52 protein-coding genes, 1 pseudogene and 1 other annotated feature (2 of these 54 running past the window's edge) are annotated in these 57,671 nt (G+C 30.0%); of the genes and pseudogenes, 47 read left to right on the forward strand and 6 right to left on the reverse strand.

Annotation, left to right across the window (positions count from 1 at the left end; genetic code table 11):
• From murJ to CLFE_RS04465, 7 genes are all read left to right on the forward strand, one after another.
• Positions 1–310 carry the final stretch of a murein biosynthesis integral membrane protein MurJ gene (murJ, locus tag CLFE_RS04435; protein WP_077892408.1) on the forward strand. Its footprint begins 1,253 nt before the window's first position, so only the last 310 of its 1,563 coding nucleotides appear in the window; its start codon lies beyond the left edge, outside the window; its stop codon occupies positions 308–310.
• Positions 311–321: 11 nt separating this feature from the next.
• On the forward strand, positions 322–1,347 hold the full coding sequence (locus CLFE_RS04440) for an LCP family protein (protein WP_077892409.1): 1,026 nt from the start codon (positions 322–324) through the stop codon (positions 1,345–1,347).
• A gap of 14 nt (positions 1,348–1,361) precedes the next feature.
• The gene (locus CLFE_RS04445; protein WP_077892410.1) at positions 1,362–2,126 is read left to right on the forward strand and encodes a tyrosine-protein phosphatase; all 765 of its coding nucleotides are present in this window, start codon (positions 1,362–1,364) and stop codon (positions 2,124–2,126) included.
• Positions 2,127–2,223: 97 nt separating this feature from the next.
• Entirely contained in the window at positions 2,224–2,907 is a 684-nt protein-coding gene (locus CLFE_RS04450) for a YveK family protein (RefSeq protein ID WP_077892411.1), read from the forward strand.
• Positions 2,908–2,919: 12 nt separating this feature from the next.
• Positions 2,920–3,603, forward strand: coding sequence for a CpsD/CapB family tyrosine-protein kinase (locus CLFE_RS04455; RefSeq protein WP_077892412.1), 684 nt, complete (start codon positions 2,920–2,922; stop codon positions 3,601–3,603).
• Between the two features lie 15 nt (positions 3,604–3,618).
• Positions 3,619–4,638: an acyltransferase family protein gene (locus tag CLFE_RS04460; protein WP_077892413.1), complete on the forward strand. Its 1,020-nt coding sequence runs from the start codon at positions 3,619–3,621 to the stop codon at positions 4,636–4,638.
• A complete protein-coding gene (locus tag CLFE_RS04465) occupies positions 4,617–5,678 on the forward strand; it encodes an acyltransferase family protein (protein WP_077892414.1) in 1,062 nt (353 codons plus the stop codon). The genes CLFE_RS04460 and CLFE_RS04465 overlap by 22 nt, the downstream gene beginning before the upstream one ends.
• Positions 5,679–5,734: 56 nt before the next feature.
• Here the strand turns inward: CLFE_RS04465 and CLFE_RS04470 are convergent, their stop codons facing one another.
• Both CLFE_RS04470 and CLFE_RS04475 read right to left on the reverse strand, forming a co-directional pair.
• Entirely contained in the window at positions 5,735–8,059 is a 2,325-nt protein-coding gene (locus CLFE_RS04470) for an Ig-like domain-containing protein (RefSeq protein ID WP_077892415.1), read from the reverse strand.
• Between the two features lie 258 nt (positions 8,060–8,317).
• On the reverse strand, positions 8,318–9,322 hold the full coding sequence (locus CLFE_RS04475; RefSeq protein WP_077892416.1) for a DUF5050 domain-containing protein: 1,005 nt from the start codon (positions 9,320–9,322) through the stop codon (positions 8,318–8,320).
• Between the two features lie 363 nt (positions 9,323–9,685).
• On the opposite strand from CLFE_RS04475, the gene CLFE_RS04480 reads away from it, so the two are divergent.
• From CLFE_RS04480 to CLFE_RS04550, 15 genes are all read left to right on the forward strand, one after another.
• Positions 9,686–10,918 (forward strand): CaiB/BaiF CoA transferase family protein, encoded by a 1,233-nt coding sequence (locus CLFE_RS04480; protein WP_077892417.1) that lies wholly within the window; start codon positions 9,686–9,688, stop codon positions 10,916–10,918.
• A gap of 627 nt (positions 10,919–11,545) precedes the next feature.
• Positions 11,546–12,811, forward strand: coding sequence for a beta-ketoacyl-[acyl-carrier-protein] synthase family protein (locus tag CLFE_RS04485; protein ID WP_077892418.1), 1,266 nt, complete (start codon positions 11,546–11,548; stop codon positions 12,809–12,811).
• Entirely contained in the window at positions 12,811–14,487 is a 1,677-nt protein-coding gene (locus tag CLFE_RS04490) for a CoA-transferase (RefSeq protein ID WP_077892419.1), read from the forward strand. Before CLFE_RS04485 ends, CLFE_RS04490 begins: the two co-directional genes overlap by 1 nt.
• The gene (locus CLFE_RS04495; protein WP_077892420.1) at positions 14,487–15,491 is read left to right on the forward strand and encodes a ketoacyl-ACP synthase III; all 1,005 of its coding nucleotides are present in this window, start codon (positions 14,487–14,489) and stop codon (positions 15,489–15,491) included. Before CLFE_RS04490 ends, CLFE_RS04495 begins: the two co-directional genes overlap by 1 nt.
• Before the next feature lie 49 nt (positions 15,492–15,540).
• A complete protein-coding gene (locus CLFE_RS04500; protein WP_077892421.1) occupies positions 15,541–16,326 on the forward strand; it encodes an SDR family NAD(P)-dependent oxidoreductase in 786 nt (261 codons plus the stop codon).
• Positions 16,327–16,395: 69 nt separating this feature from the next.
• Positions 16,396–17,178 (forward strand): enoyl-CoA hydratase/isomerase family protein, encoded by a 783-nt coding sequence (locus CLFE_RS04505; protein WP_077892422.1) that lies wholly within the window; start codon positions 16,396–16,398, stop codon positions 17,176–17,178.
• An 81-nt stretch (positions 17,179–17,259) separates the two neighbouring features.
• Complete coding sequence (locus tag CLFE_RS04510) at positions 17,260–17,460, forward strand: 4Fe-4S binding protein (protein ID WP_077832207.1); 201 nt, start codon at positions 17,260–17,262, stop codon at positions 17,458–17,460.
• The gene (locus CLFE_RS04515; protein ID WP_077832206.1) at positions 17,457–18,605 is read left to right on the forward strand and encodes a 2-oxoacid:acceptor oxidoreductase subunit alpha; all 1,149 of its coding nucleotides are present in this window, start codon (positions 17,457–17,459) and stop codon (positions 18,603–18,605) included. Before CLFE_RS04510 ends, CLFE_RS04515 begins: the two co-directional genes overlap by 4 nt.
• Positions 18,602–19,432: a 2-oxoacid:ferredoxin oxidoreductase subunit beta gene (locus CLFE_RS04520; RefSeq protein WP_077892423.1), complete on the forward strand. Its 831-nt coding sequence runs from the start codon at positions 18,602–18,604 to the stop codon at positions 19,430–19,432. The genes CLFE_RS04515 and CLFE_RS04520 overlap by 4 nt, the downstream gene beginning before the upstream one ends.
• On the forward strand, positions 19,429–19,998 hold the full coding sequence (locus CLFE_RS04525; protein WP_207651319.1) for a 2-oxoacid:acceptor oxidoreductase family protein: 570 nt from the start codon (positions 19,429–19,431) through the stop codon (positions 19,996–19,998). Before CLFE_RS04520 ends, CLFE_RS04525 begins: the two co-directional genes overlap by 4 nt.
• Before the next feature lie 105 nt (positions 19,999–20,103).
• Positions 20,104–20,323, forward strand: a binding site (T-box leader).
• 86 nt (positions 20,324–20,409) lie between these two features.
• The gene (gene ileS, locus CLFE_RS04530) at positions 20,410–23,514 is read left to right on the forward strand and encodes an isoleucine--tRNA ligase (RefSeq protein ID WP_077892424.1); all 3,105 of its coding nucleotides are present in this window, start codon (positions 20,410–20,412) and stop codon (positions 23,512–23,514) included.
• Positions 23,515–23,744: 230 nt separating this feature from the next.
• A complete protein-coding gene (locus CLFE_RS04535; RefSeq protein ID WP_077832202.1) occupies positions 23,745–24,749 on the forward strand; it encodes a LacI family DNA-binding transcriptional regulator in 1,005 nt (334 codons plus the stop codon).
• A 259-nt stretch (positions 24,750–25,008) separates the two neighbouring features.
• Positions 25,009–29,064, forward strand: a complete 4,056-nt coding sequence (locus CLFE_RS04540; protein WP_077892425.1) for an AAA domain-containing protein — start codon at positions 25,009–25,011, stop codon at positions 29,062–29,064.
• Between the two features lie 178 nt (positions 29,065–29,242).
• A complete protein-coding gene (locus tag CLFE_RS04545) occupies positions 29,243–30,073 on the forward strand; it encodes a Cof-type HAD-IIB family hydrolase (protein WP_077892426.1) in 831 nt (276 codons plus the stop codon).
• Positions 30,074–30,182: 109 nt separating this feature from the next.
• Positions 30,183–31,979: a MutS family DNA mismatch repair protein gene (locus tag CLFE_RS04550; RefSeq protein WP_077892427.1), complete on the forward strand. Its 1,797-nt coding sequence runs from the start codon at positions 30,183–30,185 to the stop codon at positions 31,977–31,979.
• Between the two features lie 93 nt (positions 31,980–32,072).
• On the opposite strand, the gene CLFE_RS04555 is transcribed toward CLFE_RS04550, so the two are convergent.
• Positions 32,073–33,125, reverse strand: coding sequence for a 3D domain-containing protein (locus CLFE_RS04555; RefSeq protein WP_077892428.1), 1,053 nt, complete (start codon positions 33,123–33,125; stop codon positions 32,073–32,075).
• Between the two features lie 290 nt (positions 33,126–33,415).
• Between CLFE_RS04555 and CLFE_RS04560 the strand changes: the two genes are divergently transcribed.
• The 9 genes from CLFE_RS04560 (at position 33,416) to CLFE_RS04600 (ending at position 43,814) form a co-directional block, all read left to right on the forward strand.
• Positions 33,416–34,312 (forward strand): aldose 1-epimerase family protein, encoded by an 897-nt coding sequence (locus tag CLFE_RS04560; protein ID WP_077832196.1) that lies wholly within the window; start codon positions 33,416–33,418, stop codon positions 34,310–34,312.
• A gap of 130 nt (positions 34,313–34,442) precedes the next feature.
• Positions 34,443–35,504 (forward strand): histidinol-phosphate transaminase, encoded by a 1,062-nt coding sequence (gene hisC, locus CLFE_RS04565; protein WP_077892429.1) that lies wholly within the window; start codon positions 34,443–34,445, stop codon positions 35,502–35,504.
• A 156-nt stretch (positions 35,505–35,660) separates the two neighbouring features.
• Complete coding sequence (locus CLFE_RS04570) at positions 35,661–36,863, forward strand: polysaccharide pyruvyl transferase family protein (protein ID WP_432706059.1); 1,203 nt, start codon at positions 35,661–35,663, stop codon at positions 36,861–36,863.
• 310 nt (positions 36,864–37,173) lie between these two features.
• Entirely contained in the window at positions 37,174–38,652 is a 1,479-nt protein-coding gene (locus CLFE_RS04575) for a tagaturonate reductase (protein WP_077892431.1), read from the forward strand.
• A gap of 368 nt (positions 38,653–39,020) precedes the next feature.
• Positions 39,021–39,863, forward strand: coding sequence for a CPBP family intramembrane glutamic endopeptidase (locus CLFE_RS04580; protein WP_077892432.1), 843 nt, complete (start codon positions 39,021–39,023; stop codon positions 39,861–39,863).
• Between the two features lie 116 nt (positions 39,864–39,979).
• Complete coding sequence (locus CLFE_RS04585) at positions 39,980–41,077, forward strand: metallophosphoesterase (protein WP_432706065.1); 1,098 nt, start codon at positions 39,980–39,982, stop codon at positions 41,075–41,077.
• 18 nt (positions 41,078–41,095) lie between these two features.
• Positions 41,096–41,998 carry an ABC transporter ATP-binding protein gene (locus CLFE_RS04590; RefSeq protein WP_077892434.1) on the forward strand — a complete coding sequence of 301 codons (903 nt, stop codon included), beginning with the start codon at positions 41,096–41,098 and terminating at the stop codon, positions 41,996–41,998.
• 13 nt (positions 41,999–42,011) lie between these two features.
• A complete protein-coding gene (locus tag CLFE_RS04595; RefSeq protein WP_077892435.1) occupies positions 42,012–43,010 on the forward strand; it encodes a DUF2705 family protein in 999 nt (332 codons plus the stop codon).
• A gap of 12 nt (positions 43,011–43,022) precedes the next feature.
• On the forward strand, positions 43,023–43,814 hold the full coding sequence (locus tag CLFE_RS04600) for an SGNH/GDSL hydrolase family protein (RefSeq protein WP_077852306.1): 792 nt from the start codon (positions 43,023–43,025) through the stop codon (positions 43,812–43,814).
• Positions 43,815–43,862: 48 nt separating this feature from the next.
• Here the strand turns inward: CLFE_RS04600 and CLFE_RS04605 are convergent, their stop codons facing one another.
• Positions 43,863–44,330 carry a hypothetical protein gene (locus CLFE_RS04605; protein WP_242951556.1) on the reverse strand — a complete coding sequence of 156 codons (468 nt, stop codon included), beginning with the start codon at positions 44,328–44,330 and terminating at the stop codon, positions 43,863–43,865.
• A gap of 93 nt (positions 44,331–44,423) precedes the next feature.
• Between CLFE_RS04605 and CLFE_RS04610 the strand changes: the two genes are divergently transcribed.
• The 16 genes and pseudogenes from CLFE_RS04610 to CLFE_RS04685 all read left to right on the forward strand — a co-directional run bounded on the left by CLFE_RS04610 (position 44,424) and on the right by CLFE_RS04685 (position 56,371).
• Positions 44,424–45,125: an alpha/beta hydrolase gene (locus CLFE_RS04610; RefSeq protein ID WP_077892437.1), complete on the forward strand. Its 702-nt coding sequence runs from the start codon at positions 44,424–44,426 to the stop codon at positions 45,123–45,125.
• Positions 45,126–45,137: 12 nt separating this feature from the next.
• Positions 45,138–45,323, forward strand: a complete 186-nt coding sequence (locus tag CLFE_RS04615; RefSeq protein ID WP_242951557.1) for a hypothetical protein — start codon at positions 45,138–45,140, stop codon at positions 45,321–45,323.
• Positions 45,324–45,364: 41 nt separating this feature from the next.
• On the forward strand, positions 45,365–45,649 hold the full coding sequence (locus tag CLFE_RS04620; protein WP_242951561.1) for a GNAT family N-acetyltransferase: 285 nt from the start codon (positions 45,365–45,367) through the stop codon (positions 45,647–45,649).
• A 70-nt stretch (positions 45,650–45,719) separates the two neighbouring features.
• Complete coding sequence (locus tag CLFE_RS04625) at positions 45,720–46,220, forward strand: GNAT family N-acetyltransferase (protein ID WP_077892438.1); 501 nt, start codon at positions 45,720–45,722, stop codon at positions 46,218–46,220.
• 36 nt (positions 46,221–46,256) lie between these two features.
• Positions 46,257–47,033 (forward strand): alpha/beta fold hydrolase, encoded by a 777-nt coding sequence (locus CLFE_RS04630; protein WP_077892439.1) that lies wholly within the window; start codon positions 46,257–46,259, stop codon positions 47,031–47,033.
• A gap of 114 nt (positions 47,034–47,147) precedes the next feature.
• Positions 47,148–47,690: pseudogene (locus CLFE_RS04635) on the forward strand (GNAT family N-acetyltransferase); the annotation flags it as partial.
• 81 nt (positions 47,691–47,771) lie between these two features.
• A complete protein-coding gene (locus tag CLFE_RS04640; RefSeq protein WP_349497244.1) occupies positions 47,772–48,185 on the forward strand; it encodes a GNAT family N-acetyltransferase in 414 nt (137 codons plus the stop codon).
• A gap of 12 nt (positions 48,186–48,197) precedes the next feature.
• Positions 48,198–48,701: a GNAT family N-acetyltransferase gene (locus CLFE_RS04645; RefSeq protein WP_077892441.1), complete on the forward strand. Its 504-nt coding sequence runs from the start codon at positions 48,198–48,200 to the stop codon at positions 48,699–48,701.
• A 114-nt stretch (positions 48,702–48,815) separates the two neighbouring features.
• Entirely contained in the window at positions 48,816–49,346 is a 531-nt protein-coding gene (locus CLFE_RS04650; RefSeq protein WP_077892442.1) for a PadR family transcriptional regulator, read from the forward strand.
• A 57-nt stretch (positions 49,347–49,403) separates the two neighbouring features.
• On the forward strand, positions 49,404–49,859 hold the full coding sequence (locus CLFE_RS04655; RefSeq protein WP_077892443.1) for a DUF2889 domain-containing protein: 456 nt from the start codon (positions 49,404–49,406) through the stop codon (positions 49,857–49,859).
• Between the two features lie 22 nt (positions 49,860–49,881).
• Positions 49,882–50,340, forward strand: coding sequence for a hypothetical protein (locus CLFE_RS04660; RefSeq protein WP_077892444.1), 459 nt, complete (start codon positions 49,882–49,884; stop codon positions 50,338–50,340).
• 105 nt (positions 50,341–50,445) lie between these two features.
• Positions 50,446–51,744, forward strand: coding sequence for a helix-turn-helix domain-containing protein (locus tag CLFE_RS04665; RefSeq protein ID WP_077892445.1), 1,299 nt, complete (start codon positions 50,446–50,448; stop codon positions 51,742–51,744).
• Positions 51,738–51,887, forward strand: a complete 150-nt coding sequence (locus tag CLFE_RS04670) for a hypothetical protein (protein WP_169850876.1) — start codon at positions 51,738–51,740, stop codon at positions 51,885–51,887. The genes CLFE_RS04665 and CLFE_RS04670 overlap by 7 nt, the downstream gene beginning before the upstream one ends.
• A gap of 1,015 nt (positions 51,888–52,902) precedes the next feature.
• A complete protein-coding gene (locus CLFE_RS04675; RefSeq protein ID WP_077832178.1) occupies positions 52,903–53,559 on the forward strand; it encodes a histidine phosphatase family protein in 657 nt (218 codons plus the stop codon).
• A 148-nt stretch (positions 53,560–53,707) separates the two neighbouring features.
• Positions 53,708–54,874, forward strand: a complete 1,167-nt coding sequence (gene argJ / locus CLFE_RS04680) for a bifunctional glutamate N-acetyltransferase/amino-acid acetyltransferase ArgJ (protein WP_077892446.1) — start codon at positions 53,708–53,710, stop codon at positions 54,872–54,874.
• 228 nt (positions 54,875–55,102) lie between these two features.
• On the forward strand, positions 55,103–56,371 hold the full coding sequence (locus tag CLFE_RS04685; RefSeq protein WP_077832176.1) for a putative bifunctional diguanylate cyclase/phosphodiesterase: 1,269 nt from the start codon (positions 55,103–55,105) through the stop codon (positions 56,369–56,371).
• Between the two features lie 89 nt (positions 56,372–56,460).
• On the opposite strand, the gene CLFE_RS04690 is transcribed toward CLFE_RS04685, so the two are convergent.
• Together CLFE_RS04690 and CLFE_RS04695 are read right to left on the reverse strand one after the other, a co-directional pair.
• On the reverse strand, positions 56,461–57,015 hold the full coding sequence (locus tag CLFE_RS04690; protein WP_077832175.1) for a rubrerythrin family protein: 555 nt from the start codon (positions 57,013–57,015) through the stop codon (positions 56,461–56,463).
• A gap of 165 nt (positions 57,016–57,180) precedes the next feature.
• Positions 57,181–57,671: the 3' portion of a polysaccharide deacetylase family protein gene (locus CLFE_RS04695; RefSeq protein ID WP_077892447.1), read on the reverse strand. 355 nt of this gene lie beyond the right edge of the window; 491 of the gene's 846 nt are visible here — the last part of the coding sequence; its start codon lies beyond the right edge, outside the window; it ends in the stop codon at positions 57,181–57,183.

A 57,671-nucleotide genomic window follows, 5' to 3' on the forward strand; every position in this document is an offset into this window, starting at 1 on the left:
AGCATACATATCTACCCTTCTTCTTTTTATAAAATTAAATTCAAGACTTAAAAATATAAACTATACAAAGACTATAATAGTAGCATTTAAGGTTGTTTTTGCATGTTGTTGTATGGGAATTTTTTTAAAGATATTTTATGAGTTTTTAGGAATAATGCTTCTAAACAAATCTATAGGTATTGAAATTATTGGTTTTGGAGGTTTAAGTATATTAGCTTTAATTGTTTATGTAGTTCTTTTATATATTATGAGGGTAGAGGAAATAAAAACATTGGTAGCATTTTCATATAAAAAAATAAAAAGGGTATGAGGAGAGAAATTATGAAAAACAAAAAAGAAAAGAAATTCGGAATTGTTAAATCAATTTTTATTATATTCTTTGTTTTGATTTTTGGTTTAGGTGCAGCAGGCGGAGCGTATTTTTTCTCTAAGACAAGTAAAATGAAGAAGACAGAAATATCAAAAAAACCTACAGACCTTGGAATATCGAATAAAACACAAACAGATTTAAGTAAGTATAAGGACAGTGTAAATATAGCACTATTTGGAGTTGATAGACGTTTAAAAACAGATATTTCTCGTTCAGATGCTATTATGGTTTTAACAATGGATTCTGAGCATAAAAAACTAAAAATTTCTTCCATAATGAGAGATACCTATGTAAAGGTTGATGGACATGGAATGACTAAAATAACACATGCCTATGCTTATGGTGGACCACAGCTTGCGATAAAAACTATAAATGAAAATTTTAATTTAAATATTAAGAATTATGTAACAGTTGACTTTTATGCTCTTGAAAAAATTATTGATAAGTTAAATGGTGTTGAAATAGATGTTCAACCTGATGAAATAAAGTATCTTAACTCATATATAGATGAAGTATCAAAGTACGAAAAGGTTACTCCTAATCATGTGACTTCTTCTGGAAAACAGCTTTTAGATGGAAGACAAGCAGTTGCATATTCAAGAATAAGGTATACAGCAGGTGGTGACTTTGAAAGAACTGAAAGACAAAGGACGGTACTTATGGCAGTATTCAATAAACTTCAAGGACAGGGAAAAGGAAATATGTTAAGCATACTTGATGAAGTACTTCCATATACAGAAACAAATTTAAGTGGAGTTGATATTGCTGGCTATAGTACAAAATTTATTTCATCAAATATGAGTACTATAGATCAAGAGAGATTTCCTATAGACGGTTATTGTAGTGGTGCCATGATAGACAATGTTTGGTATCTTAAAACGGATTTAGGGGTTACGGCTGACCAAATGAGAAAATATATATTTGATGATATAAAGCCTACAGCTAAAACTTCACTTGTTGATATACCAGCTAAATAGAGGAGGAATTTAAAATGGTAGATATACATTCGCATATTATTCCAGGAATTGATGATGGATCAAATTCAATTGAAACTACACTTGAAATGCTAAGTATAGCTAAAGAGAGAGGTATAACTAAAATGGTTGCAAGCTCTCACTACTATAGAGGAAAATTTGAGAATAGCATTTCTTTAATCGAAGAGAAGACAAATGAATTAAATGAAATTTTGAAAGAAAAAGCCGTTGGAATAGATATTATACCAGGTCAAGAAGTTTTTATAGATAATTATACACTTGACGCATATAAGGAAGGAAAAATAGGATGCATCAAAGATACAAATTATATGCTGGTGGAATTTGATATGATGCATTTAAATGAAAATGTAATAGATATTTTGTATGAACTTAAGATAAAAGGAGTTAAGCCTATTATAGCTCATCCTGAAAGATATATTTATATTCAAAAGGATATATACAAAATAAATGAATTTATAGAAGAAAATACTTATTTTCAAATAAATGCAGGTAGTATTGAGGGACTTTGGGGAAAAATTGTACAAAATACAGCTATAAGGCTTATAGAAGAAGGGGTAGCGACTTTTATTTCTTCGGACGCTCATTCTATAGGAAAAAGAGCGCCTGGTTATAATAAGGCTTTAAAGGAGATTACAAAGATAGATCATGGATTAGGAGAAAAATTTGTGAGAAATGCTAATTTGCTTATAAAAAATGAGAATATTGAAAGTAAAGCACGAAAATTCAAGAAAACCAAAGGAATTTTTGCTTTTTTCAAATAATATGAGCGAAAACTATTTCAAATCATCTTATTTTAGTTTATAATGTAGTAGTCATATTTAAAATATTAATATAAATGTGAAAATGGGAGGGTACTTGATGGAACAGCAAAATGATATAGATTTTAATGGAATCTTTGATGTTTTAAAAAAAGAAAAAATAATGATTACAGTAGTAACAACAATTTTTGTGGTATTTTCGGTAATTTTAAGCTTTTTTATAATAAAACCAACTTATCAAGGACATGTTACGATTATAATAGGAAAAAATGATTCAAAATCTAGTACTAATGAACAATACAATGATGTTATGATGTCTCAAAATCTTACAAAAACTTATGCAGAGATAGCTCAGTCTAAGTTAGTAGCAAATAAAACAGTAAGTAAGTTAAATGATGGAACAACAGCGGATGAAGTTTTAGGTGCAATAACAGTTACACCACAAACCGGTACACAAATAATAGATGTAACGGCAACTGCAAAATCACCTGTTAAAGCATCAGATATTGCAAATGATTTTTCTGATAGCTTTGTAGAAGTATCAAAAGAGGTATACACAGCAGGAGATGCTAGAATAATTGATAGTGCAGTAATACCTAAGGCCCCTATAAAGCCTAAAAAAGCAATGAATGTAGCGATAGCGTTAGTTTTAGGACTTTTTGTATCCATTGGTATAGCTTTTTTTAAAGATTATGTAGACAAGACTATAAAAACTCAAGAAGATGTAAAAAGATATTTAGATTTGCCTGTAATTGGTGTTATACCTAATTATGAAGAGCAGTAAGGGGGAGAGAAAATGTTAGTAGTTAAGGATAAACCAAAATCACCTATAGCAGAGGCTTATAGAACACTTAGAAGTAATATACAATTTTCTAGTTTTGATAAAGATATGCAGTTGATACTTGTGACTAGTTCAGGACCAGGAGAAGGAAAATCTACTACTTCCAGTAATTTGGCTTTAGCTATGGCTGAGTCAGGAAATTCAGTTCTGCTTATAGATTGTGACTTAAGAAAACCAAGTGTACACAAGAAATTTAAAATATCAAATTATGATGGATTATCAAATGTTCTTGCAGGTCACATTAAGTTTGAAGAGGCAAATCATTGGTATAATAAAAATTTATGTGTATTAACAGCTGGTAAAATACCTCCAAATCCAGCTGAAATGTTAGCTTCAAAAAGGATGAAGGAATTTTTAGCAGAAGCTAGAGGAAATTTTAAATATATAATACTTGATGCACCACCGGTAATAGCAGTAACAGATCCACAGGTTTTATCAACTATGGCAGATGGAGTTATTCTTGTTGTAAGTTCTGGAGTTGCTGACATAGAAGCAGCTAAAAGAGCTAAGGAACTGTTAGAGAATGTTAATGCTAATATAATAGGTTCAGTTTTAAATAGAGTGAAGATGGAAAGCAGACGTGGGTATTATGGTAATTATTATTACGAAGAAGATGAAAAAATAGCAGAAGAGATATAGACCTTGGGGGAGAAGATGGAAAGAAATAGGAGTATAGATATTGCTAAGGGAATTGGAATTTTACTAGTTTTGCTAGGACATAGATCTATACCAGATATTATGGTGAAGTTTATTTATTCTTTTCATATACCGTTGTTCTTCTTGATTTCAGGATATTTATATAGAGATAAAGGTGAAGGATATTTTTTATATGTTAAGCACAAGTTTAAAACTATAATTGTACCATATATATTCTTTTGGATTATTTCACTAGGTATTCAACTTATAGCTATGAATTTTAATATATTAAGTAGGGTAAACGGAAAAGAGCTTATAAGTGAATTCTTTTATTTAACACCAAATGGATTTTGGAATGGTCCTTTATGGTTTTTAGTGTGCTTATTTGTGGTATATGTCTTATATTATCCAGTAAATAAACTTTTATATAACAGAAAATTTTATTTTGTTTTTATAGGTTTATTTTTAGCTTTAGGCTGGAGTGTTTCAGAGTTTAAAATTTATCTTCCACTAAAATTAGATGTAGCATTTACAGGAATTGCATTTTATATTATGGGGGATTTTGCTAAGAACATAAAAATAAAGTTTAAATTAAATACTATTCCTATGCTTTTAATTATGGCTTTTTTAACATTAATACTTTCCATTGGATTAAACAATACTATAGTTCAAATGATAGTGGACAGGTATGGAAATTACTTGGTGTTTATAGTAACCTCATTAACTGGAAGTTTAAGTATTATTATATTATCTAATTTAATAGGTGAATTTAAGCTTTTAGAGTGGCTTGGCAAAAACAGCCTTGCAATTATGGGATTACATTTTATTATTTTTATAGTAATTCTTGATCCTATTCAGAGTGCTCTTAAGCTGCCTTTAGGTAATTTCTTTTTTAGAAGTCTAGTAACATTAGTAGATATAGGAATATGTTTAGCAGTACTTAAACCAATTATTGAAGCTATAAATAAATATTTACCTTTTATTTTTGGAAAAAATGTACGCAGAAAAGGAGAACTATGGAAAATAAACGTTCAATAGGGATGGATGTTATAAAGGGCTTGGGGATTATTGCTATAGTAATTGGACATACACAGTCGCCCTTACTTAGATTTGTGTATTCCTATCATGTTGTGTTATTTTTCTTTATATCGGGATATTTTTATAAGGAGGAATATAGAAGTAACCCTATAGAGTTAATTAAAAAAAGAATAAAAACCTTGTATGTACCTTTTATAACTTATGAATTTATATTTTTGATATTGCATAATGTATTTGTGAAATTTAATATATATCATTATCAAAATTATGGTATAAAGGATTTTGTAAGCTCAGCGTTTAAGATTTTAACCTTTCATGAAATACAGTCAGATGCACTTGGACAATTTTGGTTCATTAAGGTTTTATTTATTACTAATATAGTATTTTGGGCTATAAATTTTGTCCTTAATAAGCTTAAAGTAGTAAAAAAAGAAGTTGTAGGGGCAGTATTTATGATATTATTATTTGCTGCGGATGTTGTTGTAACAAGACACGTGGGAAGTGGTAAGGGGAGTTTTACAGTTCCAACCTGGAGCCTTGTCCCTGTAAGTCTACTAGCTTTTTTCCTTGGTAATATGTATAAAAAATACAAAGCATATATTAAATTAAATTTATATTTAGCAATATTAAGTTTGTCTGGAATAATTTTAAGTTGTCAATTTGTAGGTACTAATATGGGGAATTTTTATATGTATCCTATAGTGTTTGTTACTAATTCTGTTCTAGGAATATATTTAAATTTGTATTTAGCAGAAGTTTTAGTTAATAAGAAGAGGTGTGGGGCATTGGCGTTTATAGGTAAAAATAGCCTGTCAATTTTAGCACTTCATATGATTTCCTTTAAGCTCGTTAATTTCATGCAAATAAATATTTATAAAATGGACTATTCTTATTTAAATAACAGAACTATAACTAATCACATTGATTGGTGGATTGTTTATGCTTTATTTGGAGTAGTTATGCCTATTGGGGTAGCTATGATTGTGGATAGAATTAAGAATATAGGGAATACAATAAGGTTTGTAAGTCAGAAAGCTTAATATGAATTTAAAAGAGATGCTGGTTAGCGTAACAGCATCTCTTTTAATAATATTAATTAATTGTATATATCAAAAGATGAAATTTCATTAAATATAACATAATCTGTTTTTATTATGCTTGAATCAAAAGTTTGTGTTGTATCAAAAGTATAGAAAGGGTCGCCAACACCAGCTGATCTTGAATTACGCCATCCGATAAAATCATTAATCGTATCTGTTGGTATATCATATATCTTAGATTGTCCATTTGTCATTGTTATAGATAATGTTGCAATATCAGTATTAGCTGTTGAATCTACAGTTATTGTACATTTAGCTATTTTTCCATCAGCTGTTGCAGCAGTTATTATTGCAGTACCATCCTTTAATGCTGATATTTTTCCTGTAGAGTCAACATCAGCTATAGTTTTATCACTACTACTCCAAGTTATGCCTTTACTTGAAATATCAGTTGGTGTAACTGCTGCTGAAAGTATATCTGAGTCACCTGGTTTTAATTTATCTGTAGTTTTGTTTAAGTTTATTCTTGTAATATTTGTAGGTGAAATTTTAGTGAAATCAGCTACTTCAAAGGATGATATTTTATCAAAGGATATATATTCTGTTTTTAATATGCTTGCATTTAATTTATTAAATATATAGTCTAATTGACCAACACCAGTTGATTTTAATTTATACCAGGATATAAAGTTATTAACGATATCCATTGATGTTATAAATGTTTCAGTTTGTCCATTCGTCATTGTTATTGATAATCTTGCTTTATCACGATTTGGAGTAACAGTTACTACACATGAGGCTGTTTTTCCATCAGCTGTTGTTGCTGTTATTGTTGCTGTTCCTTCATTTTGGGCTGTTATAGTTCCATTAGAATCTACTGAGGCTATGGATGGATCACTTGTTGACCATACTACACTTTTGTCTATTGCATCATCAGGAGTTATGGTTGCTATTAATTTGTCATTTTGTCCTGTTATCAATTCATCTGTATTTTTATTTAAGGTTATGCCAGTAGCATTTTGAACTTGAACCTTTTGATGAGTTACTTCTGATATATTTCCAGCTTTATCTATTGCTGCAATATGAACATAAAAATCATTTTTATATGAATTATTTATAACATAATTTGTTGAAGTTGTAGTAATTGTATTACCAGGAATTGTATCAGGATTTTGATCCACTACAATAGAATAGCCATTTATACCAGTTGTAACAGTTGCTGTTTTTGTAGCTGAACTTACTTTTGTGCCATCATTTTTTCCTGTTGCTTCAACATAATAATCATAGGTACTTCCGTTATCTGTAGATGAATAATCTAGAGAAATTTGATTTTTGGAAGTATCATTAGTTACAGAATTTATAACAGGTTTATTTGGTGCATCTACATCTTGTCCTTTATGATCCTCCCAAGAGGTTTGATCTGTTACTTGAGCTAAATATAATAGAGTATTTGCAAGTAATTTTTTTTCATCAGAGTTAGCTTGTCCATTTGAATGACCTGTTTGAATCATTGCTGTATTATTCCAGGTACTTAAATAGAAGTTTCCAGGGTTAATCATATCATCAGCGGTATATGATTTATGAGTAAATCTAATCCAAATATCTCCATATGATAGTTGAGAATTATGGGTTACAGGTACGGATAAGTTATTGTTAATTGTCCAAGGATAGTTTACTAAAGAACCTGTTTTTACTTTAGTAAGATTAGAAGTAGTGGAGCTAGCTGGTAAGATTCTACCGTTATCGTTGGCAGAACCTGTATAAGGATTAGAATTTGTTTTCAGGTTTAAGTTTGCATAATTGGCTAATTTAGAAAAATAAGTTTGGTTTATAGTATCATGCCCAAAAAGAACACCTCTGCCACTTTTTATGAATGATTCAACAACAGGTTCAGAAGTAGCATTTAAATCTTCTGAATTGTTACTATCCCATGAACCAAACATAATAACATCATACTCATTTCCATTACTATCCTTTATATTAGGATTAGAGTTAAATGTGCTTAGTGGGATTTCAGTAACAGTTATAATGCCTTTTCCATATCCTGTTGCATCTTCTGGATTAGGATCTTCCATCCAACTTTTTAGGTTGTTTCCTGCATCTGGATAAACATTTAGTACATGAACCTTGTCTGTAGTAGTACCTTTACAAGGCGTAGTTTGAAATTGTGAGTCTGTTGATTTTTTAGAATATAACTTATAGGAATAATCTTGCGATGCACCAGACATATTCCATTTTAAGTCATTACAATTTGCATCATTATTAGGCGTGACGGTTAAATCTAGTTGTGGTGTAGTATCAGCAGAAATATTATTAGTAGTTGTAAATGAAAAAGCAAATACAGCTATTAATAATGTACTGAACATTTTTTTGAGTTTCATAAAATTCCTCCTAAAGTATGTATTTGTGATTTAAAACCACTTTTTATTATAAAATGAATTTTAAGGAAGTTCAAATTAATATATACATATATGTAATTTAGTTTATAAAAAAGTGATGTGATTTTTATAAATTATTAGGTATAGAATTATCCAATATAACAAAAACTATCTTATGTAAAAGGGTATAAAAGAAGGAATAAAACTGTAAAGGCTTTCTGTGATTTTTATCTTATCACAGAAAGCCTTTTGTAATTAAAATTATTGAAGCTTATGAAGTTCACTTCCATCTGCTTTCATAATGTAATTTGAGGTTACTCCATTTTCTGTACCATCAAAGAAAATAAAGTTAGGTGTAATATTTATGTTTGAGACCTTTGATACATTGTTAAGATTAAAAGTTGTTTTTCTTAAAGTATCTGCATTAATTTTGAAAAAAGAATTTCTTTTATTGTCGCTAGAGTATATATAGTTGTCACTTAAATTTAAGAAATGTGAAGGGGAGGCATCAACCTGCTCTTTTCCCTCACCGTCTTTTTTGATTTTATATAAACTTCCGCTATCTGAATCATTTGTGTAATATATTAAATCTTTGTGTGTATTTATATAAATTGAAATGTCGTTGTTTAGCTTAGTTTCGTCTGAACCATCTTTCCTTATTTTATATAGAGAGTTTCCCTTAGTCTCATCTTGATAGTATATATAATCATCTAAAACCGTTATGTAGGAGGAATAAGAGTTGTTTAATTTTTGCTTATTTAGACCATCTATAGTCATTTTATATAATTTGTTTTCATCATTTTCATTTTGATAGTATAGATAGCCAGAAGACAGATTAAGATAGAATACTTTATCATCTGAAATTTTATAAGTTTTTAGATCACCTTTATTTATTTTATATAGCTTTCCATCATCAGATACATTTCTATAATATATGAAGCTGTCATCTGAATTAAGATAATAAGCTTTATCAGAAGTTAATTTCTTTTTATTTGAACCATCATAATTCATTCGATATATACCTGGAGCTCCATAGGTTGCAGAGTAGTATATGTAATTTTTATCGGCTAGGGAAGTACCGTAGTTACTTATGTTTCCAATGGAATTTCCGTTTTTGTAGCAGTCATTTTGATACTGTGAATAATGAATTTTATTGTAATTGAGTTTAGGTGTGATTTTATTCGAAGCTTTGCTTATAGTAGATTTAGCACATCCACTACATAAGAAAAGCATAATAAGAGTGAATATCATAGTAATTTTTTTCATAATTATATTCTTTCCTTTCATTTAATTAAAGGTACAGGGTATAAATTTAATGAAAGTGTAAATTCTTTAGAATCCATTAAAATATATCTCATATTAAGATTATATTAATAATTCTAACCACATTTAAAGAAATAAAACTAATAATAAGTAAGATTATATATATAATTAGTTGAAATTATTGAAGAAAAAAGTGAATTTAAGTAAAAATGTTTGAAAAATGTAATTTATAGTAGTAATATACTATTATAATGGATATAAACTGTAATTAAATATGAGGAATTATACGTTCTTTAGGGATAACATATTTTTAGTAAGACTTTTAATTTAGTAATTAGATATACTATTTAGGGGGTATACAATTGTATGGAAGAAGTGATTAAGGATAATATTAATAAATTATATGTAAATGGTGAGGAAAGCTTTAATGATAAAAAAGCAAACGTAAAAAGGTTACCACTAGAATCAATAAAAATATTAGATTTTACACGACTTTTCCCTGGACCATTGTGTACGCAAATATTAGCTGATTATGGTGCAGAAGTTATTAAGATAGAAGAACCCAATAAAGGTGATTATAATAGAAAATTCAGATGTAGGAGTGATGAAGATTACGGTGCTATATTTGCTACACTTAATCGTAATAAGAAAAGTATTTGTGTTGATTTAAAAACAGAAGATGGTATAGAAATTATAAAGAAAATTATAAAAGATGTAGATATTGTAGTAGAATCTTATAGACCTAATATAATGAAAAAAATAGGACTTGATTATGAAAGTGTTAAGAAATATAATCCTAAACTTATATATTGTTCAATAACAGGATATGGACAAGATGGGGTGTATTCCAATAAGGCAGGACATGATATTAATTATTTAAGTTACTCAGGTGTGCTTGATATTATAAATAGGACAAATGGAAATGATGCTTCTAATATGACATTTCCACCTTTCCAGTTATCGGATGTGGTTGGTAGTCTAAATAGTGCGGTGGCTATTTTATTAGCGCTTCAGAATAGAAATAAATACAACGAAGGACAATACATTGATGTTTCTTTAATGGATGTTACATTATCAAATTGTCTTCAGTGTATTATGCCAGACTATTATAGAAAGAATGAGTTACCAAATCAGTATGAAAGTGTGCTTTTTGGTAAAAGTGCTAGTTATTGTGTGTATGAAACATTAGATGGTAGGGGATTAGCAGTTGCAGCCATTGAACCTAAGTTTTGGGAAAGGTTTTGTATTGCTATTGAAAGAGAAGATTTAATTACATTTGTATATGATAATTCAAAGCTGTTTATAATTAAGGATGAAATTCAAAATATAATAAAGACTAAAACTTTAAAGCAGTGGATGGAGATTTTTGAAGATGTAGATGCCTGTGTTTCACCGGTGTTACGATTAGATGAATTAGAGAGTAATAATCATATTAAAACAAGACAATTGATAACTAAGCAACATTTTTGTAAAGGAAAGATAAAAGTGCTAGAACATCCGGTTAAATTTTCATCCATTATTTCTAGGGATAAAAATTTAGTAGCCAAGCTTGGGGAAAATACGCAGGAGGTTTTACGTAAATATATTGGAAATTCATAAATGAGGACTTTAGTAAAATATGCTTCTTTTATGGTAAATGGGACAATGGAACATTTGCTGTAAGGGGAGCATATTTGCATATATTCTGTTTTTACAAATATTAAAGCAAATTAATACTAATAAATAAAAACTTGATAATATTGTTACATACTGATGATTTAAAGAATATATTTTTAACAGAGCATGTCTTATGATGTAATCCAATAATGAAAAATATAAATAATGTTAAAGTAATTGCTTGAAATATGGCTAATAATAAGTATTAACGTAAAATTATTATATTGACAGTTAAGGAAAATATGGTAAAATAAAGTTGCTGTAATATAATTACTTTAAATCAAATAAAAAGATTATAAGTTATAAATATAAATTAATATTAAATTAAGTAAAATGTAATATTATAAGTAAAAAAGTGTAATTTTGTCTAAATTATATTTGTTTTAATAATTATTTGGGGCTTTAATTTGCATAATAAAAGATGTAATTTTTAAAATAGTCTGAAAATATACCGCCAGTTATTAAAGCAGCTAATAATATTGTTTTTTATTTCAATCTATAAAATAATGAACAATATTTTTGCTTTTTAATTTAATAATTTCAATATATAACATGGGGAGATGAAGTGTAATGAAAGAAAATACTGATTTAGTTATTACGGGTATAGGTACAATTTTAGCAAATACTTATGATGTTGATACCTTTTGGAAAAATGTTTCTCAGGGAAATTCACAAATCGATTTTATTAAGCGTTTTGATACTACTAATTTAAAAGCAAAAGTTGCTGCTACAATAAATGATTTCGATTATACTAAGTATTTGCCTAATTTAAACGAGCATTTTGCTACAAAGAAGTATGATAGGGAGATTCTTATGGGGATGTCTGCACTTGAAAATGCTAGAAAGGATGCAAAGCTTTTAGAGGGAGATGTTGACCCAGAACGTATAGGTATTATGGGATCATCTTCGAGGGGAACCTTAAGTTGGTGGTATCGTACTGCTAAAAAGCAGATGACTGAGGGAAATGAAATATTATTAAATAGTGATGATATGATTACAGGTTTAAATGGTACATCAATAACTATGTACGCAATATATGCTAACATAAAAGGCTTAGTATGCTCGCTTTCTTCTGCGTGTGTAGGAGGAAATCAAGCTATTGGTATTGCAATGAATGAAATTCGAAGAGGTGCCCAAGATGTTATGTTTGTGTGTGGAGAGGAATATCCTGTTATCCCACCACTTATTGGTTTATATACATCGGAAAAAAGTTACGTATATACTAAAGAAGCTGTTGATCCAAAAAAAGCAATGAAACCATATGATTTAAATAGAGATGGATTTGCACTTGGCGAAGGAGCGGTTGCTTTATGTATTGAAAGAAAAGATAAGGCAATTGCAAGAGGAGCAAAAATATACTGTGAGTTGCTTGATCATGCAGAAATTAATGAGGCTCATCATGCTACACGAATGGATATGTCTGGTAAACCTAATGCAAAAATGTTTAACCGTTTACTGGTAGGAATGAATAGACAAGCTGAGGATATTTCTTATGTTTGTGCACATGGAACAGCTACGAAATATAATGATTTAGGGGAATGCAGAATACTTTCTAATATTTATCCAGAGGTTAGTAAGCGTCCGCCAATGGGGGCAATAAAACCTATATTTGGACATCTTTTTGGTGGTTCGGGAGTGTTGAATATAGCAGCAAGTGCATTAATGATAAAAAATCAAACCCTTTGTCCGACTATAAATATTGAAAAAATTGATCCTGAATGTGATTTTGATCATGTGGCTGAAGGACCAAGAAAAACAAAAGTCAAAAACATCATATCATTTACACATGCACACGGTAGCCAAAGCGCTATGGTAGGATTAGGAGAGGTTCAATAATGAAAAATATAATTTATTCGGATCTTGACGATATGATGATTAAAAATATAAAAAAGGGTATGTATATACATATAGCAGCTACAATGTCCAGGCCTAATGCTGCAGTAAATTCTTTAGTTAGATGTTTTAAAAAGGATAGCCCTGAGTTTACCATTAGTGCAACAGGTTTGGTTGGTAATTTACACGCAATTGCTATGTCAGGTATTGCTAAGCATGTAATTACAGGCTTTTTTGGTGACAATTGTCCAAAACCTAGGCCTAATTGGGTGTATAAAAATATTATATCAAAGGGAGAACCATTTACTGTAGAGCAAACCTCTATGTTAACACTTATTGAAAGATTAATGGGAGGGGCATTAAATTTACCGTATGTTACAACTAATTCTTTAACTGATAGTGATTTACTTGATGAAGCAAGGGATTACGCATTTAAAATAAATGATCCATGTGATAGTAAAAAAAGTATCACACTGCTTAAGTCATTATCTCCTGATATAACATTGGTTCATGGGATTTGCGCTGATGAAAAGGGAAATGTTGTTTTAAGTGGACCATTAGGTGAAGGAAACTGGGGATGTTTAGCTGCAAAAAAAGGTGTATTGGTAACAGTAGAAAAAATTGTTTCGTCAGAGGTTATTAAAAAGAATATAGATAAAGTTGTTATACCGGGGGATAGAGTAATAGGTGTTTGTGAAGTTCCATTTGGAGCATATCCACAAGGGATGAGAATAGATGGTGTTGTTGATATTGAAAATTACTACGATGATTATGATTATTTCGATGAAGCTAGAAATGCTACTAAAACATCTGAAAACACTGAAAAATGGTTTGATAAATGGATTAATATAGGACAAGCCGAATACTTAGAGATGATAAGAAGAGAAAAGAAAAGTATTATATGTAAGCCTACTTTACCTAAGATAGATATAGAGCCTACTGGAAAACCAAGTGTTGGCGAAATTTTAATTATTTTAGCTTCTAGAGCTATTATTGAAAAAGTAAAGAAATACAAATATAGAACTATTTTGGCAGGAATAGGCTTTGCGCATATTGCCGCGTGGATAGCTTCTTCTGTACTTGAAAAGCAAGGAATACATGTAAGGATAATGTCAGAGCTTGGTTTTTATGGTATGGTTCCATATTATGGAGATGTTTTTTTATTTAGTCAACGCCATGCTGCTAATTGTGAAAAGTGGAGTAATGTTCTCGAAATTCTTGGTGCACAGGTTGGATATCAAAGAAAATGCCTGGGAGTTTTAGGAGCAGCAGAAGTAGATGAGGAAGGTAATATAAATTCTACCTTATTAAAAGATGGTAGTTTTATGACTGGTTCAGGTGGTGCTAATGATATTGCTTCTGTTACTGATAGTATGGTTATAGTAGCTGCTGGAAAAAAGAGAATGGTTAATAAGGTTGAGTTTATAACTAGTCCAGGTACAAATGTAAAAGATGTTGTAACTACCTTTGGTAGATTTGGACGTAACAATAAAAATGAGAAGTTTAAATTGGAAACTTGGTATTCAGAAGAGTCTTTATATAAAGATCCTAAAGATAATATTAATAATTTAACGAATTGGGCTGTAGATGTAGATAAAGATTTAATAGAAGAAGCAAATATTAGTTTTGAAGAAAGAAAATTAGTGTGGACTATGGACCCAGAAGGAGTGTATAGATAATGATTAAAAGTATACCTAGTAAAATTGTTGGAGTACCAGTTGAATTAGCAGGAATAGGTCATTATTTTCCTGGTGAACCGGTTACAAATGAAGAGTTAGAGAAACTATATGGATTTGATAACAAATGGATTGTAGAACATACAGGTGTCTCAGCACGTCATTGGGCAGATACAAATGAAGAACGTCATTTAGAATTGGCACAAAAGGCATCTGAAATGGCAATAAAAGATGCGGGAATTACAGTTGAAGATATTGATGTATTAATATGTACAAGTTCTACAACTCGTGCTGTTTCAAACCCATCAACTAGATTTAATCGTTATATGGACATAGCACCTCCACTTCAAGCTGCAATAGGGGCAAAAAAAGCTTTTGTTTTTGATGTTAGCGGTGTTGCTTGTTTAGGATTTGTTGATATAAGTACTGTGGCGGTATCTTTATTAAATAGCCTCAATTTAAATACTGCATTAGTGGTATGTGCAGAAAATCCAAAGCCTATATTAAATTTTAAATATAAAAATTCTACGTTATTTGGTGCGGGAGCGGCTGCGGCTGTATGGAAAAGATCAGATAGCAAGGAATCAGGGCTAATTGATGTTGTTATGCATTCTGATGGAAGTCACTTTAATGCATTTGATATAGATGATGATAACAATATACTTATGAAAGGTAAGGAAGTTTCAGCTATAGGAACTGAAAGCCTAATAAATGTTTCAAGGGAAATTTTTACAAGAAATAATATTGGCATTGATGATGTTGATTGGTTTATTCCACATCAAGCTAATATTAATATGATAAATAAGATAGCTAGTACTTTATCAATACCTAAGGAAAAGTTACTACTTAATATTGGATATCGTGGAAATACCTCAAGTGTTGGGGGACCTTCTTGCTTATCTGAAAATGTTCATAAGGGTATTATAAAACCAGGAGATACTATTTTTACATGCAGCTTTGGAAGAGGTGTGAACTGGGGAGGTATTCTATTTAAATATAAGAAATAGGGTATGTATTACTATTGATTTTATTGTTTAAAGTAAAGGAGAACGTTTTATGGGGAAGAATGCTGTTGTTATTGGAGGAAGTAAAGGGATAGGTTTTGCTATTGCTTGTAAACTTGCTTTGAAAAAGTGGAATGTCACTATTGTTAGTTCAAGAAAAGAAAATTTGGATAAGGCAAGAGAAATAGCTAAAAAAAATGAAATCAACATTAATGTAGAAGTTGCAGATGCCACAAATGAAGATTCAATAAAAAATCTTTTCCTAAAAGTAAAGAAACAAGGAACTTTGGATTTGTGTATAAATTGTGTTGGCAAAAATTTATCTCAAAAGTTAGTTAAAAAAACAAAAGATGGAGAGATTTTGTTGCACAGCCTTGAGGCTTGGAAAAATACTATTGATATTAATTTGAATTCTGTTTTTCTATGTGGAAGAGAAGAGGCAGGTATAATGCTTGAACAGAACGCTCAAGGCACTATTGTGAATATTGTAACAGCGGTTAGAAATGGAGCGTATGGGCAGTCAGCATATACAGCAGCTAAAGCAGGTGTAACTTCATTAACGAGAACATGGGCACTGGAGTTAGCTAAGTATGGAATACGTTGTGTAGCAATTGCACCAGGAGCTATTGAAGGTGAGGCATTAATAAATGCTTGTAAAAAAGATGAGAGACATAAAATTTATATGGATAAATTGAGAGAACAAATACCATTAGGAAGGTTTGCAAGCGAGTCAGAGGTTGCGGATACTGTATGTTTCGTTGCACAAAATCAGTATATTACAGGTACAGTAATAGAATTAGATGGGGGAGGACTTCCACCTAAGGTTTTTTTGAAATAACTATATAAAATAAATATCAATTATATCATGGGAGGAGAATATGGTAGCTATTTGCCATATTAAAGATCAATGGAATTTAAAAATATTAAATTAGATATAAATGAAAATAAGTATGCATTAGTAACTATTTGTAGGGAGAATGTTTGTAATGCGTTAGATGAATATACTGTAAGTGAAATTAATAATGCTTTAGATATTATTAGTGAGGATAATACTCTAAGAGCAGTAGTTTTGACTGGAAAAGGCTATAAATATTTCTCAGCAGGTGCAGACCTAAAGAAACTAAAGAAAAAAACTTCCTTGCAAATTCTTGAATCTGGCTTACAAAGCTTATGTTCAAGAATTGAAAGGTTTAAACTTCCAGTAATTGCAGCCGTAAATGGTTATGCTTTAGGAGGAGGTATGGAGGTTGTTTTATCCTGTGATTTCAGAGTATCAAGTGAAAATGCTGTATTTGGATTGCCAGAAGTAAATTTAGGAGTAATTCCATCTGCAGGAGGAACGCAAAGACTTAGTTATCTTATAGGTACAGCACGTGCAAAGCAGGTAATTTTATTGGGCGATAGAATACATGCAGAAGAGGCAAAAGCTTTGGGGATTGTTTATGAAATAGCAGAAAAAGAAGAGTTATTATTGGCCGCTGAAAAAATAGTAAACAAGCTAATAAGTAAATCACCGATGGCTGTATATTTAGCAAAGTCATCTATAAATATTGCGTCTAGTGCAGGAAACGAATTTGGAATGAAATATGAAAAAATGTGCCAAGCGGTATTAGCTAATCATCCGGATAGAGAGGAAGGAATACGAGCATTTTATGAAAAACGACCTCCTGAATACAAGGTATTTAAATAATATTATATTTTGTTCTGAGAAAGTTAGCTATTAAATACCACAATATATATTATTGTGGCGGAATAAATGGGGTGAATAATCATGAAAGTGAAATTTGTGATAAAAAAAGAAAGATGTAAAGGTTGCAACATTTGTATATCATTTTGCCCAAAAAAAGTTTTAGCTTTAGATGATTTAGAAAAAGTAAAAGTTGTTAACGAAGAAGCATGTATAAATTGTGGCCAATGCGAATTAAGATGTCCTGATTATGCAATTTATGTGGAAAAGAGGCTAGAAGTATGAGAAGTGCTAGATTGATGCAAGGGAATGAAGCGTGTGCAGAAGGTGCATTGGCTGCGGGAATAAACTTTTTTGGTGGATATCCTATTACACCATCTACAGAAATTGCAGAAATCATGGCTGAGAGACTTCCTAGCGTAGGTGGTACTTTTATACAAATGGAAGATGAGATTGCTGGTATAGGAGTAGTGCTTGGTGCAGCTTTGGCTGGTAAAAAAGGACTCACTGCTAGTGCAGGCCCTGGAATTTCGTTAAAGCAAGAATTAATTGGATATGCTTGTGCATCTGAGATACCAATTGTAATTGCAGATGTTCAACGTATGGGACCATCTACAGGACAACCAACATCACCATCACAAGGGGATGTAATGCAAGCACGTTGGGGAACTCATGGTGATCATCCTATGATTGCATTGTCACCATGGACAGTAATAGAGACTTTTAATGTAACTGTACTTGCCGTAAATTATGCTCAAAGGTTTCGTACTCCAGTTATTATTTTACTTGATGAAGTTGTTGGTCATATGAGAGAAAAGGTTATTTTGCCAGAAGCTAAAGATATAGAAATATATCCACATTGTGTACCTATGTGTCCAAAAGGCAAGGATTATAAGCCATATAATACTATGGAAGATTGTGTTCCTAATATAGCTGATGTTGGAATGGGATACAAAATTCATGTTACTGGTCTTATTCATAATGAAGAAGGTTTTCCAGATAGTAGTGAACAAATGACTAAGTATACCATTGAACGTTTACATAAAAAAATAAGCAGAGTACAAGATGAGATTACTCATTATGACGAATTTTATATGGAAGATGCAGAATATGCAGTAGTAGCATATGGGGGAACAGCTAGAACAGCATATGAAGCAGTTAAAATTGCACGTGAAAAAGGAATTAAAGTTGGCATGATTAGATTAATGACAATTTGGCCATTTGCTAGTAAGGTTATAAAAAGGTTGGCACATAAAGTAGAAAAAATACTTGTTCCAGAAATGAATTATGGTCAACTGGTTTTAGAAGTAGAACGTGTTGCAGGTGGTGCTGCTCAAGTTATTTCTTTACCTAAATATAATACTAAAATATTCACCCCACAAGAAATACTCTTGGCCATTCAGAAATTAAGAACAGGGGTGGTAAAATGATACATCATGAGAGAAATTACGAAAAGTATTTGCTTATGAATAGACTGCCACATATGTGGTGTTCAGGTTGTGGAAACGGTATTATAATGAAAGCTATTGCTAAGGCTATTGAACTATATAATATTGATGAGGATAATGTAGTCATTGTATCTGGAATTGGCTGCTCATCTAGGGCATATTCTTATATGAATCTTGATTCAATACATACAGTTCATGGAAGGGCAATACCATTTGCTACAGGTATTAAATTAGCTAATCCTAAATTAAAAGTTATTGTAATAACAGGGGATGGTGATTGTACCGCAATTGGAGGAAATCATTTTATACATGCAGCAAGAAGAAATATTGATTTAACAGTAGTGCTATTTAATAACAATATTTATGGTATGACAGGAGGACAAGCATCACCACTTACGCCTAAAGGAAAAAAGGCAACAACAACACCTTATGGATCAATTGATAGGTCTTTTGATGTATGTGAACTTGCAAAAGCGGCTGGAGCTACATATATTGCTAGAAGTACAACTTATCATGTACAGCTTTTAGTTGATTTAATTCTTCAAGGCATTTCTAACAATGGATTTTCATTAGTTGAGGTTATTACACAATGTGTTACTAATTATGGTAGAAGGAATGGAATTGGTGATGCATCAAAAATGTTACTGTGGATGAAGGAAAATGCAGTTAACATAAAAGATTATAAAAAAACAATAAACGATGGAGAAAGTGATAAGTTTCCGATTGGTGTTTTACGTAAAATTAGCGAACCGGAATACAGTACAGAGTATAACAAAATTATTAACAGGGTATGGAGGAGAGAAGAGTGAAACAAATACAGTTATGCGGTTCTGGTGGTCAAGGAATAATTACTACTGCAATAATTTTGGGTGAAGCAGCTGTTATGGAAGGTAAAGAAGTGGTTCAATATCAGTCTTATGGAGCAGAAGCACGGGGTGGTAACTGTAAGTCTGAGGTTATAATATCTAAGGTATTTATAAATCATCCTAAAATAATTAAACCAGATATAGTTATTGCTTTAACTCAAAAAGCTGCAGATAAATATTTTTCCGAGCTTAAAGGTCAAGGAATTCTAATTATAGATGAAGATTTAGTATGCAAAGTACCTAAACATCCTAATATAATAAAGGCGCCATTAACGCGATTGGCTATAGACAAGTTTGGCAAAAGCTTATACACAAATATTATTATGTTGGGATTATTAGTAAGGGTTACAAAAATTGTATCATTTGAAACCATTAAAAAAGCTGTTGCAATGAAGGTACCCAAGTCAACAATAGAAAAGAATTTAAAAGCTTTAGAAATTGGGTATAATTATAATATAGATATAAACGAGAAAACAGTTAATTATAAAGAGGTTCAAACAGTAGGGTAATTAAATAAATAGTTATAAGTAAGAGCAATATTAATATCAGAGATTAGTATAAATAATATCTTGTAATATAATATTATATAAGTTATAATGTATTAGTATAAAATAACAATAGTGTGGAATGGGAAAAGTACTTTTTGGAAGGTTTTTAGAGAGCAAAGTATTGGTGGAAGCTTTGCAACCGGAATTTAAGGAAAATCACCCAGGAGCTGGAGACTGAAATTATAGTAGGTTTTTTCGTAATTCTGCGTTAAAGAATAGGGCATTAAATAGTGCTTGAAAACTAGACCATAGGTGGTATATAAGCGAATGTAACTTCGTCCTATTTGAGGGCGGGGTTTTTTATTATATGTACATAAAAAATAAATATAGGGAGTCTATCCCAATAACTAGCGCTTTGGAAAGGAGTTTCATATGTATAAGAAAGTTGATTCTAGCAAATCGTTTGTTGACATTGAAAGAGATGTACTGAATTTATGGAATGAGAAAGAGATAGTAAAAAAGAGTTTTGATTCAAATCAGGATGGTGAATATTTTACCTTTTATGATGGACCTCCAACTGCAAATGGAAGACCACATGTAGGGCATATTCTTACAAGAGTAATGAAGGATTTAATTCCAAGATATAAAGTAATGAAAGGCTGCAAGGTTTTAAGAAAAGCTGGATGGGATACTCACGGACTTCCTGTAGAGCTTGAAATAGAAAAAAAGCTTGGAATTTCAGGAAAACCTCAAATAGAGGAATATGGAATTGAAAAGTTTGTTAAAGAGTGTAAGGATAGTGTTTTTTCATATGTTAACCTATGGAAGGATATGTCTGAAAAGCTAGGCTACTGGGTTGATATGGAAAATCCTTATGTAACTTATCACAATGACTATATTGAATCAGTATGGTGGGCATTAAAACAAATGTGGGATAAAGATCTTTTGTATAAAGGTCATAAAATAGTACCATATTGTCCTAGATGTGGAACTGCTCTTTCTTCACACGAAGTTGCTCAAGGATATAAAGATGTAAAAGAAGCAACAGCTTTTGTTAAATTCAAGATTAAGGGTGAAGAAAATAAATATATATTAGCATGGACAACTACACCATGGACACTTCCAAGTAACGTAGCTCTTGCTATAAATAAGTCTTATGATTATGTAGAAGTTATAAATAACGGAGACCATTTAATACTTGCAAAAGCATTATTAAGTGTACTTGAAGGAGAATATGAAGTTGTTTCTGAATTCAAAGGTGAAAAACTTTTAGGAGTTGAATACGAGCAATTATTTAAATTTGAAACTCCAGAAAAAAAGGCATTTTATGTTGTACACGGAGATTTCGTAACTTTATCAGATGGTACAGGAATAGTTCATATAGCACCTGCTTATGGTGAAGACGATAATATGCTAGGCAAAAAATACGATTTGCCACTTATTAACCTAGTTAATGGTGAAGGTAAATTTGTAGATTCAGTAGAACCATGGAAGGGATTGTTTGTAAAGAAAGCAGATCCTAAAATATTAGAATACATGAAGGAAAACGAAACTTTATATAAATCAGAAAAGTTTACTCACTCATATCCTCACTGCTGGAGATGTGACACACCACTTTTATACTATCCAAGAGATAGCTGGTTTGTAAAAATGACCTCATTAAGAGATAAACTTGTTGAAAACAACAATAAGATTAATTGGTATCCTGATAACATAAGAACAGGAAGGTTTGGTAAGTTCGTTGAAAATGTTATAGATTGGGGTATTAGTAGAGATAGATACTGGGGTACACCTCTTCCAATATGGCAATGTGAATGTGGTCATAGAGAGTGTATTGGAAGTATAGAAGAGCTTAAGGAGAAAGGAATTAATGTTCCAGATAATATAGAGCTTCATAAGCCTTATATAGATGAAGTGAAACTTACTTGTCCTCATTGTGGAAAGCCTATGGAAAGAACAGAAGAGGTTATAGATTGCTGGTTTGATTCAGGTTCAATGCCTTTTGCACAACTTCATTATCCTTTTGAAAATAAAGAAGTGTTTGAGAAAACTTTCCCAGCACAATTTATATCAGAAGCAGTAGACCAAACAAGAGGATGGTTCTATACATTACTTGCAATTTCTACATCAATATTTGATAAGAGTTCTTTTGAGAATTGTATAGTATTAGGTCACGTACTTGATAAACATGGTCTTAAAATGTCAAAGCATAAAGGAAATGTTGTAGATCCATTTGATGTTTTAGATAATCAAGGAGCAGATGCTTGTAGATGGCACTTCTATACAGCAAGTGCACCATGGCTTCCAACTAGATTTTCTCAGGAAGATGTAGCAGAAACACAAAGAAAGTTCCTAAGTACTTTGTGGAATGTATATTCCTTCTATGTACTATATGCTGAAATAGATAAATTCAATCCAAACGATTATAAGAATTTTGTTTCTGAAAATGTTATGGATAAGTGGATTATATCTAGATTAAATACGCTTATAAAGGATGTAGAGAATTCCCTTGATTCTTATGGAATAACAGGGGCAGCACTTGAAATACAAGATTTTGTAGATGATCTTTCAAATTGGTATGTAAGAAGAAATAGATCAAGATATTGGTCTCAAAACCTTACAGATGATAAGATAGGAGCATATGTTACGCTTTACAAAGTTCTTGTTACTTTATCTAAGGTTGCAGCACCATTTATACCATTTATGACAGAGGAAATATATCAAAGTTTAGTTACAAGTATAAATGAAAATGCGGAGGAAAGCGTACATCTTTGTAAATGGCCTGAATATGATGAAAGCGTTATAGATAGCTCACTTGAAGCAGAAATGAAACTTGCTATATCAATAGTTAAGCTTGGAAGAAGTGCTAGAAATGGAGCTAACATTAAGAACAGACAGCCACTTTATGAAATGCGTGTAAGTACAAAAGCTCTTCCAAATTATTATGGAGATATAATAAAAGATGAGCTTAATGTTAAGAAGGTTGAGTTTGGAGCAGATCTTTCAAAATATGTTAACTTTGAAATAAAACCTAACTTACCTGTACTTGGAAAATCTTATGGAAAGCTTATTCCTAAGATAAGAAAAGAAATTTCTTCAATGGATCAAATGGAGCTTGCTAAGAGAGTAAGAAGTGGAGAAGCTGTTAAAGTAGATGTGGATGGTACTGAGATAGAATTAAATAGCACAAACTTACTTGTTACAATGCAGGGACTTGAAGGCTTTGCGTTTGCAGGTGTTGGAGAAATAGGAATAGTTCTTGAAACAACAATAACAGAAGAACTAAGAGAAGAAGGATACTTAAGAGAAATATTAAGTAAGATTCAAAACATAAGAAAAGAAAGTGGTTTTGAAGTAGCAGATAAGATAGAAATCTACGTATCAAATAACGAAAAACTTGAAGCTGTAGTTAAAAAATTCGAAGATACTATTAAAAAAGAAACCTTAGCAACCGATATAGTATATAGTGAGAATGAAAAAGCTACTGTTTATAACATAAATGGTGAAGAACTTAAGATATATTTATTAAGAAAGTAATATAATATATTTAGTAATAAGGGTGATAAGTGATATTGAACATAAAAAAATAAGTTCAGACACTTATCACTTATTATTCTAATGATATTAATTGAAAATCTAAGGATATGTTATATAACAATAGAAATTTGCGTTTTACAAGGAAATATGGTATAAAAAGATTATAACTATTAGTGCAGGTAAAATATAATAATAATAGATTAAATATAGAATTATAGGAGTGATTTTTTATGGCTGCCTCTATTAAAGATGTCGCTAGAGAAGCGAGAGTATCTATTGCAACGGTTTCTAGAGTTTTGAATAATGTAGACGTTGTAAATGAAGAAACCAAGAAAAAGGTAATGGAAGCAATTAAAAAGTTAGATTATAGACCTAATATTGTGGCAAGAAGTCTTAAAACTCAAAGAACAAGGACTATTGGAATCGTTATACCGGATATATCAAGTCAATTTTATCCTGAGATAGTAAGAGGAGCGGAAGACGTAGCTAACATATATAATTATAATGTAATTTTGTGTAATACGGATTTGGACATTTCAAAAGAAAAAGATTACATTAGAGTACTTAAGGAGAAAATGGTGGATGGAGTTATTTATATGAGTAATTCTTTAGCACCTGAAATACTTCAACTTTTAAGGGATCTTAAAATTCCTACTGTACTTGTTGAAACAAGAGAAGGGGAAAGTGAAGATGCTTTTCCAAGTGTAACAATTGATAATAAAAAAGCTGCATATGACGCTGTAAATTACTTGATAAAAAAAGGTAATAAGAAAATTGCTTATGTAGGTGTAAATCCTAAAATGAAGAATAATGCTAGTGCTAGAAGATACGAAGGATATGAGAAGGCGCTTGTAGACAATAATATTGAAATTAATGAAGATTTGATTCAATTTGGAGGTTTAAAGGCTGTAGATGGATCAGATGGAATTAATGTTATAATCAAAAAAGAAAAGATAGATGCCGTTTTCTGTGCATGTGATGAAGTAGCAATGGGTGTTATAAATGCACTTAGAGAGAATGGAATAGCTGTTCCAACAGAGGTAGATGTTATGGGATTTGATAACATTTATACATCATCTATTTTTTATCCAAAGCTTACAACAGTAGAACAACCTACTTATGATATGGGTTCTGTTGGAATGAGAATGCTTATAAAAATAATAAATAAAGCAGAACCAGAATGTCTTCATTATTTACTCGATTACAGTATAATAGAGAGAGATTCATGTAAATAAAATAGTTTTATGGTGACTCCCCACACAAAGGATAATAGTGTGGGGAGTTTTTTACTCCCCGGTTAAAATAAATTTGAATAATTGTAAATATATGGTATAATGTTATAAGAGATGGAAAAATTAACCATATAAAGGATTTGAGGTTAAATAATTAACTTAGCGTAATATCTTGAACATTGTCATTTTACAATAGAGTTAAGTTTACCTTGGTTTCCAATATTATTTAAGAATAAAACTTTATTAATATGGGGGAGTTTGGATGGATACTAAAATCAAAGTAAAGGAATTATTTTCTTACTTATTGAGTATAAAAAATATGAATGAAGACGTAATAAGGGATGTTGGGAAGTATGATAAATTATATTGGAAAAATCAGCTTAAAAATAATAAAAATATAGTTGTCAATCTGGATAATTCTCAAGAAATATGGTTGGAGGTTAAAAAGGATAACAAAGAATTATATGATTCCTTTTTTCAACTTTATTTGAGGATACAAAAAAACAATGAAAATATTGAGATTGTATGCGGTAATTATATGCTTTCATGGAACGGAGATAATAAAAAGATATTTCACCCTATATTTACAACAAAGATGGAATTGAGCTTTGATGCGGAAGCTGGTAGATTTTTATTAAAACCTTATGACAATAAAACAAGTCTTGAATTGGATATGTTTTCGGGAATGACAATTCCTAATATGGATGAAATAATTAAAGTTAAGGAAGAATTCGAAAAAAGCTGTCTAGATGTACGCGAAATGAAAAATGTTAGGGATATCTTATATAAAATAGCACATTATTTGAGTGCTGAAATAAATCCTAAAGGTGAAATACAGAAAAATGTAACTTCAATTAGCAGTATAAAAGCTTCTAAATATCCTGTGTTTTATAATGAAGCTGTTGTTGTTGTAAGAAAAACTGATAATAGGCTTTGGAATAAGGAATTATGTAATATTATAGATAGCATAGATGAGAATTATCCAATTCCAGCCCCAATAAAAGCTCTTGTTGAAACTAGAAAAATAGAAGAGGATAGCGAGGAAGCACAAAACTGGCAGAAAATAAATGATAATTTGCTATTTCCACTTCATTACAACGAAGAACAGAAGGAAATTGTAAAGAAGCTTTCGGACAATTTTGGCGTTGTTGTTCAAGGACCTCCTGGCACTGGTAAAAGTCATACTATAGTAAATCTTGTTTGTCATCTTTTGGCTAACGGAAAGAGAGTTTTAGTAACAAGTCAAACAGGAAGAGCATTAAGAGTGCTTTCAGATAAGATACCTGAAGAAATCAAGCCTCTATGTATTAGTCTTTTAGGTGATGATACTAAAGCGCTAAAGGACCTTGATGATTCTGTAAGAAAAATAACAGAAAACTTATCCTTAAATCCCAATGACATAAGCAAGGAAATAAAGCCTTTAGAGAATGAACTCATGTTTTGTAGAAAGTATCAAGAGAAAACTTATAATAAAATAAAAGAACTAGAATGTATAGAAAATAAAAAACTCAGCATAGGGGGAAAGGCAATGACCCTTATGGAAATAGCAAAATGGGTAAATAAAAATGAAAAAGAATTGAATTGGATAGAAGATGAAATTCCGATAGATTTACAGTGCCCATTTACTAATCAACAGTTTGGACATTTTATATACCTATTAAATAGTATGAATATCGAAGATTTAAAGAAAGTTACTTTATCACTAAAGATTCTGGATGAAATCCCGGATTATGAAAAAATAATAACAAATTTCCAGAATTACACGGTTAAAGATCATAGTAAAGATAAAAGTAATTTAAAAGGATGGGTCATAAATTATAAGGCTGAGGTCAATATAGATCATGATAAGCTTATACAGTTAATTGATAAGGCTGAAAATAAAATGGAGGAAATAGAAAAGGGTTGGCTTAAGAATGTAATGATATGTTACTATTTTAGTGATGTAGAAAGACCAGAAATAAAAAATCTGTTTGTTAGAAGCAGTGAATATATACGTCGTCTTTCAGATATACAAACCATAATTGTGTCACATAAAATAACGATGCCAGAAAAAATGGATATAGATAAATTGGCGAAGGATTTTAAGAGCATATATGTACAAGCTAAAAATAAAGGCAAAATAAATAAGCTATTCAAATTTAGACATAGGAATTTAAATTACATTTTTAATGAGTGTGCAGTGGATGGGGAGAATCTTCAGTTTGGCGATAAAATAGAGATATTAAAGTTATTTCTAGAAAAAATAGATATTCAAAATAAATTAATGGAGCTTTGGAATAAAAATGTTAAAAAGTTTAAAGGTGAGGAGATAAAAAAATTTGATGCAGCTACTTTTATAAGACTTGAGAGTCAGATAAAGGACATTGGTGATATAGTTAATTGGAATGCTAATTACAAAAATAAAATATTGCTTAATATGGAAAATATAACCTTCCTAAATAAGATGGATTGGCATAAAAAAGAAACCTACACAAAAATAAAAAAAGGCATTATTAGTATTAAAAATATTTCTGAATATGAAAAGGCGAAAACATTTTTAAATGGGTTAGTTAAACTGTCAAGAAATAATTATGGAATGGAATGCATGGCAGAAGCTATTGAGAGCAGGGATATAAAAAAGATAAAAAAAGCCTATTCAGAAATACAAAGACTTAAGAGTATGGTAGGAACAGTGAAAGAAATAAATTCACTTAAAAATGGAATAGAGAAAATAGCACCTATATTTGTAAGCAAGCTTTTGAATTCAGAAAAAAGAAGCAAATATAAGAATTTAAATGCTGCTTGGAGATGGAAGCAGATGAATGATATATTAGAAAAATCACATAAGCTGAAAACAGAAAATCTTGAAGAAATAATTGAAAATGAGAAGATTAAGGAGAGAGTTCTTATAAGGAGAATCGTATCTAAGAAAGCTTGGCTCAATGAAATTAAAAGTACAACTGATCTTCAAAAAAGAAGCCTGTATGCATGGCTTCAAGCTGTAAAAAGAATAGGGAGAGGGACTGGGAAGTTTGTGTTAAAGTATAGAAAAATGGCTCAAATGGAGATGGAAAAGTGTAAGGATTGTATTCCCGTGTGGATAATGCCTTTAAATAAGGTTATAGAGAACATTGGGCTCAATTCTAATTTATTTGATGTGGTAATATTTGATGAGAGCAATCAAAGTGATATATTTGGTATAAGTGCTCTTTTTAGAGGTAAAAGAGCCGTTATAGTAGGTGATGATAAGCAAATAAGTCCTCAAGCAGTTGGAATTGAAGAGGAAAGTGTTGATGAATTAATAAAAAGGCATTTAAAGGGTATACCGCACTCTCAATGGTTTGATCTACAAACAAGTCTCTACAATACTGCACTTAGAGTATTTCCTGATAGGCTTCTCTTAAGAGAACACTTTAGATGTGTACCTGAAATAATAGGATTTAGTAATAATGTAAGTTATTCTAATGAAATAATACCACTTAGGTATCCCAAGGCAAATGAAGCTTTTAGTGACCCGGTAAAGGTAGTAAGGGTTAAAGATGGACTTAAAGATAATATGAGACAAACTAATGAAAATGAAGCTAAAGCAATAGTTTCATCTATAATAGCATGCTGTTCAAGTTCTAAATACGATAATATGAATATGGGAGTTATATCTCTACTTGGAGAACAACAAGCTGAATTAATTGAAAGTATGCTTAGACGTAGATTAGGTGAAAAGGAAATGCTTAAAAGAAAAATACTTTGTGGAGATGCTTTTTCATTTCAGGGGGATGAAAGAGATATAATGTTTTTATCTTTAGTTGTTTCAAACGGCAGTAAAATTTCAGCATTAACTCGTGAGGCTGATTTAAGAAGGTTTAATGTTGCGGCAAGTAGGGCGAGAAATCAAATGTGGGTATTTTCATCAGTAGATGAGGACAAGCTAAGTGACAATTGTGTTAGAACAAAATTTTTAAGATATTGTCTGGATCCTTCATTGAATAAAAATAAAATTGATAAGGATAAAATGGTACTTGCAGATGATTTTGAAAAGGATGTTTTCAATAACATAAAAGAAAGAGGTTATAATGTAAAACCTTTTGAAGATCTTAGAAAATATAAAGTGGATTTTATAATAGAGGATGCATCAAATAGGATTGCTATTGCATGTGATAGTGGAAATCATAATGATTTAGAAAATTGGGAAAGACAGAGAGAGAGACAGATGGCACTTGAAAGGGTAGGTTGGAAATTCTATAGATTAAAAGGAAGTGAATTTTATAGGAATCCCAAGCTTACTATGGATGCCCTTTGTGGTAAGCTTGAAAACATGGGTATAAAAAGCATAATCACTTAAACTAAGCTGGCTAAAAGAAGATTTTATTTTTCCAAGATTTCTTTTAGCCAGCTTATATTTTATATATTTACAATTAAGTTTAACATATTGTAAAGGTTAGGAAATAACTCTTGTGTTATATATCAGGCTATTATAGAATTATGAGTATGAAGCAAATTTTAAGCGCGGGAGATAAAAGATGAAATATAAATTGATATGTATAGATATGGATGGAACTTTATTAAACAGTAAAAGACGCATAAGTTATGAAACTAAAGAAGCTATAAGGGAGGCACATTTAAAGGGAATAGATATAGTTATCACAACTGGCAGAATATATTCTAATGCAGCTTTTTATTCTGAGCTTATAGGGGTAAAATCACCAGTCATTGCTTCTAATGGTGCAATTATAAGAGGAAAAAATGATAAAATCATATATGAAAAAGCTATTAGTGTGGATATTCTTTTGAGGATTACAGAAATATGTAATAAATTGCAAGGGAGATTGGCATTTCATACTAAAGATAGTGCTATTTGCGGAAGTAAAATTGCTTACCTTGTGATGTGTTTTGTTTTCTTTAAATCTGTAATGAAAGGTGATTCTAAGATAAAGTATATAAATAATTATAATAGGTATTTAGAATCATTTGGAAAAGATGATAAAATTATAAAGTGTGAGATAGTGGACATAAGTGCAAACAAAATAGCAGTGCTTAAAGAAGAATTAAAAAAGATAGATGATATAGAGCTTGTGTGCTCATCAAGGTATAATATTGAAATTACAGCAAAGAGTGCATCTAAGGGGAATGCAATTAAGATTTTATCACAGCAGTATGGTGTTAAGAGAGAAGAAATAATAGCAATAGGTGATAGTGAAAATGATTTATCTATGATAGAATATGGGGGAGTTGGAGTGGCAATGGGGAATGGAGTGGAAAAAGTAAAAAAAATAGCAGATTACATAACTGATACTAATGATAATGATGGAGTAGCAAAAGTTATAAGAAAATTTGCAATAAATGAAGAATAAGTGTCAAAAATTTTTATTACATTGCTTTTTAAGGGATGATTTTTGTTTCAAATAATATACATGTATGATATAATTATGAAGATATAAAAATAATGAAGGGAAACTTAGTATGAATAAAAATGAAGAATTTTTACATAGAATAGAGAATTTTAAAGGAGAGCAGGTAAAATTAAAGCAAAATTATAATATGATGAGTTTGCTTAGACTTTTAGTATTTGTTGTAGCACTTTCGTTTACGTATTTTTTAGTAAAGAATCCATCAGTATTTATATTAATAGGAACAATTTTATCATATGCTTTATTTGTATATATATTAAAAATACATGAAAAAATAGCAGATAGACTTGCAGTTGCTGACAATTTAGTAAACGTTAATGAAAAATATTTAAAAAGGATAGATGGTACGTGGACTTCATTTGAGGATATAGGAGAAGAATTTCAAGATGAGGAGTATCCATATCTTGGTGACTTAGATATATTTGGTAAAAAGTCTTTGTTCCAACTAATTAATACAGCAGTAACCTTTTTAGGAAGAAAAAGTTTGGCAGAAGCATTAAAAAGTCCAAATAAGGACATTGAAATAATAAAAAAGCGACAAAAGGCTGTAGAAGAACTTAAAGGGAAAGTTGATTTTTGTCAAAGGATAGAAGCTCAAGGAGTGTCAAATGAATTAGGTGAAAATCCTGAAGAGTTATTTGATGATCTTGAAAATACACATCATCTATTTGGAAGTTTTATTATTGAGGCATTTATAAGAGTTCTTCCGGTTATATCAATAGTTATGACAATTATAATAATATACATGAAGCTTAGAGCTTATTATTGGGTTATAGGTGCGCTATTTGTGCTTCATATGCTTATAAATGTTTTGGGGTATTTAAAAGTAGCTCCTGTGTTAAAAACAATATATAAAATAAGAAAAGATTTAAAAGCTTATTTTAGAATACTTGATATTGTTGAAAATGAAGAATTTAAAAGTGATTATCTTAAAGAATTAAAATCAGCTCTGTATTTTGAAAATAAACCAGCATATAAAATATTTAAAAGTTTAATTAGTATAACTGAAAAGTTAGAATTAAAAAGTAATATTTTTGGATATGTTATTTTTGGAATTATAATGCTTTGGGATTATCAGTGTGTATTTGAGTTTGAAAGATGGAAGGATAGATACGGCAGTGCAGTTTCAAAATGGGTTCATGTTATAGGTGAATTTGAGAGTGTTTCAAGTCTTTCTGTTATTTTTAAATTGAATGAGCATATGGTTTTTCCAGCTATTGCTGAAAAGGGACTTACGTTTTCAGGACAGCAGGTTGGACATCCTCTTATAAGCGAAGATAAGAGAGTAAATAATGATGTTGATATGGATAATAAAATATTTGTAATAACAGGGGCCAATATGGCAGGTAAAACAACCTTCTTAAGAACAGTTGGAATAAATTTGGTTTTAGCTTATGCAGGCGCGCCAGTTTGTGCTTCTAATTTAAAGTGTTCAATTGTTGATATATACACATCTATGAGAATAACAGATGACCTTAATAATGGTATGTCAACATTTTATGTTGAACTTATGAGAATAAAGAAAATGATAGAAAATGTTAATAAAAAAACACCTATGATATTTCTTATTGATGAAATATTCCATGGAACCAATTCTAATGATAGAATAGCAGGTGCTAAAAAGGTGTTAAAGATATTAAATGAAGATTGGATTTTTGGTTTAATATCTACTCATGATTTTGAACTATGTGAATTAGAGTCAGATGAAAAGAGAAGAATAAAAAATTATCATTTTTCGGAAACTTATTTGGAAGATAAAATACTATTTGATTACAAGCTTAAAACTGGACCATCAGATACTACAAATGCTAAGTATTTGATGAAAATGATAGGAATAAATGTAGATTAGTATTAGAATATAAAAAAGCGTGAGATTAATTAAGAAAGATTAATCTCACGCTTTTTTGACGTGATTTCTTAGAATTGATTGTAAAAAACTTTGTTAATTAAGAATGTGAACGGTTACACTTCTTCTTCCCCAGTTCAGCGCATCTTGATTACTTGAAAAGAATAAGTCGATTCTGTTTCCTATAATGTCTCCACCAGTATCATCTGCAACGGCGTATCCATAGCCATCTACGTAAAGTCGAGAGCCTGGTCTAATAACTGTAGGATCTACCGCGACGGTACTGTATCCACCAGGATTTCTAACAGTATGTGTTCCAGATGCTGTAAAACCATCATCAGAGTAGCCTGTAGCAACTAAGGTTATTACAGATCCACTTACAGCAGGTGGTTGACTCGGACTTGAAAGAAGCTGAGTATTACTTTTGTTAGTATTAGGAGTAACAGGAGAAGCTTTTGCTTTTGCTGCGGCAGCTGCGGCAGCCGCTGCTGCTTCTCTTTGTCGCTCTTCTTCCGCTGCTTTTTCAGCTAGCAGAGTTTGTTCCTTCTGAGTAGTTTTAGCAAGTAAGTCTTTTTGTTGTCCAACGTTTTGATTTAAGCTTAAAAGTAAATCTTCATTACTTTTCTTTAAAGATAAAAGTTTTTGATTTTCATCATTTAACGATTGACTTTCTTTGCTTATAACGTCTTTTTGACTTTTTACATTGCTAATAACATTTTTATCGAATTCAATTACTTTCGCGATTGCATTAGCCTTTGATGCAAAATCATTAAAGCTTTTTGAAGAGAAAAGTATGTTTACATAGGAATCTGTTCCATTCATGTACATTGCTCTTACTCTTTGATTAAGTAAATTTTGCTGTGAAGTTAATGCGTTTTTGGTATCATTCAATTTTTTTTGGTTAGATTGCATTTCATCATATATTTTGTTCATATCTTTCTTGTTATTATCAATCTTTTTTAATACATCTTCAACCTTACCATTTAAATCTTGAATTTTGTTTTGTATGTTCTTTTTGTCTGCCTGCGTTTGCTTAAGCGCATCGTCGTTATTAGATGGTTGTGCAGCTAGTACATTACCCATGTTACCATTGAAAGTAATGATTATAGCCAGCATTGTAATAACAGATAAAAAAACTCTCTTATTCAATTGCTTTCCCCCTCAGTGTAAATATAACTTTCTTTATGATAACACAATAATCAATTTATGTAAAATTTCAATTGGAATTTTGGAAGTTCGCATTGAAATATAATCAAAAAAACTGTTATATAATACAATTAAATGATAAAATATATAAGGGACTTAAAAGAAGTATCTTATGATGTACTAAATAAAGTAAGGAGTATTTGCTTTAGATAAAGGTATATAATTGCATTCTTTGTGGGAATATGAATTTAAAAAGTTAAGCTTAAGATGATAATATTTAAGGAGTGGTAATAATGTGTGTGAGTTTAGAAAATGAAAATTTGAAAGTTTCAATATCAGAAGATGGGGCAGAACTTACTAGCGTAAAAGGAAAAAAAACTGACAATGAATATATCTGGACTGCTGATTCAAAATATTGGGGCAGACATGCACCTATTTTATTTCCTATAGTAGGAAGAGTGAAAGAAGATAAATACAGAATAGATGATAAAATATATAAACTCCCTCAACATGGATTTGCTAGAGATATGAAATTTGAATTAGAAAGTAAAACTGAAGATACAGCAGTTTTTAAACTTGGATGGAATGAAGAAACTTTAGAAAAGTATCCGTATAAATTTGAGTTAAGGGTCATATACTGTCTTAAAGAGAGTAAAATTGATGTTACCTACAATGTAAAGAATGTAGATGAAGATAAAATATATTTTTCTATAGGAGCTCATCCTGCCTTTAATTGTCCTGTTATTGGAAAACAAGCAGAAGAAGATGAATTACAATTTGAAGATTATTATATTGAATTCGAAAATAGAGAAACAACAGGGGTAAGCAAATTAAATTCAAATAGTCTACTATCTAGAAACAGATCTCCTTTTTTATATGCATCTAACATATTGAGTTTGGGTGAACATATATTTAAGCAAGGTGCATTAATATTAAAGGATTTAGATTCTACAAGTATATCCTTAAGGAATGATAAAAATACCACTACAGTAACAGTATCTTTTGAAGGCTTCCCTTATGTTGGATTATGGTCTAAACCTGAGGGTGCACCATTTGTCTGTATAGAGCCATGGTTTGGTCATGCTGATTACGAAGATTTTAATGGAGATTTTAGAGAAAAAGAAGATGGACTTATGTTAGAGGCAGAAAAAGAATTTCAATGCACATATTCTATAGATATTGAAGAATAGAAAACAATTCTACGATTTACTACTTTAACTCACTAAAGTTTTGTGCTATAGTATACATATAAGAAGACAAGTTAATATATACTTGGGTTCTAGGGTAAACTTTATATTTTAGTGTTTTGAGGTGAAAAGTATGAGTAAATTTTGGAATGAAAGAGTAAAAAAATTAGAACCATATGTTCCAGGTGAACAACCTAAAGATCAAAAATACATAAAATTAAATACAAACGAAAATCCATACCCTCCATCACCAAAGGTTATTGAAGCTATAAAAGATGCGGCGAACTTTAAACTTAAACTTTATCCTGACCCTAATTGTGATTCTTTAAAAAGGGTTGTTGCAGATTACTATAACATATCAGAGGACGAGGTTTTTGTAGGAAATGGCTCCGATGAAGTTTTAGCATTTTCCTTTATGACTTTTTTTGATTCTAAAAAAACTGTATTTTTTGCAGATATAACATATAGTTTTTATAAAGTATATACTAATTTACTCGGTTTAAATTGTGAGCTTATTCCTTTAAAGGACGATTTTAGTATAGATGTTGATGGATTTTTAAAAGAAAATGGCGGAATAATTATTCCAAATCCCAATGCGCCTACTGCAAAGTATATTGAACTTAATGATATAAAAAGAATAGTAGAGTATAATTCTAACTCGGTAGTTATTGTTGATGAAGCATATATTGATTTTGGCGGAGAGTCAGCTGTAGGACTTATAAAAGAGTATCCTAATCTTTTAATTGTTCAAACTTTATCAAAATCAAGATCACTTGCAGGACTTAGGGTTGGATTTGCAATGGGAGACTCAAAGTTAATTGAAGGCTTGCTTAGAGTTAAAAATTCTATAAATTCATATACTTTAGATAGAATTGCCCTTGCAGGAGCAGAAGCTGCATTTAAGGACAAGGAATATTTTCAGAAGACAAGGGAAAAAATTATAATTACAAGGGATAGAGTGACTAATAAATTAAGGAAAATTGGATTTAAGGTAATAGAGTCTAAGGCTAATTTTATATTTATAAGTCATCCAAAGGTTTTGGCAGAACATATATTTAAAGAACTAAAGAAAAAAGGAATATTGGTAAGATATTTTAATACCGAAAGAATTAATAATTACTTAAGAGTAAGTATAGGAAATGATGAGGAAATGGACAAGTTTGTAGAAAAAATTAAAGAATGTGTTATAGAATAACATAAAATCTCTCTTTGTTTATCAAAGGGAGATTTTGTGTTTACTAAAGATTATAAAAATTTTATATTAAATTTATATTATGTTAATTTTTCATGGTTATACTATAGACTAACAAATTATAATAATGTGAATACATAAAAAGGTGTATTTTAAGGGGTGTACTTATTGAAGAGGAAAGTGGGAATAATGTACGATAATATCAGTGGAAATACTGGTGATGTGGCCATTGGTATTAGTTTGAGAAAAATAGTGAAAAATTTAAAAGTTGATTATGATGAGGTTTTACTTAATAATGTTGATTTACTTAAATATGATACTGTAATCATAGGAGGAGGTCACTTATTAAGAGAAAATAGTGATTTCTTTTATGATAAATTTAAGCTCAGGGGGGCTAATATATTAAATTCTGTTGGAGTTGTTGGTAATCCTACTGATCTTGAATATTTAGAAGATTATAAATATATATCCTTTAGAAGCGAAGGTGACAGAAAAAAAGCTGGTTATATTAATAAGGATAGCAGGGTAGTTCCATGTACAACAATGCTTTTAGATGATTTAAAAGAATGTCCTATTAATATAAAAGAACGGAGTATAGGAATTCATCTTATTCCAGATGTTTTTTCTAAAGAGGAAGAAGAATTATTTATAAATTGGGCGTCTAGGCTTCCATATAATATATATTTTATTCCAATAACACATTATAATTATGACTATCTTTATATGAGTAAATTGAGTAGCAAAATTAAAAATTCTAGGATTCTTCCAATAATGAAGCCACTTCATATATTTACTATAGTAGGGAAGTTTGATTATTTTATAACATGTTCATTGCATGGAGCTATATTTTCATACACACATAATGTTCCATTTATATTAATGGAGCAGGAAAAATCTAGATTCTTTCTTCAGGATAGAGGGCTTGAGGGGTACTTATTTAGAAATTTAGGTGATATTATAAGTTTATCAGAGCAGGTGATAAACAATCCTTTGGACTATTCAAATATAATTGCTAAGGACAGGAAAATACTTAAGGAACATGTGGAGAGAATAAAAGAAAATGTTCCAAGTGGTAGTACAGCTGTAGCTTCAAAAAAATGTGATGAAAAGTATGAAATGGCGCAATTAAATCTGCAAAATAGCATACTTCAAATTAATATGTACAAGCTATCTAAGGAGTTAGAAATTTATAAGAAGAAAGTAAAAAAAGTGAATTTTAAATTAGAAGAACAAGAGAACAAGCGTATATATTATAGAAAAGAGCTTAATAAAATTTATAAATCACGTGGCTGGAAGGTTTTAAAAAAGTTTTACTTAATAAAAGATTCTCTTACAAAGAAAATTAAAAGGTCAGATACATAATATTCGAGTGTAAGCTAACCAAGATAGTATAAGGCTTAGGTTTTAATTGTAAATATTAAAATCTAAGCCTCATATTATTCATAGAAATATGCAAAACAGTTTGTTAAAATGTTAACGTGTGCAAAAAGGGTTGAAATTTTGAAATTAAGTAATTATAATATAGAGTATCAGATGTAAAAGTTAACATGAATAGAGAAAACGTTTTGGGAAATGAAAAATCAAGAGAAGTTCTATTTGCAATTGTTAACGTGTGCATAAAACAGAGCGAAGCATTTAAAACTTTTATAATAAAACCTTAGGAGGAACCATAATGAATTTAAATAAGGAAACCTTTAAAGACTATAAAAAATACCCCGAGAGAATTATACAATTTGGAGAAGGAAACTTTTTAAGAGCTTTTGTGGACTGGCAAATACAAAAAATGAATGATGAGGCTAATTTTAATTCAGGAGTAGTAGCAATTCAACCTAGAGAAAGCGGAAGAGTACTCCCTAAATTAAAGGCACAAGATGGTCTATTTACTGTATGTCTTCAAGGAATTAAGGATGGAGAAGCTGTTAAGGAGCATTCTGTTATTAACTGTATAAGTAACTGTATAAATCCATATGAAGAGTTTGATAAATATCTTGAAGTAGCAAGAAGTAAGGAATTAAAATTTGTTATATCAAACACAACAGAAGCTGGAATTGCCTTTGATGAAAATGATAAATACAAAAGTGGATGTCAAAAAAGTTATCCAGGAAAACTTACAGCGTTATTGTATGAAAGGTTTAAATTTTTTAAAGGGGAAAAGGGCAGGGGTCTTATAGTTATTCCTTGTGAGTTAATTGAAAAAAATGGTGAGGAGCTTAAAGCTATAATAAAGAAGTATGCAGAGGTGTGGAAGCTTGAAGAAGAGTTTTTAGCTTGGATAGAAACAGAGAATACATTTTGCAATACACTTGTAGATAGAATAGTTCCAGGATATCCTAAGGATAATATTGAAGAAGTTACAAAAGAAATCGGATATGAAGATAAAATGGTAGTAGTAAGTGAACAATATTATTTATGGGTAATTGAAGGACCAAGCTTCCTTAAGGATGAACTTCCAGTTGAAGAAGCTGGACTAAACGTAAAATTGGTTAATGATGTTACGCCATATAGAGAAAGAAAAGTAAGAATATTAAACGGAGCTCATACTGCACTTGTTCCAGTGGCATACCTTTATGGGTTAGATACTGTAAGAGAAGCTGTAGAGCATGAAGTTGTAGGAGAATTTATAAAAGAAGCTATATATGAAGAAATAGTTCCTACTTTAGTAAGTGAAGATATTCCAGAAGAAGAGCTAGTTACATATGCTGATTCAATTATTGAAAGATTTAAAAACCCATTTATACATCATTATTTAATGACTATAGCTTTAAATTCTATGTCAAAGTTTGAAACAAGAGACATGCCTTCTATACTTGATTATTTAAAGATAAATGGAGAACTTCCTCATAGACTAGTATTTTCACTAGCAGCTTTAATATATTTTTATAAGGGCAAGAGAGGCAAGGAAACTATAGAATTATCAGATGATGATCATATTTTAAAGTTTTACAAAACTATCTGGGAAAATTGTGACGGAACAGAGGAAGCTTTAGAAAAGCTAGTTCAAGCAGTTTTAGCTTATAAGGACATATGGAAAATGGATTTAAATAAAGTTGAAGGTTTAAAAATGGCTATTACTAAAAATATAGTAAATATTGAACAGCTAGGAATTAAAAAAGCATTAGAAATTCATTTGAATACTGTAAAGGTTAGATAAAAAGATTAGATTAGAAAATTGAATAAGAATAGAGATAATAAAGGCATTTAATTAATTTTAAATGCTTTTATTTTGTTACATACTTGTATAAAAAGGTACATATGTTTACAATAATAATGATAAAGCAAGTGGTAAAACCAATACACCAACCTATAAGTTTAATGTATCAGGCGAAGATTAATATATAGTCTTCGATAAGATAATTACCTTTAATGTGGATCATTAAATGAAATAATTAAACTTACTTATAGGACAAATATATTTTAAATAAAAAAAGGTTTTGAGGAAGAAGGTTACGTTATTACCTTCTTTTTTCTTTACAATAACATAGAAAAGGATATAAACTAGAACAGAAAAGAGGTGAAAAATTGAAGCAATTAAAGAGAGACGAAATAATAACTTTTTTGATTTTTACTTTTGTAGGAACGTATTTATGTTGGGGAATTTTAGCCTTATCATCTAGAAGTATTTTAAATAAAAGTATTTATTATAATAATAGTCTATATACCTTTTTAAGAATATTAGGAGCGTCTATGCCAAGTATTGTAGGAATAATACTCTCTTATTATTTTAGAGGAAAAGCTGGTATAAATTATTTATTTAAAAGCCTAATGAAGTGGAAATTTAATGTTCTTTTTTATTTAGCCGCAATGTTTTCTGTAAATGCACAAAGTTTTATTATTGGAGTTATTTATAATGTACTAGGTGGAAATACTAAAGTTATAATTAATACCAGTCAGTCTTATTTATTTAAAACTAATAGTATAATTGGTGTGATAGGCTTATTTGTATTAATAGTTTTATTTGGAGGTCCTGTTGAAGAAGAGCTTGGATGGAGAGGTTTTTTACTTCCTAGACTTCAAAGTAAATTTCATCCAATACTTTCAGGAATAATAGTAGGAGTCATATGGACTTTTTGGCATTTGCCTATGTTTTTTATTAAAGGCTCAGGGTATGAAGGCTTTATAAGCTACCTAATAGTAACTATAATTTTGTCCTTAGAAATAACATGGCTTTATAATAAAACAAAAGGAAGTTTACTTATAGCAATTCTACTTCATGGATTTGATGATACCTATGCTGTAATATTTAGATTTTCATTAAATAGGGTAAGTAATGTGGTATGGATAGGTATAATTTTTATTGCTATTATTGTTGTTATAGATATGCTTAGAAAACCTTTAAATAAGGTTGTATTAAAAGATATATAAATGTATAATTAATAAAAATTAACATGTAGAGTTAGAAAGAAAGTGATTTAGTGAGAACGCTTTTAATAATAGTTGGAAATATTATTTTACTATTATTAATATTATTTATATATACTATGCTTTGGTACTATATCGGAGCAAAAGGAAAACGAGTACTTTTTACTAAGCGTAATAGTTCAGGAACAAAATTATACTGGATTATATTTTGGCTTTTAGCATTCTCTTTTATAATAGCTGCTATTTTAAGAAGTACTATAACCATAAATAATATGCTTACAGAAATGTTTACATATATAAGTGCAATTTCTCTAGCTGTATTTTGTTATCTTATAATACTTTTTCCAATAACTGATTTCATAAAATTTATGTTAAATAAACTAGGGTTTAGAGGAAAAGGGAGAGCTTATTTGAGCACTGTTTATGGTAGAGGAATCTCTATTTTTATAGTAGTTTTAGCTATAGTTATATTGGGCTTTTGGCATGCTATTAATCAAACAACAACCAATTATACAGTTAATGTAAATAAAAAGGCAGGTAAAATAAAAAAGTTAAATATTGTATTAGTATCAGATGTGCATATGGGTATAATGATTAGAGAACATGGAATTGATAAGCTTGTTACTTCAATAAATAGACTTAATCCAGATATAGTGTTTTTTGCAGGAGATATGGTAGACGAAAGTACAGAAGCTTCTCTTGAAAAATACTATAGCAGTGCTTTTAAAAAAATAAAAACAAAATACGGAGTTTATTCAATAACTGGAAATCATGAATATATGAATAATGCCGAGGTGGCAATTAAATATATGGAAAAAGCAAAGGTTAAGGTACTTAAGGATGAGGCAGTTAAAGTTAATGATAGCTTTTATGTTGTGGGAAGAAATGATGCGGCAGGTGGAAAAGTAAAGCCATTAAAGGAAGTTCTAAAGAATGTAGATAAAAAATTGCCTATTATTGAATTAAACCATAGACCAGTTGCTTTAGAAGAAGCAGAAAAAAACGGAGTGGATTTGCAGCTTTCAGGGCATACTCATCAAGGGCAAGTTTTTCCGTTTAATTTTACTACAGAACTTGTGTTTGAAGATAGCTATGGATATATGAAAAGAAGAAATTTTAATTTGATAGTAACTTCTGGTTATGGCACTTGGGGTCCACCTATAAGAGTAGGTACAAAGGGAGAGATAGTGAAGATAAATCTTGATTTTAGTAAGTAAATAGGAGAAGTGTATATTATGGAGGAGAAAATTTTACTTGTTAAGGATGTGCATAAAGTAATACATGGTAGGGAAATTATAAAGGGTATAACTTTTTCAATAGATGAAGGTGAGGTTTTGGGCTTTTTAGGACCCAATGGCTCAGGGAAATCCACAACCCTTAGAATGATTGTAGGACTTTCTAAACCCACTTCAGGTAAAATTGAAATTTGCGGACACTCAATTACTAATGAATATGTTAAAGCAATGGAAAAAGTAGGGTGTATAATAGAAGGACCAGATTTATACGAGTACATGAGTGGATACGATAATCTTAATATGCTTGCAGACATGGATAAAAATGTAACAAAAGAGGACATTGATTATGCAATTGATTTAGTTAATATGAGAAAAAGTATAAATGATAAGGTTTCAACTTATTCTCTTGGTATGAAGCAAAGAATGGGGCTTGCACAAGCACTTATGAAAAGACCAAAGCTGCTAATTTTAGATGAACCTACTAATGGTCTTGATCCATCAGGCATAAATGACTTAAGAAATTTAATACAAAGGTTATCAAAAGAAGAAAAAATATCGGTACTTATTTCAAGTCATCTTATAGCGGAAATTGAACTCATATGTGATAAGGTATCAATAATAAAAGCTGGGAGAGTTCTTAAAAATGCATCAGTTAAAGAACTTTTAAAAACTAAAGAAGTATTTTGGGAGCTCAGTGATAATGAAAAAGGTAAAAAAATCTTAAAAGAAAACTGGCAAATAAACAGCAAAGTTAACGATAATAAACTTGAGGCATCAGTTGATGAAGAAAGACTTATTACGATAAATGATTCGTTTGTAAATAATGGTCTAAAAATTAAATTTGCTAGTAGTAGACAGAAAAATCTTGAGGATTTATTTTTAAATATTACAGAGGATAGGTAGGGTAGGTGAAAATGTGGTAAAGCTAATTAAAAATGAACTCATAAAGATGTTATTTAAGAAAAAAATAATTTTAATTATGATAATTATATTAATAGAAGCTTGTGCATTTGCTTATGGTCAAAATAATAAGTACCAGAGAACAGTTAGAAGCTATACCAATAGTAACAGCACAAATTATGATTGGAGGCCTTTAATAAGCCAGCAAATTGAGGATTTACAAACTAAGCTGAAGTATAAAAATGTTCAAAAAGCTGATGAAAGATCCATCAATGTTCAAATAGAACAGTACAGATACTACCTTAAAAATAATATGAATCCTATGTCACCTACAGTTGGAAATTTTACTTCTAATTTAATGGAGCAATCTTTTACTTTAATGCTTCCACTGCTTATAATAATTCTTGCGGCGGATATAGTTTCTTCAGAGTTTTCTAATAGAACAATAAAGATGCTTTTAACAAGATCATATCCTAGATGGAAGATATTACTTAGTAAATATATAGCACTTATTATAATGTCTGGGTTTGTTGTATTTTTGATGACTATAATACCTTTAATAGTTTCATTTATTGTATTTAAACGTCCTGGCTTTTATGAACCAGTTATAACTGGATATAAAGTAATAGCTGGTAAGGTTAATGCTTCAAGTGTTGTTGGAATATATGAGGGCGAGTATATTTTGATTATTTCTGCTTTAAGCTTTTTTATATCTATAGTTGTTGCATCAATATCTTTCATGATATCAATTTTTGTAAGAAGTGTCGGAGCAGCTATAGGAATAATGATGGCAGCATTAATAGGAGGAAATATTTTAAGTGTATTTTTAGAAGATATAGAGGCGGCAAAATATTTTTTTGTGGTTAACTTAAATTTACCCCAGTATCTTACTGGAAAAGTGAGAATAGTATCAGGTATGAATTTTGACTTTTCAATGCTAATATTAATAATATGGGCAGTAGTTTCAGTTGTCATAAGCTTTGTTGCATTTAATAGAAAAGACGTACTTGTTTAGAGAGGTGAGAAAATGTTAAAAAAATTAATAATGGGTATAGTTGTTATTGCAGCTAGTGTAGTTTTAGTGATATCAATTTTAGGAATAAGAGAAGCAGTAGGTTTAACATCATCTCCTGTGGACAAGTATATAAGTAAAAGTAGTAAGGAGACTTCTATGATAAAAGGAAATAATAATACTACTAATGCCTATAATATCCTTGTGATGGGAGATTCTTTGGCAAAGGGTACAGGAGATGAGAAAGGTAAAGGCTTTAGCGGATATTTTGCGGATTATTTTAGAAAGAAAAACAATAAAAATGTTAAGATTGATAATATAGCGGTTAATGGAGATGTATCAAATGGTCTTCTTCAGATAGTAAAAAATAAGGATACTGAAAATTTAATTAAGAAAGCAAATATGATTTTTATATCTATTGGAGGAAACGAGGTAAGTAAATTTAAATTTGAAAATACTATTTCAGCCATTGATTTAAAAAATACAGAGGATAAGTATGTAGATAATGTGATGGATATAGTTAAACTTATACGGGATAATAATTCTAAATGCACTGTTGTTTTTATAGGTTTATATAATCCCTTTGGAAATAGTATAGGAACAGATAAAATTGAACTTTTAAATACTTGGAATTATAGAACACAAAATATTATTGCAGATGACTCTAATGCAGTTTTTATACCAACCTATGATCTTTTTAAGTATGATACTGAAAAATACCTTACTATAGATAATTTTCATCCTAACAGTTCTGGCTACAAGGCTATAGCTCAAAGAATTGAGGAAGTTTTAAAAAGTCATAAATAAAAGTAGTGCTGTAGATAATTTTATAAGGATATCTACAGTACTTTTTTATTAATTAAAAGTCAGGTATATGCTGCCGTTATAGGCTTTTTTAGCTGTAACCTCAATATTAATGCCATTTTTATTAACTCCTGTAACATTTAAGGTGGTATCTGCATTTCCGCTTTTATTGAAAATAGTTTTAGATAGAATAATGTTGTTATTTTTCTTTAATTTTAAATTCAAGTTTCCTGTTTTAACCTTTGATGAAATTTTTATACTGCATTTTGAGTTTTTTAGTTTTATGTTTCTAACGTCCTTACCATCTAAATAGGCAAATTTTACATCATAGGTATTGTCACTGGTATTGTCAGTATACATTTTACCTTCTATATTTTGTGATACGTCGTTTATACCTGTTGAATTATCATTAGTACTTTTTAAAGAATTAAAGCCAAAGTAGCCTACAATGGATAAGATTAGTAAAAGTATAAGAACAACAAAAGCTATAAAAAATTTTCTGTTCTTTAAAATTTCCATAATTAACATCTTCCCTCTAAAATGATATATTATATATAATATACTGTTTTATATGGTAAAAAACAATACATATTTTATTAAGAGAGGTGTATTATGAGTTTTTTAAATAAGAGAAGAATAGAAATAGGAAATATTCCAGCTATTTTGTGGGGAAAGGCTTCAGATAAAATATATATATTTGTACATGGAAAAGGATCAAATAAAGAAAGTGCACATAAATTTGCCCAGATAGCTGAAGATAAAGGATATCAGGTTCTTAGCTTTGATCTTCCTGAACACGGTGAACGAAAAAATGAAAATTATAAATGTGATGTTTTTAATGGAGTACAGGAGCTTAAAATAGTTTGGAGTTATGTAGAGAAGAAGTGGACAATCATAAATTTATTTGGCTGTAGTCTAGGTGCATATTTTAGCTTAATTGCATATAAAGATTATCCTATAGATAAATGTTTATTTCAGTCACCAATTGTTGATATGGAACATCTTATAGGAAAAATGTTCGAATGGTTTAATGTAACTGAGGAATTACTTAGAGAAAAAAAGAAAATAGCTACACCAATAGATATCCTTTCTTGGGATTACTATTGTTATGTAAAACAACATCCGATTATTAAATGGAATGTACCCACCTCAATTATTTATGGAACAAAAGATAATTTGCAGAGTTCTATAGTTATAGAGGATTTTGTAAAAAGGTTTAAGAGTGAGTTAACAATATCAGTTAATAGTGAACATGATTTTCATACAAGTAAGTCAGAAGAAGAGGTTATACAATGGCTTAATAAATATATCTAAGGGGGGATATTTTTGAATAGCAATATTGTATTCAGAAATGTTGAAAAATCAGATACAAGAGTTTTGTGGGAAATGATGAATAGCTTGGATTATGAAACAAAGTTTATGATGTTTGAGCCAGGTGAAAGACCTAAAAGATTAGATAAACTTCATAAGGTTGTGGATGGTGCAGTAGATGAAAATAATTTATTTTTTTAACATTAGATAAAAGTGAAATTATAGGTTATATTTCAGCTGAGATAGGAGCAGTAAGAAGAAATAAACATAGCGCATATATAGTAGTTGGTATAAGAGAAAAATATCAAAATGATGGAATTGGTACAAAGTTTTTTGAAAAGCTAAATGAATGGGCTAAGCAAAGAAAAATCATTAGGCTTGAACTTACGGTGCTTTGTATTAATAAGGTGGCCACGCATTTATATAGAAAAAATGGCTTTGAAATAGAGGGCATAAAAAGAAAATCTATGTATGTGGATGGAAAGTACATAGATGAATACTTAATGGCTAAGATAATTAATTTGTAGTTATTATTTTATATAAAAAATAAATTGTTTAATTATATAAAAATCTAAATAGGGTAGTAGGTGTAAATACATGTTTGAAATTCGTAAAGCCATTGGAGAAGATGCATTAGGCATAAGTATAGTAAATGTATATACATGGAAAACAACATATACTGGATTAATACCTGATGAGTTGATTAATAAAAGAATTAATGAGTTAAAAGATTTAGCTGAGAAAAGACGAGAAGATATAAAGAAAAATAATAATGTAATAGTAATATCTTTAGAAAATACAATTATAGGATTTTGTAGTTATGGGAAATCAAGAAATACATCATTTGCTGATTCAGGAGAAATTAATGCACTGTATTTACTTCAAGGTTTTCAGGGATTAGGATTAGGAAAAAAATTATTTTTAACTACAATAGATGAATTAAAACAGCTTGGGTATTCTTCAGTAATAATTAATTGTCTAAAAGGAAATCCAGCTATGAGATTTTATAAACATATGGGTGGGAATATTGTATCGAAACGCGAAGATGAAATTAAAGGAAGGTTAATTCGAGAAGATATAATTTATATTAAAATCTAATATGAGCTATCAATTTTAAAGAAAGTAGTGATATATATGAAAGAATATATATTAGATAACAAAACAAAGATGAGGTATCATGATTTACCTGGTGAGGATACCCCAATATTATTTATACATGGTTTAGGCTGTGCAGGTTCATTTGATTATCCAGAAGTAGCAGCACAAAGTGATTTGATAAAGCACAGGCGAATATTAGTAGACTTATTAGGTAGTGGATTTAGTGATAAACCAGATAACTATAAGTATACCGTAAAAGAACATGCAAACTACTTATATAATTTTGTTCAAGACTTAAAGTTAAACAAATTCATTATATTTGGACATAGTTTGGGCGGAGCTATTGCATTAGAACTTGCGGATAAATGCGGGGAAAATATTGAAACAATTATTCTTAGTGAGTCTAATTTAGACAAAAGTAGTAAAGGTTCATCAAGCTATGAGATTGGAAGTTACACAGAAGAGGATTTTGTTAATTCTATATTTGATAAAATTATAAATGAAAACTCCAGTGAAAGTTCTATGTGGAAGGCATCTTTAGCTGTTTGTTCATCTACTGCTATTAGTAGAATTTCAAAATCAGCAGTTCTTGGAGGAGAAACATCTTGGCGTGAAATATTATATTCACTTAACTTAAAAAGGACATTTGTTTTTGGTGAGAAGTCCTTACCAGATAATGATGAAATAGAACTAAGAAAGCACGAAATAAATATTGAAATTGTAGAAGGGGCAGGACATTCTATGGCATGGGAAAATCCTAAAGGTTTAGCAAAGGCAATTAAAAAAGGAATTTTATACGCACGGGGATTGTAGTGATTAGTTAGCTTAGAAGAGTATAAGTTCATGAATTAGAAGGAAGTTATTTAGAAGCTGAATACCTTCTGTTAAATAAAAATAAGCTATATACTACTTAAGGAGATGATAAAAATGTTATTAGAAACTAAAAGACTTATATTGCGTCCATGGAAGGAAGAAGACGCAGATCAGTTATATAAGTATGCGAAGGATCCAAGGGTAGGGCCAATTGCAGGGTGGCCAGTACATACCAGCGTTGAGAATAGTCGTCAGATTATCAAAGAGGTTCTTTCAGAAGATGAGACTTATGCAGTTGTATTAAAAAAAGATGGATTACCAATTGGTAGTGTAGGACTTATGCTTGGTAAAAAGAGTAATCTAACTGTAGGTGATAAGGAAGGTGAAATTGGTTACTGGATTGGTGTCCCTTATTGGGGAAAAGGTTTGATACCAGAGGCGGTTAAGGAGCTTATGCGTTATGGCTTTGAAGAATTGGGCCTTAAAGTTATTTGGTGTGGATATTTTGAAGGGAATAATAAATCTTGGCGTGTTCAACAAAAATGCGGATTTAAGTATCATCATACTGAGAAAGATATAGAATGTAATTTAATGAATGATATTAGAACTGAGCATGCTACTTGTATTACTAAAGAACAGTGGTATAATAAGCAATCCAGTAGTGATATAGAAATAGAGATTAAATTTGCTTATGATGAAAAAGAGGAAATAGGAAGGTTATTTTCGGAATATACACAAATGCTTATCGAAAATGATTCTAGCTTTGAGAAATATTTGGAGTTGCAAAATTATGATTCTGAAATCGAACACCTAGAAGAGAAATATGGATTGCCCTATGGTAGATTATACATAGTTAAGGCTAAAAATAAAATTGTAGGATGTATTGGATTAAGAAAAATAGATAATGAAAACTGTGAAATGAAAAGACTATACGTTAGAGAAGAGTTTCGAGGACACAAAATTGCAGGTCAATTAGTAAAAACAATTATTAAAGATGCTAAAGAGATTGGTTATAAAAGTATGCTTTTAGACACATTACCTTTTTTAAAAGGGGCTATAAGTTTATATAAAAAATTTGGATTTTATGAAATTGAGTCATATAATAATAGTCCTATGGATACTTCAATTTATATGAAATTAAATTTAAAGTAAAGGCGGAAACATATGATTTATTTAAAGGAAGCAAACCTAGAAGATGCTAAAAAAGAATATAAATTTATTAAGGACACACCTACAGATGAAAATGGTTTTGAAAATAAATATTATGGCTTATCTTATGAAGATTTTGTAAATAAGGCATTACCAGAAATTATAAAGTTTTCAAAAGGCATAGATTTACCTAAAGGTTATGTACCACAAAGCTTTTATTTTTTGTGGGATGAAGATAGTATTGTAGGACTATTTAAGATAAGACATTATTTAACTGAGGCTTTAAGAAATGGTGTGGGGCATATTGGTTATGGTATTCATAAAGATTATCGCTCAAAAGGATATGCTACAAAAGGACTAGCTTTAGCTATAGAAAAAGCAAAAAAAATCATTAAGGAAGATGAAATATATTTTAGCGTACATATTGATAATCCAGCATCGTTAAAAGTTCAGTTAAACAATAATGCTTATGTACATCATTCAGATGAAAAGGAGCATTACACAAGAATAAAGGTATAGAATGATTTTCATAAAGTGATGATATAGAAGTTAATTACACAATTTGTAAGTATTGTTGACATTATTTAATAAAATGATATACTATAGTCAGTACTGAGTATGAGGAGATTAAAAATGAAAGTTCAATTATATATTTTAGGGCTTCTTATGAGATATGGTCCAAAGCATGGATATAGTATTAAACAAATAGTGTCAGATAATATAGCAGCATTTGCAAAAATTAAACTTCCTACAATATATTATCATTTGGATAAACTATCTGAAAAAGCCTATATAAATTCTGTTATTCAGAAAGATGGCAATAGACCTGAAAAAACAGTATATTCTATTACTGATTTGGGAGTTAATTATTTTAATTCTCTACTTAATAAAATTTTAGCTGAAAATTATAGTTTGGAATTTGATTTTGATGGAGTATTATATTTTTCTGATTTTGCTAATAAGAATGCTATTATTATAAATTTAAATAGGCAAAAAGAATATATAGAAAACAAGTTGAAAGAATTAATAGTTACTAAAGATAATACACTTAATAATTTGTTACCTGATTATAGAATTTATTGTATTAGTATATTTAATCATCATATATATCATTTACAAACTGAATTAAAATGGATAAATGAGACATTAAAGGAACTCTCTTAGGAGTTCCAAAAAAATGCTATTATAGTCAGTACTGAGTATAATTACGGAGGTGTATTTATGGAAAAAAGCCTTTATTCGAGAAACTTTGAGGTTAATTATTATGAGCTGGAAGACGATATTTGGAGAACCACTTCACATTTAATTGATGGTCAACATGATATTGAAGTAACAGTAGATGTATGCGTACCGGATATGGTTATATTAAATGCAAAGGTAAAATTATTGCGGTATCCAATTAAACATTGTATTTTAATTGATAATAAAATGAAAAAATTGAAAGGGGTTAATGTTATTTCGGAATTCCGTTCTAAATGTGATGAATTATTTTCTAGTGAAATGGGATGTGGGAATATTAGAATGCTTCTTGGAATTTCTGTACCTGGAGTGATATTTAATTATTTTCCACATCAAATTAAAATAGGAAATATGACAGAAAATCAATGGTGGGATTTTTGCAAGGAAAAACTGCATAATGCATGTATAGCTCACTCAATGATGACTAATGATTATTAAACAAAGAAGGAAAAGGTGAATTATGAGTTATAAATTAAAAGAGGTTACAATAAGAACTAATAACTCCATAGAGGGAATGAAAGAAATAGATGAAATTTGGAAGGACATTGAAAACGGAAAATTACCCATTCTTTTTGATACAGATCATGTATTTCAAAAAGGTGTTTCTCCGGTTTCTAAATATAGTAATTATACTAGTGACGAAATGGGAAACCATGATATTACTGTAATGGCAGTAAAGCCTGATTTCTTTGAGGAAATGGAAATGAAAGTAATGGAAGGTCTTTATAAAAAATATGATGAAGAAGACGAGAGTGGTAACATAAGTATATGTGCAAAAAAGGCATGGAAAAAAGTATGGCAAGACTACAAATCAGGCAATATAGATAGGACTTTTACAGAGGACTATGAAAGTACTGTTCCTCCTGAGTATACAAAAGATGGAAAGGCTCACTGCTATTTATATATTGCTGTTAAGTAATGACGTCTATGATCCACCATATTCCTTATATTTAGAATGTTTACAGTATATTGCAAAACTGATATACTATAGTAAACAATTAATATTACGGTGGTGATTAAATACATGACGAACATTATGACGGTTGGCGAAAAGATAAAAAAATTAAGAAGCGAATATAAGTTAAATCAAGATGACATCGTAGGAACAGAGCTCACCCGTAACCTCATAAGTCAAATTGAACACGGAAAAGCTAATCTAACAAGAAGTACAGCAGAATTAATAATAAGAAATACAAGCGATATATTAAAACATAGAGGAATTCCTATTGATAAAAATTTAAATGTTGACTATTTACTTGAAGATGAAAATGAACAGGCAAAAAAAATAATAAATAAATATATAAGAGATCTCAAGGATGCAAGTTTTTTTAAAGATAATCGTTTTAGTGAATTATTAAAATCAGTAGAAAATATGTTAGTTCAGTGGGATTTTCCCGAACTTAAAATTGAAATATGTGAAATTGCAGGAGATTATTTTACAAGCAAAAACGAATTTTATAGAGCTTCAATATACTTTGAGAACATACGTTATTTAGTAAACAGTAAGGAAAGTCTATCAAAACTAATCCCTGCATTGCGTAAATTATCTATTGTTTACTATTATATGGGCAGATTTAAAGAAGGAATAAATGTATGTAAATATGCACTTGATAGATTTGCAGATATGGAAGAAGAATACAAAGGGATATTTATGTTTAATATGGCTTTGTATTATAATGATCTAGGGCAATACGAAAAAGCGTTGAAGGTATTAGAAGATTTTCAATATGCTATAAAGTTAACAGATAAGCAGAAACAAAACAAAGTGGAATTATTAAGGGCGTCATGTTTGCACGCAACTAAACACTATGCGGAAGCTTTGAACATTAACATACATCTTCTAAAATCAGCATCTAAAGATGATATAAAGAATATGTGTTTGTATTATGGCAATTTAGCAGAGGGGTATATTAAATTAGGTCAAAAGTATAAAGCTGTTGATTGTGCTGAGCAGATTAAAAAGTTAGTAGGCGATGTTTCTGGAGAATGGATGTTCTTACCTGCAATTTATTTTGAACTAGGTTTATTGTGTAGACTACTAGGAGACAATCCTGTTTATTATTTAAAAAAAGCTCTTGATTCTGCCAAATCCTTCAAGTATGAAAAAGGAGTATGTGATACTTTAATAGAATTTGCAAAAGTTGACAATAAAGAACTGCCTATAAATTTAAGAGATGAGCTTGTGTTGTTGATTGAGGAGAGAAACTCTATACCACCAAAAGTTATGACTGCTATTATAGAGTACTATGCAAAACGCCGTCAAGATAGCATTATTATAGAAATCTGCGGTTTCTGTAATAAAAAGGGGGTGAAAGAATGCTAAGGTTAAAAGATAAACTAAAGGCACTGACAGGACTAAAGGGTGTGTTACTGTTTGGTGTAGCAGTTGGAGTAATGACTGCTGTTATCTGTGTGACTAATGCTGGTTATGCTATACTAGCTTATAGTCCGGGGTTTCCGTGGTGATAAACTGAAAAAACTGTAATATTAAAATGCGGTAGTAAAAAAGGGCATTAGCAGTAATACTGTTAGTGTTCTTTTTTTACTGTTATTTTTGTCAAAAAACATTTTTAACCATAATTACAAATGTCTTAAAGTATTGAATGCAATGGTTAGGTTTTGTAAATTTTAAATTTTACTGTAAAAAATTTCATATAGAGGTTTATACTTATTTTTTATTTACTTACATTAATTACAGTAATATAATAGGCTGTGTTGTGGGTGCCCTTTAGTAAACATATAACCCTCTAGGACGGTATTGAGAATTGACTAGGCTTCTATAAAATTATCCTTTGGCACTCACAGACAATTACCGCAGTACTACCGCAAGAAACAGACAAGACTAACGCAGTACTGACACAATTATTGTGAAAAGTTTTTGTGTCAGAAAAAATATTACAGACATAAGTTGGCACGTATTAATACCTTCTCACCTGTTGGTGGACGTTTCAATTTATGCACTTTTTTCTTAAATATATTTTAACCTTTTTACTATTACAAAAGATGTTATTTTTGTTGTACTTTTGATACTAACTTATAACACACCCATACAACTTTATATTAGACATAAAAGATAATGGTTCAAAAGTACTGTTTTATGGCACAATAATATCTATACTTCCATATAGTATCCCACAGAATAACGCCATGTAAGTATATGTTTATGTAGATTTATAGTTACAATAGTTCATATTATTTATAACAGTATCACAATATAGAGTTTTTTCTAAGTAGTAGATACAGATAATGGCGTTTAACAAAAAAGGGAAGGGCACTTATTAGCCCTCTCCCTATGTTTTTTAAATGGCATATCTTATAATTATTTAATATTTTTGAATATTTCATTAAGGCTATTTTTATAGTGCTTTTCTTAAAGCTTTTTTAGTATATAAAATATGGAAAATCACTCTGCTATTTATATATTGCTGTTAAGTAATGTGAAGTGATATAATAACCACATAAAAGGATGTGGTTATTAATTATGAAAACAACGGTTTTACTTGTAAGACATGGAGAGACTGAGTGGAATGTGCAGGGAAGATTTCAGGGTTGCCATGATATTAATCTTACTAATAACGGAATAAGACAAGCTGAGAAGGTTTCTAAAAGATTAGAAGGAAAGTTTGATTGTGTTTATGCAAGTCCTTTAAAGAGGGCTTTTGATACTGCAAGTTTGATTGCAGAAACTAAAGGAATAAAGCCTGTAGTTGAAGAGGATTTAAGGGAGATAAACTTTGGGCTTTGGGAAGGCTTAACAATGAAGGACATAGAATTAGAATTCCCAAAAGAGTTTAATATTTGGAGAAATGACGCAGAGGAAGGTCCCTTATGTGGTGGAGATTTAAGTATAAAAAGGGCTTCATTGAGAGCTAAAGAAGCTGTATTAAAAATAGTTAGAGAAAATAAAGGCAAAAGCATTGTAATGGTGGCTCATGGAGGAATAATAAAAGCGGTACTTATAGCTCTTTTTAATTGGGACATGTTAATGTATCATAGAATCTTATTAGGAAATACATCAATATGCAAGCTAGAGTTTAATGATGATATGCCTCGTATAGTAACATTAAATGATGTAAGTCATTTACCAGAGGAATATCGTGAAAAAGATCCGATGCATATAAAAAAGGAAGTTGTATAGGAAAAATATAAACAAGTTCTCTTTTGTATTGTTATACAGGAGTGAACTTTATTTTTTTATCCGATGTATAAATATAAGAAATATTGAATAATTATAAATTAAATTATATAATATATTACAGCACATAGTATTTAAGGAGATGTGATATATGACTGAGTATTTAATACCAAAAGGTTTTTTATGTTGTGGAAAGCATGTTGGAATAAAAAAAAGAAAGTTAGATTTAGGTGTTGTATATTCTAAAAGGATGTGTAATGCAGCGGCGGTCTTTACAAAAAATAAGTTTTGTGGAGTTCCTATTATTGTAGGTAAGGAAAATATAAAGAATAACAGGCTTCAAGCTGTTGTTGTTACTAGTGGAGTTGCAAATGTAGCAACAGGAGAAGAAGGTATAGAAAATACCTACAGAATATTAAATAAAATTTCAGAAGAATTGGGTATCGATAGCAAAGATATACTTCCTTCAGCTACAGGAATAATAGGAAAGCAACTTCCAATAGAGAATATAATTGAAGGTACTGAAGGGATAAAAAAACTCCTTGGTGAAAATAACTGGGAAGATTTTAATAGAGCAATTATGACAACAGATAAGAAGCTAAAAATAAGAAGTTTAAAAGTTAATGATGTAACGATTCTTGGAATAGCTAAAGGATCTGGAATGATTGAACCTAATATGGCAACTATGCTCGCGTATTTTTTTACAGATGCATATATTGAGGGAGAAGCACTTAAGGGAATTTTAAAAAGGGTAACTGATAAATCTTTTAATATGATAAGCATAGACCATGATACAAGTACAAGTGATACAGCAGCCATTCTTGCAAATGGATATATAAAAGAGGTTAATTTAGAGTTATTTGAAAGAGCTTTTACAAAGATGTGTATAGATATTTCAAAGGATATAGTTAAGGATGGAGAAGGAGTATCAAAGCTTATAGAGGTTACGGTAAATGGAAGCAGCAGTTTTGAAAGTGCTAAAACCATAGCAAAGGCAATTATAAATTCACCTTTAGTAAAAATAGCAGTATACGGTTCGGACCCAAATTGGGGAAGGGTTGCTATGGCTATAGGGAAATCACTTGATGAAGATGTTAACCCATTGAAAATACAAATAGCTTTTAATGATATTGTTATATATGATAAAGGTAATATTTGTGAAAAGAATTATCAAAAAATTAAAAATTACCTTGAAAGTAGTAGTGAATGTAAAATTAAAGTTAATTTGAATGTGGGTAAGTTTAAGGCCATTGTTTGGGGATCAGACTTTACTGAGGATTATATAAAAATAAATTCATATTATACTAAAATAAAATAGAAAAATATATAAAGAGCAACCTGAAAAATAAAAAGAAAACAATAAAAAAAATAAATATTATGTTGAATTTGTAGTGATTTAATACGAATTATAATGTAAATAAAAAACATATATTAATATTTGTGGTTTAATTAATACTATGATATAATGAGTAAATAAAATGTAATATTTAAATTTTAAATCCGGGTTGTATATAATATAATAAAAGGTATGAAAGTAGTGAGTTTTATGTGGAGGGATGTAATAGAATTTACCGATAAATGTAAGAACGGGAAGTTACTACAAAGGAGCAATAAGTTTGCACTATATCTTATAGATATATCCAAATTTAAAATTTATAATTATAAGTTCGGTTATGAAAAAGGAGATAAATTGTTAGAAGAGATTTCTGATAATTTGCAAGAATATTTAAAAGATATATGCGAGGTTAAAAGGATTAGTGGAGATAAATTTGTTTCTTTGTTTCCTTTTAATGAGAGAAAAGAATTTAAGGCTATTGCTGAAAGTATAGTTAAATTTTTTGATTCATATTCTATTAAATATCATACGGGTTTTAAGATTGGTATGAATATGGGAATCGCCTTATATCCTTATGATAGTAATAATATTCAAAATGTATTAAGTTGTGCGGAAGTTGCATTGAGTTTTTCCAAGCGTTCTGAAAAAAATAGTTATGAGATTTTTGATTATAAATCATCTGAAAAATTATTTAGAGACGAAAAGATGCTTCATGAAATAAGTCATGCTATTGAAAATAGTGAGTTTGAGTTGTATTATCAACCACAGGTAGATACTGACCAAATGGGTATTTACGGACTTGAAGCTCTTTTAAGGTGGAGACATCCACAAAAGGGAATGTTAGGACCTAATTATTTTATAAATATGATTGAAAAAAATGGTATGATTAATTCAATTGGGAGATTTGTTATAACAGAAGCTCTATCAGAACTTAAAAGATTTAATGATATGGGATATGACAAACTTAGTATGTCTATTAATATAGCAGAAAGTCAACTTTGGGAAGCGTCTTTTGTTGGCTTTGTTGAAGAAGTCATAAGGAGTAAAAATGTAAATCCTAGATATATTATATTTGAAGTGGTAGAGAGAACGGTTTTGAGTGATAAAGTATTAAGAGTTCTAAGCGAATTGAGAACGTTAGGTATAAGAATATATATTGATGATTTTGGAACTATGTATTCCTCATTAAATTATTTATATAATATACCCTTAGATGGTATAAAACTCGATAAATCTTTTGTAGATAAAATGTACAATTCAAAGCGTGATCTTATGATAACTAAAAATATAATCAATCTTGCAAAGGATTTAGAAATTGACATTATTGCAGAAGGTGTAGAGCATAAAGAACAACTTAATTGCTTGAGCAGTATGAATTGTAGTAAGATTCAAGGATTTATATTTAGTAAACCAGTTAACTCTAGAAATGTTCTGAATTTCTTTGATAATTTTAAAATGGAGTTAAGTTATAAAAAATAAAATACTCATGTGCTTTTAATGAGAGCACATGAGTATTTTTTATGTAGCAAAGAATTATATAATGTAGTAAAGTCAATATTTATTGTATGTTAGAATTTTTTGAAATTATCTTTTTTAACACCACATATAGGACATTGTGCTACATTATCATCAAGTGTTGTAAATCCACAAACAGGACAAACATATACACTTGTTATTGATATATCTTTGTTTTCTTTAGCAGAATTTTGGGCATCTTGAAATAGCTTTGCGTGAACTTTTTCGGCTTCCAATGCATAATGAAAACTTTTTTCTGCATTCTTTTCTTTTTGAAATTTAGCAGTTTCAAGATATACAGGATACATTTGTTTTATTTCGTGAAGTTCTCCATTTATAGCTCCTTGAAGATTGTCAATTATATTTGTACTACCAAATACAGCCCCTGCAACAACAGAAGTGTCATATAAATTGTCTTTTAGAATATTAAAATGGTTTTGTGCATGAACGTATTCTGCATAGGCAATTGCTCTAAACAATTTTCCTATATTGGGGAAATTGTTTTTTTCTGCTTCTTCTCCCCAAATTAAATATCTCATATGAGCCTGACTTTCTCCACCGTAAGCTGAGCGTAGAAAATCTGCTGTCATTGCGTTACTAACACCCATAATATTATACTTCCTTTCAACATTTAATTAAAAATCTCTATAATATTATAAGTAGAAAAAAATTTTTAATACGGTATAAATTTTATAAATATTTTATTTTTTCCTTATATAAATTTTATTGTTGTATGATAAGATTTATATAAGTTTTAAAATAGTATGAATATTTTAGGAAATCTTATCAAAGGAATAACCAAGACCTTTTAAGTACTGTATTATTTCGGGTAATGCATCTACTGTAGTTGTTTTAGCAGGGGCATCGTGCATCAAAACAACTATGGTTTGTTGGTTTCCAGTATATCTTTTTACATTTTGTATTAACATTTGAGTTGAAACGTATGGATGTTCTGCATCACCATTCATATCATTCCAGTCTAAAAATCTATAACCAGCAGAAGTTATTGCATCCCTAAAAGGTTTTAGTCTGTTTCCGAAGGAACCTCCTGGAAATCTAACTAGTTTAGGTGTATAATTATCGCCTAAAATGGATTTAAGAACAGTATCACAGTGATTAACATCAGCTACGAACTGGTCAGTTGATTCTCTATAAGATATATTATGAGAATATGTATGATTACCTATAGATTGACCATCCTCAGCTTCCTGTTTTACTAAATCAGGATACCTCTCTGCATTTTGACCTATTATAAAAAATGTGG

The sequence above is a fragment of the Clostridium felsineum DSM 794 genome, assembly GCF_002006355.2.
Classification (GTDB): Bacteria; Bacillota; Clostridia; order Clostridiales; family Clostridiaceae; genus Clostridium_S; species Clostridium_S felsineum.

Excerpts from the sequence above, each read along its gene's own strand:
- CLFE_RS04440 (WP_077892409.1), top strand. The coding sequence starts at position 322 with ATGAAAAACAAAAAAGAAAAGAAATTCGGAATTGTTAAATCAATTTTT.
- CLFE_RS04445 (WP_077892410.1), top strand. The coding sequence starts at position 1,362 with ATGGTAGATATACATTCGCATATTATTCCAGGAATTGATGATGGATCA.
- CLFE_RS04450 (WP_077892411.1), top strand. The coding sequence starts at position 2,224 with ATGGAACAGCAAAATGATATAGATTTTAATGGAATCTTTGATGTTTTA.
- CLFE_RS04455 (WP_077892412.1), top strand. The coding sequence starts at position 2,920 with ATGTTAGTAGTTAAGGATAAACCAAAATCACCTATAGCAGAGGCTTAT.
- CLFE_RS04460 (WP_077892413.1), top strand. The coding sequence starts at position 3,619 with ATGGAAAGAAATAGGAGTATAGATATTGCTAAGGGAATTGGAATTTTA.
- CLFE_RS04465 (WP_077892414.1), top strand. The coding sequence starts at position 4,617 with ATGGAAAATAAACGTTCAATAGGGATGGATGTTATAAAGGGCTTGGGG.
- CLFE_RS04470 (WP_077892415.1), bottom strand. The coding sequence starts at position 8,059 with ATGAAACTCAAAAAAATGTTCAGTACATTATTAATAGCTGTATTTGCT.
- CLFE_RS04475 (WP_077892416.1), bottom strand. The coding sequence starts at position 9,322 with ATGAAAAAAATTACTATGATATTCACTCTTATTATGCTTTTCTTATGT.
- CLFE_RS04480 (WP_077892417.1), top strand. The coding sequence starts at position 9,686 with ATGGAAGAAGTGATTAAGGATAATATTAATAAATTATATGTAAATGGT.
- CLFE_RS04485 (WP_077892418.1), top strand. The coding sequence starts at position 11,546 with ATGAAAGAAAATACTGATTTAGTTATTACGGGTATAGGTACAATTTTA.
- CLFE_RS04490 (WP_077892419.1), top strand. The coding sequence starts at position 12,811 with ATGAAAAATATAATTTATTCGGATCTTGACGATATGATGATTAAAAAT.
- CLFE_RS04495 (WP_077892420.1), top strand. The coding sequence starts at position 14,487 with ATGATTAAAAGTATACCTAGTAAAATTGTTGGAGTACCAGTTGAATTA.
- CLFE_RS04500 (WP_077892421.1), top strand. The coding sequence starts at position 15,541 with ATGGGGAAGAATGCTGTTGTTATTGGAGGAAGTAAAGGGATAGGTTTT.
- CLFE_RS04505 (WP_077892422.1), top strand. The coding sequence starts at position 16,396 with ATGGAATTTAAAAATATTAAATTAGATATAAATGAAAATAAGTATGCA.
- CLFE_RS04510 (WP_077832207.1), top strand. The coding sequence starts at position 17,260 with ATGAAAGTGAAATTTGTGATAAAAAAAGAAAGATGTAAAGGTTGCAAC.
- CLFE_RS04515 (WP_077832206.1), top strand. The coding sequence starts at position 17,457 with ATGAGAAGTGCTAGATTGATGCAAGGGAATGAAGCGTGTGCAGAAGGT.
- CLFE_RS04520 (WP_077892423.1), top strand. The coding sequence starts at position 18,602 with ATGATACATCATGAGAGAAATTACGAAAAGTATTTGCTTATGAATAGA.
- ileS (WP_077892424.1), top strand. The coding sequence starts at position 20,410 with ATGTATAAGAAAGTTGATTCTAGCAAATCGTTTGTTGACATTGAAAGA.
- CLFE_RS04535 (WP_077832202.1), top strand. The coding sequence starts at position 23,745 with ATGGCTGCCTCTATTAAAGATGTCGCTAGAGAAGCGAGAGTATCTATT.
- CLFE_RS04540 (WP_077892425.1), top strand. The coding sequence starts at position 25,009 with ATGGATACTAAAATCAAAGTAAAGGAATTATTTTCTTACTTATTGAGT.
- CLFE_RS04545 (WP_077892426.1), top strand. The coding sequence starts at position 29,243 with ATGAAATATAAATTGATATGTATAGATATGGATGGAACTTTATTAAAC.
- CLFE_RS04550 (WP_077892427.1), top strand. The coding sequence starts at position 30,183 with ATGAATAAAAATGAAGAATTTTTACATAGAATAGAGAATTTTAAAGGA.
- CLFE_RS04560 (WP_077832196.1), top strand. The coding sequence starts at position 33,416 with ATGTGTGTGAGTTTAGAAAATGAAAATTTGAAAGTTTCAATATCAGAA.
- hisC (WP_077892429.1), top strand. The coding sequence starts at position 34,443 with ATGAGTAAATTTTGGAATGAAAGAGTAAAAAAATTAGAACCATATGTT.
- CLFE_RS04575 (WP_077892431.1), top strand. The coding sequence starts at position 37,174 with ATGAATTTAAATAAGGAAACCTTTAAAGACTATAAAAAATACCCCGAG.
- CLFE_RS04585 (WP_432706065.1), top strand. The coding sequence starts at position 39,980 with ATGCTTTGGTACTATATCGGAGCAAAAGGAAAACGAGTACTTTTTACT.
- CLFE_RS04590 (WP_077892434.1), top strand. The coding sequence starts at position 41,096 with ATGGAGGAGAAAATTTTACTTGTTAAGGATGTGCATAAAGTAATACAT.
- CLFE_RS04600 (WP_077852306.1), top strand. The coding sequence starts at position 43,023 with ATGTTAAAAAAATTAATAATGGGTATAGTTGTTATTGCAGCTAGTGTA.
- CLFE_RS04605 (WP_242951556.1), bottom strand. The coding sequence starts at position 44,330 with ATGGAAATTTTAAAGAACAGAAAATTTTTTATAGCTTTTGTTGTTCTT.
- CLFE_RS04610 (WP_077892437.1), top strand. The coding sequence starts at position 44,424 with ATGAGTTTTTTAAATAAGAGAAGAATAGAAATAGGAAATATTCCAGCT.
- CLFE_RS04625 (WP_077892438.1), top strand. The coding sequence starts at position 45,720 with ATGTTTGAAATTCGTAAAGCCATTGGAGAAGATGCATTAGGCATAAGT.
- CLFE_RS04630 (WP_077892439.1), top strand. The coding sequence starts at position 46,257 with ATGAAAGAATATATATTAGATAACAAAACAAAGATGAGGTATCATGAT.
- CLFE_RS04640 (WP_349497244.1), top strand. The coding sequence starts at position 47,772 with ATGCTTATCGAAAATGATTCTAGCTTTGAGAAATATTTGGAGTTGCAA.
- CLFE_RS04645 (WP_077892441.1), top strand. The coding sequence starts at position 48,198 with ATGATTTATTTAAAGGAAGCAAACCTAGAAGATGCTAAAAAAGAATAT.
- CLFE_RS04650 (WP_077892442.1), top strand. The coding sequence starts at position 48,816 with ATGAAAGTTCAATTATATATTTTAGGGCTTCTTATGAGATATGGTCCA.
- CLFE_RS04655 (WP_077892443.1), top strand. The coding sequence starts at position 49,404 with ATGGAAAAAAGCCTTTATTCGAGAAACTTTGAGGTTAATTATTATGAG.
- CLFE_RS04660 (WP_077892444.1), top strand. The coding sequence starts at position 49,882 with ATGAGTTATAAATTAAAAGAGGTTACAATAAGAACTAATAACTCCATA.
- CLFE_RS04665 (WP_077892445.1), top strand. The coding sequence starts at position 50,446 with ATGACGAACATTATGACGGTTGGCGAAAAGATAAAAAAATTAAGAAGC.
- CLFE_RS04670 (WP_169850876.1), top strand. The coding sequence starts at position 51,738 with ATGCTAAGGTTAAAAGATAAACTAAAGGCACTGACAGGACTAAAGGGT.
- CLFE_RS04675 (WP_077832178.1), top strand. The coding sequence starts at position 52,903 with ATGAAAACAACGGTTTTACTTGTAAGACATGGAGAGACTGAGTGGAAT.
- argJ (WP_077892446.1), top strand. The coding sequence starts at position 53,708 with ATGACTGAGTATTTAATACCAAAAGGTTTTTTATGTTGTGGAAAGCAT.
- CLFE_RS04685 (WP_077832176.1), top strand. The coding sequence starts at position 55,103 with ATGTGGAGGGATGTAATAGAATTTACCGATAAATGTAAGAACGGGAAG.
- CLFE_RS04690 (WP_077832175.1), bottom strand. The coding sequence starts at position 57,015 with ATGGGTGTTAGTAACGCAATGACAGCAGATTTTCTACGCTCAGCTTAC.